Genomic DNA, 54,797 nt, shown 5'->3' with positions numbered 1-54,797 from the left:
GCCGCCGAACGCGTCAAGTCCCGTCTGCGTCGTCTCGTCGTCCGGCTCCCAGCGCTCCCACAACCCCGCCAGCGCGAACGGACGGTCGTCCTCGAAGGCAACTCTGTACGGTTGCTTCCCGCGTTCCGTCCCGACCCACTCGTAGAAGCCGTCCGTCGGAACGAGACACCGACCCGCCGAAGGCGTGTCGAGCTCTCGCTCGTTCCCCTCGCGAGAACACCTGCGTCGCTCGTAGGCCGCCCGAAAGCTCGCCTTCTCGTCGATCGTCTCCGCCCGCGCGTTGATGATCCCGCCGCTGTCGTCTTCCGCCCACGAGGGCACGAGCCCCCACTCGAGGCGGCGAATCTCGTCGGGCGCGTCGTTCGTGATCACCGGCAGCTCCTGGCCCGGCGCCGCGTTGTACCGCGGCTCGAATTCGGGCTCCGAGTCGGCGAACCGAGCGTCGAACCGCTCCTCGAGCTCGTCCTGCTCGATCAGCAGGGTGTAACGTCCGCACATACCGTTCTCGAGGGGCCGGGTGGGTAAATCGTTGTCCGCTCGCGCGTGCCGGCTGCGGAACCGTCGTGTGACCTGGCATCTGTCAGTGTGGTATGACGTCCGTACTCCCGCCGGAACGGGAAGTAGGCTCCCCGTTACGATAGTCGGTCGTCTCTCAGTAGTCGATAGCGTCTTCCAATGGATCGATACGAACTGGTGGTGTGTCAAAGCGGGGAACTCGAGCTTCGCGACCCGAACGACCCCGACTGCTGGATTACGACCGACTCGCCTGCCGAGATAACGCGGTAGTCGGGTTCGTTTTCACAGCGTCGTTTCCGTCATTCATTTTTAAGGCGAGAGTACACGGACGGCTCTGGAAGATACCTTGAAGATGACGAAAACGCCAAGACTGGGATGTCAACGACCCTGAGCAAGCAGGGCTTGTCAGTGAACCCAACCGTTACCCAGAACGGGCGGGAACGAACCCCTGCACCGGTTTCACGGTTCCTGACTTCAGGGCGAGTTGACCGTCGCCCGTCCGCCGAGACGACTGTAGGCCCCGGCGGACAAAACGCCATCCGACGTTCTTTGCACCAACGTAATCGGCGTTGGCCGTCGCACTGCATTCGACACACTCGAAGACAGCCTGCCGAACCCGGTTTTCTGCGCACGTGTGACCACATTCCGGGCACCGGCGACTCGTGTACTCCGGCGAGACGAACTCGACGCGGACGCCTTCGGCCTCGGCTTTGTACTCGACCAGATCGACGAGTTGCCGGTGGGCCCATTGATGGAACTCCTTTACCGGCGGTGCACGCTCGCGAATGTGTTTCAGATTCTCGAAAACGATATACTCGCAACCGTGCGTGATCGCTTCTTCGAGAATATCGTTGGCGACGATGTGCAACGTCTCTCGAAGATATCGTGATTCTCGCCCGCTTATTTGCTCGAGGGTACGATGTGCCGACTGAGTACCGATTCGTTGCAGATTCGATCGAATCCGATCGAACTCGCGGTGCCGGTGGCGCAGTTCTCGTCCTGACGCGAAGTAGGCTGTGCTGGTCGTTGCGATGTTAACGATACCGAGATCGACTCCGAGAACTGTCCTGTTCCCGTCGTTCGTCTCGAGTTTTGGCTGTGGATTCGGTTTGCGAAACCCGAGGTGGAGATACCAGTCACCATCTCGTTTCGACATCGTCGATTCAGTGAGTTCCCACTCCTCAGACTCGAGATATCGTCGCTGATAGCCGTCACTGTCGTCGGGAAGTGAAAGATCACATCGAATTCGGTTTTCGACCGTCGCCAGCGACACGGAGTCATCGTCGAACACCGTCATCGAGCGTGAGTCGTATACGAGCGTATCGCTGGTGAATGTCGGACGAGAGGTGTCGTACTCCTCGTCCAACGATTCGATCTCTTCGATACCAGAGAGTGCTGCTGCAGCCTGATGTGTGGCGAGAACTGCGTGTTGACTCCCGAGACGGGTTTGCTCGCGGACGTCCTCGTACGCGAGTTGCTGGAGTTGCATCTTCCGCGATTCTCCTGCGTTCCACCCGATGCGACTGCTGATGTTACACGCCATTTGCCACTCACGGAGCGTTTGCTCGAGTATCTGCCGCTGGTGGTCGCTGAGCAAGAGACGGGTAATCGCGGTGCGTCTCAGGAAGTCGTCATCAGCCACTACATTTCAGTAATTGGTGAATCAGTATAAATTGAATGTAAGGGGAAAATATCGCGGTGAGAATAGCGTTGGTGATGAGGATACGTTCTGTCGAATATTGACACATATCATATTGTCTGTGGGTTATTCAACAATCGTCCAAAAACGCCAGGACAGGGATTTGAACCCTGAATCCCAAAGGGAACACGCTTTCCAGGCGTGCGCCTTACCGTTCGGCCATCCTGGCCCATCTCATCCTAACCGCGTCCGCCGTTTAACTCTTACTTTTACCGTCGACGCCGTGTGACTCGTCGCCACGCCGTGCGCGACGAGCCGCCCACTCGGCGACGCGGTGCTCGAGTCGGTACGCACACCCTGTCGTCATCGCGCCCACGAGGACCGCGATGGCCGCGCCTCGTGCGAGCGAGACGAGCGGGTCGACGAGCAGCGCGTAGCCCTGGACGAGCACCAGGAAGGCCATGGACCCGACGGCACCCCACAGCAGCGCTGCCTTGACGCGGGGGCGAAGACCGAGTACGGACATGACTCACTCGAGGGTGGCGACGGCTTCGATTTCGATGCCGACGCCTTTGGGGAGGGCGGCGACTTCGATGGCGCTGCGGGCGGGCGGTTCGTCGTCGAAGTAGTCGGCGTAGGCGTCGTTCATCGCCTCGAAGTCGTCGATGTCGTCGAGGAAGACGGTGACTTTGAGGACGTCTTCGGCGGCGGCGCCGTCCGCCTCGAGGATGGCGAGGAGGTTGTCCAGCGCCTGTTCGGTCTGGGCGGCGATCGGTTCGTCGTCGAGCAGGTCGCCGTCGGGGGTCATGGGGATCTGGCCGGCGGTGAACAGCAGGTCGTCGGTGCTCGTTGCCTGGCTGTAGGCGCCGACGGCGGCCGGTGCGGCGTCGGTTTCGGTGACGCGTTTCATACTCGAGTGGTCGGGCCGCGAGCGTATAAAAGCGGGCGACACGGCACGAACGCGAGCGGTACGCTCCGAACGCGTCAGAGGAACGCGAGCGGCACCATAACGACCACGCCGAGGGCGATGCCGGCAGCCAGTTCCGGCTTCCCGTCGCGCGGAAGGCCGCGACCGGTCTCGAGCGCCTCGGGGACGAACTCGGTGAGGACGAGATAGCACATCGCGCCCGCGGCGAAGCCGAAGCCGTAGGCGAGGAACTCCCGAGCGTAGCGGACGAACGCGAACGCGACGACGGCGCCGATGGGCTGGGGGAGACTCGAGAAGACGGCCCACCAGACGAGTTTCCAGTCGCTGACGCCCATCGAGGACAGGGGGATGGCGATGGCGGTTCCCTCCGGAACGTTGTGGATCGAGATAGCGACAGTCATGAAGATGGCCAGTAGCGGCACGGTAAAGCCGAGCAGTTCGGTGCCGCCCTCGAGGCCGAGGTCGGCGAACGAGACCCCGATGGCGACGCCCTCCGGAAAGCTGTGAACGGTGAGGACGCCGAGGATAAGCACGAGCTTCGCGAAGTCGGCCTACCTCGTACTCGCGAGGGTCGATATCGGCGTCGAGCAGGACGTCGCGAGCGACGACGACGAGTGCGATTCCCGCGACGACGCCGATCGAGAGCTGCCAGATCGAGCCCGCGGCCAGCCCTTCCTCGAGCAGTCCGAATATCGACGCGGCGAGCATGATCCCGGAGGCAAATCCCCAGAGGAGAACGCGCCGGCGGTCGCCGATGGTCTCGACGACGAGAAAGGGGAGTGCACCGAGGCCGGTCGCGAGCGCCGTAATTAGTCCGGCGACGAAGACCAGCGCGAGGTTCTCGAGGGCGACCATCGTGAGTGGACTCGACGTGACTCGATTCGACTCGAGTGTCGAGGCGGAGAACCAAATTACCACGGGGACGGCGACCGACGACCGATCGACCGGGAGCGGCCGCGGTCACTCGAGCAGCGAGCGATACTGGGAGACGACGTCGTCCTCGGGAGCGCCGTCGTACCGAAGGTCGCCGTCGACGACGACGGTGAGCCGATCGAGGGCGTCGGCGAAGGCGGCGACGTTGTGCGTCGAGACGACGACTGTTCGGTCGCCCTCGCAGTAGTCGTCGAGGAACGCCCTGATCCGCCGGCGGGAGTAGTCGTCGACGTCGGCCAGGGGTTCGTCGAGCAGGAGATACTGGGGTCGCTTGATCAGCGCGAGTCCGAGGTCGAGTTTCTTGCGGAACCCGCCCGAGAGCTCGTCGGCCCGGCGGTCCGCTGCGGGCTCGAGTCGCAGTTCCTCGAGCAGCGTCTCGAGCCACGACGCCGGCGGCGGGTCGTCAGCGAAGCCACGGAAGATCTCGAGGTTCTCGCGGACGGTCAGGCTGGGGTAGAATCGTGGTTCCTGAAAGCTGTAGCCGACGGTCGTCGCCGACGAGCGTTCGATTCGACCGCTGGTGGGACGCGTGAGTCCGGCGAGCATGGCGAACAGCGTCGTCTTGCCGGAGCCGTTCGGACCGATCAGGCCGTGGAACGTTCCGGGTCGGAACTCGAGCGAGAGGGTCTCGAGGGCGGTCGTCTCGCCGTAGCGTTTCGTGACGTCGACGAGCGCGAGGTCGGCGTCGTCAGTCATGGTTGTGGTCGTGGTCGTGTTCGCGTCCGTGTTCGTGTTCGTGGTGTCGGAATCGGGCACGGTTATCGCCTCCGTCGGTACCAGATCAGGGACAGTTGCAAGAGGACGAGCGAGCCGAACGCCGTCGCGGCGAGCCACAGCAGGTAGTCGGCGTACAGCGAGGCCGGCGCGTCGCGCAACATCGCACTTCGTGTCGTCACCGACGAGTAGTACGTCGGCAGCAGCTCCGAAATCGTCCCCTGTCTCGAGGAGAAGAAGCCGGTCGGATAGACCAGACTCGAGAGCCCGAAAATCGCGAGCGCGAGCCCGAGGTTGACGAACAGCGCCGTCTGTCGGAGGCCGAGCGCGAAGGTGACGGCCAGGCCGATGGCGGCCAGATAGAGAAACGTCACGCCGACCACGCCGAGCGTGAGCGGCGACAGCGTCGCCACGTTGTAGCCGAGCCACCAGCCGACGGCGGCGACGGCAGAAAGCGACACGACGAGCGCCGCGCCGTAGAACAGCAGTTTGCTCGCCACGACGGTCTCGAGTCTGGACTCCGTCTGCAGGCGGTCGAGAACCAGCCGCTCCGAGCGGAGCTGGTACGGCAGGTAGACCAGCGCGTAGAGGGTCACGAAGACGAACACGCCGGTCGGCACGAGAAACTCCGAGAGGCTGCGCTCGTCGCCAACCTGGTCGTGGTCGATGCTCGCGTTCGACGCGACGGCGCCGTCGAGTTCGGATTCGGCGATTCCGAGGCTCTCGTTGATCGGCTCCTCGAGCGGTGCGAAGGCGTGGTCGGAGACGACGGTTACGTTCGCGTCGGTCTCCTCGTCCATGATCCCGCCGGGGACGTGCACCACGAGGTAGATTTCCTCGCGCTGGAGGTCGTCGCGGGCCTCCTCGTCGGAGTCGTATTCGACCGGCGTCGCGAACTGCTCCATCGCCATCGTCGTGATGGCGACGTCGCCCTCGCTCGCCTCCTCGTCCGCGACGACGCCGACGGGAACGTCCTGCGGGACGGTCTGTTCGAAGACGGCGGTGCCGGCGACGATTCCGCCGGGGAGGACGAGCAACAGGACGACGAGCAGCCCCAGGTTCCGCCGGCTGCCGATGGCCTCCTTGCGCAACAGTGCGAGCAGATCCACGCGGGGCTACACCTCGTCGAGCAGGGCGAAGACGGCCTCGGAGTCGCCTTCGTAGCGGAGTTCGACGACGGTACCATCTCGGTCGATCTCGAGGTCGTCGCGGGCCTCGTCGAACGCGTCGTTGACGTCGGCGAGGATCGGCACGTACGTTCCCTCGAGGTCGGCCTCGAGGTCTGCAGCCTCGTCCTCGTCGGCCGCGTGGAGGCCGACCTCGAGAGCGATGCCAGCGTCGGTAACGGCGTAGCTGCGGCCGATAGCCTCGGCGTCCTCGAACGGGTCGTCGTCGATGAGCATCCGATACTGCTCGGGGACGATCGTGCCGACCGACTCGGAGGCGACGGTCAACTGGGCGCCGCGAGCGCGGCCGTAGGCGTCTCGAACGAATCCGGAGACGGCGTCGGCGCCGTCGTACTCGACGTCGAGCACCGCCTCGACGACGCTCTCGGAGCCGACGACGAACGCGTCGTCCTCGAGGACGCCGAGAACCGCCGGTTCGACGGTCGTCGCGTCGTCGGGCGTGTCGTCCTCGGATTCGTCCCCGAGCGTCGTATCGAGCGTCACGTCGACCGGACCCGACTCGGACGGTTCGTACAGCACCGCCTCGTCCAGATAGGTCGTCTCCTCGTACGTGATTCCGGTTTGGGCCTCGAGCGAGTCCACGACGTCGGCGGTCTCCCAGCCGCCGCGGACGAGAATATCGTCGGCCAGATCGCCGTTGTCGGCGTCACTGTTAGCGTCAGCGTCGGCGTCGGCATCTGCTTCCCCGAAGACGAGCAGTTCGTCCGCCTCGAGGGGATCGAGGCCCGTTCTGGCGGCGAACGCCGTCATTGCGCCGTCGACGTCGCCCGGATCGGCCGCAACGAGCGCCTCGAGTTCGGCCTCGGCGTCGTCGCCCGCGATCTGGGCGACGTCGAGGTGGGCGAGAAGCGGCGTCTCCGACGGCGTTTTGGCGACGAGCGCGTCTTCGTCGTTCTCGTCGTCGGAATCGCCCGAATCGTCGTCGAAGACGTCCGAACAGCCGGCCGTCGCGGTGACGAGCGCGACGCCGGCGGCGGCGAGCGTCGCGCGCCGTGAAAGCGGGGCGGAGACGCCACGTCGTGAGCCGTCGGCACCGTCGCGTCGCGGGGAAGGCAACATACTGACACGTCTCGCAGGCGAGGGTCATTAACCGTTCGGCTGCGGACGCCCCTCGGCGGAAACGGGGAGCCGGAAGCCGGGGGGGTCGTTACGGAAGGAGACCAGAACCGAACCGCTGTTTGGCAAACTGCGCGAGCATCGGGACGTCCTCGAGGTGGAAGAGACGGGTGATGGCGGTGAAATCCCCGCGGTTGGCCTTCGCCAGAACCTCGTCGTCGAGTTGCTCGAGGTCGCGCATGAACTCGTCGTAGCGATCGTTCGGCGCGAGATACAGCAGCTGAGTCATCAGCAGCCGCTTGCGCTGGTTCGGCGCCACGTCGCGGTGCCAGAGCGTGTCGTAGACCTCGAGGTTCTCGGCGGTCGGCTCGACGTCGCCGTGTTTCAGGCAGCTGTCGGCCGCGACGGCGGCGACGCGACCCGACTGCATGCACTTGTTGATCCCCTCACCCCAGAGCGGGTCGACCGTCGGCACGGTGTCGCCGATGGCCATGAATCGATCGGTGTGCATCGTGTCGGGCAGCTGGATGTGAGCCGAGCCGCGGTGCATCTTGCCCTCGAGTTTGGTCGCGTTCGCAAAGCGCGGGTCGGTCTCGAGCCAGTGCTCGAGGTAGTCGTCGATCCCGAACCCGTCCGTGGCGTACCGGGAGTGGTGTTCGTTCTGGATGTAACAGAGGCCGACCTTCGCGGTATCCTCGCCGGTGTGGAAGATCCACGAGTAGCCGCCGGGAGCGATGTTGTGATCGAGGCGAAGCATCATCGCGTCGCGCAGATCCGCGAAGCCGGGACGGTCGATATCGATCCCCTCGAACTCGTACTCGATGCCGATCGCGTGGTTTTCCCGTTTGAGATCGACGACGTCGAGTTTCTTCGCCAGCGGCGCGGCTGGCCCGGTCGCGTCGATGACGATGTCGCCGTAGACTTCCTGATCGCCGTTGTACCGGACGCCGACGATCTCGCCGCCTTCCGTAATCGGCGCGGTGACGCGGGCGTCGAAGCGGTACTCCGCGCCGTCTTCGCGACTGTCGGAGACGAGGAATCGCTTGAAGTCGGCGAACTCGAGGACGGCACCGGGTTGGTCGCGGACGTAGTGGTTCATCGGCGACTCGAGGACGACCTTGTCGGTGTACTGCATGACCACGTCGTCCGGAATCCCGAAGGAAGCCATCATCGAGGGGAACGTCCCCGCGGTGGACTTGTTGCTCTGGCGCGGGAACTCGTCTTCGGCCTCGGTCTCGAGGACGACGACGTCGTAGCCCCTGCTCGCGAGGTCCCGTGCGCACTGGCCACCCGCCGGACCGGCGCCGGCAATCACCACATCGTAGTGGTCGTTCATACCCGCGAAACTATTTCGGAGACATATTAGTTTATTCAGTCACGCCGGAGTATCCGCTCCCAACTAACGAGTAGTCACCCGATATTTCCGGTCGAAACCAACGGCTCGACTCCGGAGACCGCCGCAAGTCGGTGTTGACGGCGTCACCTGACGATCGTCACCGGAACGGGCGATCGACGGGCGATCTGCTCTGCCACGCTCCCGAGTACGACGCGTGACACGCCGGATCGGCCGTGACTGCCGACGATGATTCGGTCGACGTCCCGGTCGGCCGCACACTCGACGACTTCTGATGCGGGACGACCGATCAACAGCGTCGTCTCGACCTCACGACCGAACTCGGCCGCCAGTTCGTGAGCAGCGTCGAACAACGCCTCCGCCTGCGCCTCCCGCTGTTCGCGGAGGGTCGTTGTCCCCAGGTGTGCGAACTCGCCGTAGCCGCTCTCGCGCACGTCGACCACGTGTGCGACGACGACGTCGTCGTGGTGTTCCTCGAGCGCGTACTCGAGTGCCGCCCAACTGGGGTCGGAGTCGTCGAGGGCGACTAACAGCGTCATGCAAGCGCTTGGGCGAGCGAACACTTTACTGTATTGTGTTAGCGTCCGACACACAGAATCGGGAGCCGACCGGAGTACCCTCCGGTTTCGGCGGCATATTTCGGCCGACGGGCCGAAATTACCTGTTACCGACTCGGGCCGACAGTCGACGGCGCGTCGATTACGTCCCAATACAGCATTTCGGTGGTCGAAAACAGCCTCGAAGCCACCGCTATCGGGAGACACCGTTCGGCTCAGATTTGCTTGCAAGGCCAACGCATGGACTAACGGCGCTCCTTACGGTACGCTTGAGAAGCACTGTCACGATGAGTACTAAAACGCCACAGAAGGCCGATATCCTGCGGCCGATACAGAATACGTCGACGAAGTACTTCGCACTGGCCGGTGTCGCTGGGCTTGCGTTCGCGCTCTTCCTCGTGGGCTGGATGTACCAACTCTACGAAGGGATGGTCGTGACGGGACTCTCCGACTGGGGGACCGGCGGCGGCGTCACCTGGGGGCTGTACATCGGTGCGTTCATCTGGTGGGTCGGGATCGCACACGGGGGGATCATCCTCTCGGCGGCCGTCAGGCTGCTGGGAATGGAGCGGTACATGCCCGTCGCCCGGCTGGCAGAACTGTTGACACTCGCCGGCCTCTCAGCCGCCGGCTTCTACGTCATCGTCCACATGGGCCGTCCGGACCGAATGGTCACCAGCGTGCTCGGTCACTACCATATCACGATTCACAACTCGCCGCTGGTCTGGGACGTGACCGTCATTACGGCCTACTTCGTCCTGACGGCGACCTACCTCGCGTTGACGATCCGCTACGACGTCACGCGGCTGCGCGATCAGCTGCCGGACCACTTCGAACCGATCTACAAGCTCCTGACGATCGGGTACTCGGAGAAAGAGGACGAAATCGTCCAGCGAATGGTCTGGTGGCTCGCGCTGGCGATCATCATCATGGCGCCGCTGTTGCTCCACGGCGGCGTCATTCCGTGGCTGTTCGCCGTCATCCCGACGATGCCCGGCTGGTTCGGCGCCGTCCAGGGGCCGCAGTTTCTCACCATCGCGCTGACGTCGGCGATCAGCGGCGTAATTCTCCTCTCCTACGCCTTCCGCTGGGCGTACGACTGGGATCACATCATCACCGACGACATCTTCCGCGGGCTGACGCTCTGGCTCGGCTTCTTCAGCCTGCTGTTCCTCTGGCTCCAGCTTCAGCAGATGACCACCGGCAATTTCGCCGCGCCGCTCGACGTGAGCCAGGTCGCGTTCGCGACGCTCACCCATCCGATCTACATCCTCTCGATGGGGCTCGTCGGCATCGTGTTGGCGTTCATCTTCGCCCAGACGATCCGTCCCGCGCTGTTCACGAGAAAGCGGGCCGTCATCTGCGGTCTCGCCGTGCTGGCGGCCACGCTGCTCGAGAAGATCCTCTTCGTCGTCGAGGGCTTCATGTACCCGACGATGGACGTCTACGCGGCGACGCCCGGCGAGTACTTCCCGAGTCTCATCGAGTTCGCCTCGATCCTCGGAACGATCGGCATGGTCGTCCTGTTCTTCCTCAGCATCGCCAAGGTCATCCCGGTCGTCGAACTCCACGCGATCGAGCACCTCCAGGAGAAACAGGAACACGAACAGGACCGCGAACCGGTCGCACACGACTGAAACGACCCACCGTTTTCGCGTTTGTTCCACCGCTTCCGTTAGCAATGCTACTCAAGCGCCCCAGGGACGGCGTTGGCGATCGACCGAAGCCACGCTTCGCGGTCGTCGGCCTCGAGCGCCGCCGAGGCCGCCCCCGTGGCGTCGACGCCGCAGTCGAACGCCCGCTCGACGTCGTCGGCAGTCCGAACGCCGCCCCCGACGAACGTCCGCGTCGCCGGCGCCGCCGCCTCGACCGTTTCGACGAACGACGCGATCCGCTCCGGATGCGTTCGAATCAGTCCCGCCTCGCTCGCGATGTCGGCCGGTCGTTCGAAAAGCAGGCAGTCAGGGTCGTACGTCAGCGCCGCGCGAGTCTGCTCGCGGCTGTTGACGCAGACGATCGACTCGAGTCCGAGCTCCGAACACCGCTCGAGCAGCCGCGGGACGTCGGCGAACGTCGCCTCGTTTTGCGGGTGGTTGACGAAGACGGCGTCGGCGCCGGCGGCCGCGACGGCCTCGAGCGTCGGCGTGCCGAGCGCGGCGTCTTCGCGTCGCGTCGCGAACTGCGCGACGATCGGCAGGTCCGTCGTTGACGCGACGAGGCGGATGTCGGTCGGCTGTGGCGCGACGGCAAATCGCGTCTCCGTCTCCCGGGCGACGCGGTCGATCGTCCGAGTGAACGCCACTCCGTCCTCGCCGACCGTCTCCGTCGCCGTCTTGTAGTTAACCAAAAAGTACGGATACTCGAGGGCCATCCCGGTCACTCGGAGTATCCTTCCCGCAGAAACGCGCCTTCGGTCTCGTAGATCGTGAGCAACTCCTCCAGGAACTCCTCGTACGTTTCACCCTCTTCGCAGTGGGTCTCGAGTCGCTCTTTCATCTCGTCGCTGATCTCGATAGTGTGGCTCATGGTGGGGGCGGACACCTCCGAACAGACCGTCGTCGCCCGACGGCATATAGTCCGGGGACGCGTTTGCAGTCAGTCGTTCGCCGCTCTGTATTCGCCGTTCGTCTTCGGTGCTCATCCCCGCCGTCGCCGTCGTGTTCCTCGCCCCGTACCGCTCCACGAGTCTCCGTCCCACTGACCGGCACGAGACGGCCGGATCGTTATCCCGGCGGTCGTGGTAGCGTCGACTATGACGCCACAACTGACCGACGACGAGGTCGGCAAGACGGTGATCGACGCCGAGGGCAAGGAACTCGGCATCGTCGCGAAGGTCGAACGCGATCGCGCCTACGTCGATCCGAACCCCTCCGTCGCCGAACACCTGCTGGCGAAGATCGGCGTCGAGGGCGACGATGAGGAGGACTACCTCGTCACCGAGGACATGCTCGAGTCCGTCGGCGACGAGATCAGACTGCGCGGCGACATCTGACCTCGACATCGCTTGCCGTCGGAAACGGGTCGACGACGTCGTCGAAACGGACGGCGGGTCGTCTGAGACGATTCGGCGTTCGACGCGGCGCCGAAGCGGACCGCCGATCCGATACCACCGTCCCGAGGGGGAACGGCCATCCGGAGCGGTACTTCACACAAGATTTTTCGATTACTGTCACGAATTCCGCTCGTGAACCGGAGAGAACTCGTGTCCGCGATCGGAGCCGGAACCGCGGCCGGGATGGCCGGGTGTACCGCTCTTTTCGAGGAGGACGCTGCGGTGGAACTCCTCCGCGTCGGCGTGATCAACTGGACCGACGAGGCGACCGCCGTTCAGGTGCGGGTCATCCTCGGCGAGGCGGTCGTCGAGGAGGTCACGTACGAGTTCGAACCGGAAGATAGCGGGCGCGTTCTCGACTGTACGTGGCCGTCGGACCCCGGCCACTTCGTCGTCGCCGCTCGGCTCGACGCCGACGACGAGTGGGAAGAACGAGACGTGACGGACCCCGACGAATCGTGTGCGGCAGTACACGTTATGGTACACCAGACGACGACTCCGCCGTCGATGCCGGTCAGCAGAGAGTGCGAATTTCACGCCGACAACTGTTAGCGAAGCCAGTCGAACCCCTCGAGAACGGCCCGTTTCCCGCCCGTTTCGACGATTTCGCCGTGACCGGGAATCACCCGGTCGAAGTCCCACGCGAGGACGTCCCGAATCGAACGCCGGAAGCTCTCCGCGTTCGCGATCGTCAGCCGAAACTCGACCGGCGGCCCGACGCGTTCGTACACCCGGAGCGCTCGAGCGACGAGCCGCGTTTTCAGCGGGCTGCTCGAACCGATGTGGAAGCCGACGTCGCCCAGAACGAGCGTTCGACTCGGGCGGTGGAAGTAGGCGAGTTCGGTGAGCCAGCGGTGGCCGACGATCGCGACCTGATCGATATCGGGCGCCCACCGGGGATCGGGCGTGTCGCCGAGTAGGTGATCGAACGTCAGATCGGGACGCCGCGCCGCGAGGCCGGGCGCCGCGAGCAGTTCGGCGTCGGGGTAGGCGGTCGCGTACTGCTCCATGTACAGGTGCCCGTGGAGTTTGCTCGCCGGGGCGACGAACCGAACGTCGCCACGTTCGTCGAGCGCCGCCTCGAGGGCGGGCGTCAGTTCGGCCGGCGACTGGACGAAGAGTCCGCCGCTCGAGAGTTCGATGACGGTCATGATCCGGCCGAGTTCGACCCCGGCGAAGCGAAGCGATTCCGCGTGCGTCCAGAGTCGATCGGCTCGTTGCTCGAGCATCCCGTCTACTACGCTCGAGCGAACAATAAGTGGGCCCGTCGGTCGACGGGTGAGCCCGCCGGGCTCACGGAGAAGTAGCTCGCCGACGTATCGGCGGTATGGTCGCGAAGTCGGTGCGGCTGGGCGTCCTCGAGCGAGCGGTGCCGTGGGCGTTCCCCGTCTGCTACCTCTGGTGGACGCCGGTCCTCGTCTCGAGTGACTCGTCCGTCAGGAGAACTCGAGGAACCCGCCGAAGCTCGCGCCGGCGAACGCGAGCAAGACGAGCGCGAGAAGGGTGTTCTTGGCGATCTTCCACCGGAGACGACCGGTCAGATCGCCGACCGAGCCGCTCGAGAGGACGAGCGACGCCGCCGGGCCGCTGGTCAGCGTGAGGCCGTGGTCGCCCATCGCGAGTTCGCCGTGGACGAGCACCTGCTGGCCGTCGTCGATCCGGTTGACCTGAAACCGGGATCGCTCGCCGGTGCTGAGCGGGCCGAGGTTGATATCGACCGGAAGGTCGGGGCCGAAATCGCGCGGATCGTCGATCCGCGCGTCGACGTCGGGATCGCCGAGGTGGAGCCCGGCGGAATCCCAGGGATCGGCCGTCGTCCAGTCGGTCACGCCGCCGGGGAGGAGATCCCGAGCGGCGTCGCGGTCGAGACGAACCGTCCCCGCGTCGGCTTCGATCTCGAGGTCGCCGACCTCGAGGCCGGCGCGTTCGGTCGTCCACCGGTGTCTGGTGCCGGAGTTCGAACTGGAACTGCGCTTTCGTTTCCGGCGACGGACGCGCCAGGCGACGAATCCGGGGTCGGGACCGGGGTCGACGCCGTCGGTATTGGCTGATTCGCGGTCGCCGGTCGTCGACGTCGACCCGTCGACAGGGGTCGGTTCAGCGCCGGCGTCCGTTCCGTCTCGCGGATCCGGCGTCGGCGCCGGTTCGAGAACGCGAGCGCGTCCGACCAGCGTTACCGTCTCGCCGGGTTGCATCGTCGGCGTCGCGTCCGGGTCGACACTCGAGACCGTTCGATACTGGCCGACGTACGTCCGGACGTTTCGGAGGAAGTACGCGCCGACGGCGAGCAGGACGGCGCCGAATACGTATTGGAGGACCATCTGTTTGATTGATACGATCGCGAATAATAAGGGTTGGTGACGCCGGAACACCGAGGACACGAACCGAACGCGGGACCGCCACCCGCGCTACTCGAGGGACTGCTCGCGCCAGGTCGTCCAGTCGTAGAGTCGCTCGAGTTCGCCGCCTTGCTGGCGGATCGCCACGGCGGTGTTGAAGAGGAAGGCGGCGACGAGCGTCGTGCCGACGATCCAGGCGGCGTCGGCCAGGGCGCCGTAGCCGTCGAGGTAGCTCGTTACGAGGTCGACGAAGACGACGGCGACGACGCAGACGATCGCGGGCAGCAGGTGTCGTGTCAGCGCGGCCAGCGTCGTCCCTTCGTGGACGCGGACGGCCTGCACGCCGTAGAGGACCGCCCACGCCGACGTGAGGACCCACCCGACCGCGACGACGGGTCGGGTCCAGTCGGTGCTGACCAGGAAGGTACCCCACCACGCGGCGACGAAGACGGCGATAACCACGACGTCGGCCCAGGCTGGCAACAGCCGTGATCGTCCGGCGCCGGACCGCTCGGCGTGGTACATCCCGCGGATGCCGAGCGCGAGAAAGAGGATGAAAAACAGGATGGCCCCCTCCGCGAACAGTGCGAGCCACTCCGTCTCGAAAAAGAGCGTGCCGGTGCCGGCAGCGGCGTAGACGACCGCGGCGCCGATGCCGACGAACAGGTACCACTTGGCCTCGCTGACGTCGGCGGCGAGGACGTCGCGGACGTAAATCGACGTGTAGTACAACAGGACGATCGCCGCGATACCGATAGCGAGGTACGCGAACAACTGTCCGATCGCGACCGTCGTTTCGGGATCGCTCGCGTCGAGCGAGATCCCCGGCGTCAGCGCTATGCTCATCAGTTACCCGTTGGTCGGCGACCGAATAAAAGTCTACGCCAGGTTTCCGGCCGTCGGGAACGTCGGGTCTCGTGTCCTCCTTCCGACGGCGTCGGGTGCCGGAAACACCGCCACTATACTGCCGGACAGCAGTCAGTGAGCCGTCGGGCGCGAATTCGCGGTCGGCTCCGACGGCGACGACCGCAGTAGCGCGGCCGATCGTCAACTCGGTCTGTCCGACAGTATAACACGACGGGGACCGAACGACCGACCATGACCCCCACGGAACTCCGCGAGACGATGCCGGCGCTCGAGTCCGGACACTACCTCAACTGGGGCGCGGGCGGTCCGAGCCCGCGACGCGTCGTCGAGGCGGCCGAATCGGCCCTCGAGCACCACGAGTACGACGCCCCGACCGCCGAGGGGCAGTATCCCGCGGCGTTCGACGCCTACGACGAGGCCCGCGAGGCGATCGCCGGACTGATCGGCGCCTCACCGGCGGCGGTCGCGCTGACGGAGAGTACGACGGACGCGATCAACCGCGTCGTGGGCGCACTCGAGTGGAGCGGCGACGACGTCGTCGTCCGCACCGACCTCGAACACTCGGCCGGCATCCTCCCCTTCCAGCGCCTCGAGCGCGAGCACGGAGTCGACGTGCGCGTCCTCGAGACCGACTGCGGCCGGATCGACCTCGAAGACGTAACAGCCGTCGCCGACGAGGCGACGCTGTTCTGCGTGAGTTCGCTCACCTGGACCCACGGCACCCGACTGCCGATCGCGGATCTCGTCGAAATCGCCCACGACGCCGGTGCGCTCGTACTGGTCGACGCCGTGCAGGCGCCCGGACAGGTCCCCATCGACGTGCGCGAGTGGGGCGCCGACTTCGTCGCCGCCGCGGGCCACAAGTGGCTGCTCGGCCCCTTCGGCTCCGGCTTTCTCTACGTGCGCGAGGGACTCGTCGACGAGCACGTACGCGAACTCGCTCCCGCCGCGATCGGCTACCGCAGCGTCGTCGACGAGAACGCCGCGGCGTACGAGCTCGCACCCGACGCCCGACGGTTCGAGGTCGCCACCGCGAGCCCGGCGCCCCACGCCGGCCTGACCGCGTCGATCGACCTGCTCGAGTCGATCGGCCTCGAGACGATCGAGGGACGGATCGAAACGCTGACCAACCGGTTGAAGGACGGGCTCCCGTCGGAGCGGGTGCTGAGTCCGCAGTCGTTCGAATCCGGGCTGGTCACGATCGACGTCGACGACCCAGAGGGGACGGTCGAACGACTCGGCGACCGCGGGATCGTCCTCCGGTCGCTTCCCCGACCCGACGCGATTCGCGCCTCGATCCACGCGTTCAACACCCGCGAGGACGTCGACGCGCTGCTCGAGGGTCTCGAGGCGAGCTGACGCTCCCGCGGGGTGGGAACACACTGTACTTGTAAGTCCCGTCGGCGCGTCGATAGCGTATGTTCGATCGCATCCTCGTTCCGACCGATGGAAGCGGTCCGGCGAACGCCGCCCTCGAGTACGCCGGAGAGATCGCAGCTGTCGAAGCGACGACCGTTCACGTGCTCCACGTCCGCGATCCGGACGCGGACCCGGCCGACGTCGAGGCGTTGCTCGAGGACAGCCGCGAATGGGCAAGCGAGACGGACGGCCCCATCGTCGACAGTGTCGAAACCGGCGAGCCACGAGATGCGATCCTCGAGGCCGCCGCCGAACACGACGTCGACGCCATCGTGATGGGGACCCGCGGCCGACAGGGCGTCGGCCGGCTCATCCTCGGCAGCGTCACCGAGTCGATCGTCCGCGACGCCCCGGTCCCCGTGCTCGTCGTCCGCGGCGCAGCCGACGTTCGGCGCCGGTATCCGCTCGAAACGATCGTCGTTCCGACCGACGGCAGCGGTCACGCGAGTGCCGCCCTCGAGCGGGCCCTCACCGTGGCGAATCACCACGACGCGACGGTACACCTGCTCTCGGTCGTCGACGTGACGCCGGCGGCGATCGACGAGCGAGACGACCTCAGACTCGACCGACTCGAGCGCCACGCCCAGTCGGTCGTCGGCGAGGAAGCGGCGGGAGCCGACCGCGCAGGTATCGAGACGGAAACGGCCGTCAAGTACGGCTCGGCACATCGAACGATTCGTTCGTACGTCGACGACGTGGAGGCGGACCTGCTCGTAATGGGCACGCACGGTCGCAGCGGACTCGATCGACTGCTGCTCGGCAGCGTTACGGAACGCGTGTTGCGGCAGGCGACGGTGCCGGTGCTCACGGTTCGAGCGGCCGGTGGAAACTGAAACTGGACGGACGTCCTCGCGTCGCGCTCACTCGCCGGTCGCGTCGTCCTGGCTATCTGCGTCGTCTGCTTCGGTCCCATCGCCCGTTTCACTCCTCTCGCCCGCGCTCTGGGCGGTCTCGAGCATCGTTTCGCGCTCCTCGAAGTACGCCGGCGCGTCCCGGTCGGCCTCGAACTGGACGACTCGAGTCAGCGCCTCGTCGCCGTCCTCGACGTCGGTCTGGAGTTCGGCGGCGAGTTCGGTGTAGTCGGCGGCCAGATTCTGGAACGCCTGCATCCGCGTCTGTTTCGCCTCGACGAGCAGCTGCTTCTTCTCGACGTCCTGCTCTAAGTCCTCGAACGCCTCGATATCGGGCCCGCCACCGTCCGGTCCCGCCGGCGTCGACGGACCGTCTGTCGCCGGGGTCGCGTTCGTGTGGTCCTCGAGGTAGCTCCGGAGTTCGGCCATGGTCTCGTCGATCTCGGCGAGCAACGCGTCGGCTTCGTCGCGCATCGTCTCGACGCGCCCCGAGAGCAACCCCGCCTGGGTGTGACAGTAGTCGACGACGTCGTCGACCGGCAGGCCGGATCCGGTATCGTCCGTCATGGACGTCCATTGGGGCTACCGACCGAAGTCAGTTTGGTCCGACGAAGGCGTCGTCGGACCGCCGTCCGATCTGGACGACGGTCTCGATCGGCGTCTGGGCCGGCCGGCGTCTGAACTGGCTTCGCGCACGCGTGAGAGGGATGCGGCGAGTGAGAAAATTGCTAGCACACACCACCCTACTGCGCTTTCAGACCCGTTAAGTTGCTTCGGCCGCTGACTTAGTCACAGTGAATCGAGCAGCGAGTCGCGCAGATATTTGGACACCGACTGTCACGAACACATGAGCAAAGACTACATCGAAGTACGGGGGGCAGAAGAGCATAACCTCAAGGATCTCGACGTCACCATCCCCCGCGAGGAGTTTACCGTCGTCACCGGACTCTCGGGGTCGGGGAAATCCTCGCTTGCGTTCGAGACCATCTACGCCGAAGGCCAGCGACGCTATATCGAGAGTCTCTCGGCGTACGCCCGGAACTTCCTCGGCCAGATGGACAAGCCACAGGTCGAGACCGTCGAGGGACTCTCCCCGGCGATCTCGATCGATCAGAAGAACGCCGCGAACAACCCGCGATCGACGGTGGGGACCGTCACGGAGCTTCACGACTATCTCCGTCTTCTCTACGCCCGCGTCGGCACCCCCCACTGTCCCGATTGTGGCCGCGAAGTCGGCGAACAGTCGGCCCAGAACATGGTCGAGCGCATCCTCGAGCTTCCGGAAGGAACGAAGGCCAAACTCGCGGCCCCGGTCGTCCGCGACCAGAAGGGCGCTTTCGAGGACCTCTTCGACGAACTCGTCTCGGAGGGGTACGCCCGCGTCGAGGTCGACGGCGAGGAACACGACCTCACGCTCGAGAAACCAGACTTAGACGAGAATTTCGACCACACGATCGACGTCATCGTCGACCGCGTGAAGGTCTCCGCCGAGGACCGCCCGCGGATCGTCGACAGCGTCGAGACGGCCTTAGACGAGGCCGAGGGCGTCCTGAAGGTCATCCTCCCCGACGCACCGGCCGAGGCCGCCGAAGACCTGGGCGAAGAGGCCCGACGCACGGGCGCGCTGGGCGACGACGGCGAGGATGACGACCGCTTCGTCGTCGAGTTCTCGAAGGATCTGGCCTGTACGCACTGCGGGATCGACGTCCCCGAGATCGAGACCCGCTCCTTCTCGTTTAACTCGCCCCACGGCGCCTGTCCCGAGTGCGAGGGGCTGGGCGAGACCAAGGAGGTCGACGAGGATCTCGTCATCCAGGACGAGTCCAAACCGCTGAAACACGTCTTCGAGGCCTGGAGCTACAACCGCTCGTACTACCAGACCCGGCTCGACGCCGTCGCCGAACACTTCGACGTCTCGCTGACGACGCTGTTCGAGGAGCTCGACGACGACGTTCAGCAGGCATTCCTCTACGGTACCAGCGAGAAGGTCACGTTCGAGCGAAGCACGCGAAACGGCACGCGTCGCAAGCGCAAGCGCTTCGAGGGCGTCATCCCCAACCTCGAGCGACGCTACCTCGAGACCGACTCGGACTCGACCCGGGAACACATCGAGGACTACATGTCGGCGACGGAGTGTCCGTCCTGCGACGGGACCCGCCTCAAGCCCGCCAGCCGCGCCGTGCTCGTCGACGGAACGGCGATCACCGAGATCAACGCGATGAGCATCGGCGACGCTCTGGCGCACTTCGAGTCGCTCGAGGCGGACCTCACCGAGCGCGAGAAGGTGATCGCCGAGGAGATTCTGAAAGAGATCCGCGCGCGGCTGAGCTTCATGGTCGAGGTCGGACTCGAGTACCTGACCCTCGACCGGGAGGCCGCCACCCTGTCGGGCGGCGAGAGCCAGCGCATCCGACTCGCGACGCAGATCGGTTCGGGCCTCGTCGGCGTCCTCTACGTCTTAGACGAGCCCTCGATCGGGCTCCACCAGCGGGACAACGACCGCCTGCTGGACACGCTCTGTGAGCTTCGCGACCTGGGTAACACCCTGCTCGTCGTCGAACACGACGAGGAGACGATGCGCCGCGCGGACAACGTCATCGACATGGGGCCCGGCCCCGGCAAGCGCGGCGGCGAGGTCGTCGTCAACGGCTCCGTCGAGGAGGTCAAAGCGACCGAAGACTCGATCACCGGCGACTACCTCTCCGGCCGCCGCCAGATTCCCGTTCCCGACGAGCGACGCGATCCGGCGGGGGCGCTGACGATCCGCGGCGCCCGCCAGCACAACCTCGCGGACGTCGACGTCGATATCCCGCTTGGCTGTATGACGGCCATCACGGGCGTCTCCGGCTCCGGAAAGTCCACCCTGATGCACGAGGTGCTCTACAAGGGTCTCGCACGCGAGATGAACGATAACACGAGCGTCATCCCGGGCGAGCACGACGCCCTCGAGGGACTCGCGGAGATCGAGACCGTGCGGCTGATCGACCAGTCGCCGATCGGCCGCACGCCGCGATCGAACCCCGCGACCTACACCGGCGTCTTCGATTACATCCGCGAGCTGTTCGCCCAGACCAAACTCGCCAAACAGCGAGGCTACGAGAAGGGGCGCTTCTCGTTCAACGTCAAGGACGGTCGCTGCGAGGAGTGTGGCGGCCAGGGCACCGTCAAGATCGAGATGAACTTCCTGAGCGACGTCTACGTTCCCTGCGAAGAGTGTGAGGGGGCCCGCTACAACGACGCCACGCTGGACGTCACCTACAAGGGCAAGACCATCTCGGACGTACTCGACATGGAGGTCGACGAAGCCTACGAGTTCTTCGAGTCGAACTCCCAGATCCGTCGCCGCCTCAAGCTGTTGAAAGACGTCGGACTCGACTACATGACCCTCGGCCAGCCCTCGACGACGCTTTCCGGTGGTGAGGCCCAGCGGATCAAACTCGCCGAAGAGTTGGGGAAAAAAGACACCGGCGACACCCTCTATCTGCTCGACGAGCCGACGACCGGACTCCACCACGAGGACGAGCGCAAGCTGATCGAGGTGCTCCACCGGCTGACCGACAACGGCAACACCGCCGTCGTCATCGAGCACGAACTCGACCTCGTCAAAAACGCGGACCACATCATCGACCTCGGTCCGGAAGGCGGCGAGCACGGCGGCGAAATCGTCGCCACCGGCACGCCCGAGGAAGTCGCCCAACTCGAGGACTCGCACACGGGTCGCTACCTGCGCGACCTGCTCCCGAAGGTGGATCTCGAGGGGCCCCGCGGCGAGCGCGTCGAGCCCGTGACGGCGCCGATGGACGACGACTGATCGGCGGTCGAACGGGCGCTTACTCGCTCATACGGTCTACTGTAGTCAATTACCGCCGGTCGACAGGACGGGTTCGGCGATCGGCGGTAAATCGTTACAGCAGTCCGTCTCAGTCGTACTTTCGAAAGCCGATATCGCGAGCCATCTCGCGAAACGCCTGTCGACTTAACCAGATATCGTACTTGCCGATTAGTCCTTGCTCGCGACCGGTCGCTCTGCAGACGCGGGTTTGACCTGTTCGTTCCTCCGCTTCGTCCGTGGATTCAGTGTCGTCAGTCATCGGTGTCTCAGCGACGTGGCGCGCTATGGCCTCGTTCCGTTGCGCCGATCGCCGTAGGCAGGGTACAGGCTCGAGGGGAAAATAAGTTGCTAATAGCAGAGGATGGTTTATTAAAATTCGGGGAGCCCGTGTTCGGTGCGAGGCGAACATCGAATCGACGACGCCCGACTACTCACGTGTTCGAACGGCGGACGACCCCGAAGCTGATGGCGACGTTTCGAGTTCGTCGTCGAGCCAGTCGAGAACGACCGTCCCGGCTCGCCGGGCGCCGATGACGTTGCGGGCGAACGGACCGAGGGCCTGCTGGGCGGCGACGCCGGAGACCGCGATCCGCGACGGCGAGCCGTCGGCCCGAAGCCAGCGGAGCGTGTCGTCTTCGAGCACCGGCGCACCTCGGTATCCGGTCCGAAGCGACGGATCAGCCCGGAGGCGAGAGAACAACGCACCGTCGTACGGCGAGTCGAAGCCCGTCGCACAGACGAGCCGGTCGAGACACCGTGCAGTGCCGTCCCGACAGGTGACGACGACGGTGCCGCCGGCCGCGGTCGCAGTCGTGATCGCCGTTCGCTCGAGGGCGACCGAGCCCGTATCGATCGCCCGCCGCAACCGACGAAAGACGTACGGCGGCATGGCGCCGTCGTGGCGCGCGTCGGCGACCGTTCGAGCCCGGTCCTCGGACGCCGGCGGCAGTTCTCGGAGGTCCGCGACGGGTCCCGAGAAATGCATCCAGTCGGTCCCGGCCTCGAGGGATTCGACGCGAAACGGGCTCCGAGCGAACAGCGTCACGTCTCGACCCGGTTGTGCGAGCATGGTCGCAACCTGCGCCGCCGTGATTCCGCCGCCGACGACGCCGGCCGAAGCGAATTCGTCGATCGCGTCGGGATCGAACTCGCGATCCCAGACGTGCGAGACCGGTGCCGACGCTGGAAGGTCTGCCGCCCAGTCTGGACAGGTATGGGACCGATCGTGGCCGACGGCGAGGAGACACCACCGCGTAGTGTGGCGGCCGGCCGACGTCTCGAGGACGACACGATCGCCGCTGTCGGTGACGTCGGTGACGGCCGCCTCGACGACGAGCGATTCGAGATCGACCCGCTCACAGACCGCATCGGCATGATCGAAGAACAACGAGAGCGTCGGCCGATCGGCACCCACCTCGCTTCCGACGAGTTCGTCGCCGCGGTTTCGGCGACGAGCGAAGTCTCGCAGCGAGAACGGATCCGAGTCGACGTGGTGGACGAACGGCGACCTGAGTTCGGCCATGCCACACTGGGCGCACTTGCGACGAAAGCCGCCGAGGAGGCCGTCCGGTTCGACGATTCGCAGTTCGGATCGATCGACGAGTCCCGATTCGAGCAGTCTGATCGCCAGGTGGACGCCGTGTACCCCGCCGCCGACGATCGTCACAGTCGTGTCAACCACTGGTTCTCGACTGTTATTATTTCGACTACCTATATTAATAACTACGGTGCAGTGCAACACTGATGGGTGATGGACGCCCCTCCGGCCACCAGCCGAAACCGCCGCCAGCATGCGACGACGAGTGAGACGGATTGCTGTACCGATGTCCCGGCGCAACTGCGACCCGAGCGGCGGTTGCGCCGGAACTGACGGACGGTAACCCGTATGAGTCCCTGTGCGGCGTCAGTTCGATCCAGTTGGGCCGTCTCGATTCCGATTTCGCCACCGACCCGGTCCCCGACGCCCCACCGAGAATCGACCGGCACACTCTCACACCGTCCGGGCGGCATCACGCTAGCGATCCGAACGGTTAACGACGACGGCGTCCGAACTGGCGGCCGATGAACGCACAGAAGCGCGTGATTCGCCACGGCCTCGTCGGCGGCGGATTCGTCACGCTGTTGCTGGCCGCCAGCTTCGTCGTCGTCCTCGGCGTGCCGACGACCCCCGGAACGGTCGGCGTCGTCGTCTGGCTCGCCCTCGTCGGCCTCGCGATGTTCGCCGCCGGCCGCTGGGAGCGCGTCCTCCTCGGCTCGACCACCCTCGAGTGGCCGCGCCTCGCCGGCATCGCGATCGGCCTGCTCGCGGTCGGCTGGGGCGTCGTCAGCGCGGCGAGTCTCCTCACCGGCGACGGCATCACCGGACTCGGCCCGCTCGAGGCCGTCCTCACGCTCGGAGTCGTGGGCTACTTCGCCTGGTTCGCCAAGGAGTGTTGGGTCGGCGGCGATCGGATCGATTCGGAGACGTTTACGGTCGAGTGAGGCGGCGACGCCGAACACGGGATGCCATCGACCGGAACCGGCCACATCGAACGACCAAACTGACCGATATACAACGAGCTCGAGAAAGTCGCAAACGAACGTATCAGCGCCTGTAACACCGCTCACGGGCCGGCCACGGACTTTTTGTCGTCGGCCCACTACACCGACACGTGACGCGAGACGTGCGGCCGGCGACGCTCGAGGACGTCTGGGCGATTCACGAGACCGCCCGCGCCAGCTGGCACGCCGCCTACGACGACATTCTCGGCGCCGAGCGGGTCGACGACGTCGTCGACGAGTGGTACGCACTCGGCGACCTCGAGTCGGCGATAGCGGGGACGACGGACCGCGCCGATGCTGTTTTTCTCGTCGCCGAGCCGCGAACCGCGGACCGCGGGACGCACACCAGGGAGACGACCGTCGACGGACCAAGCGCCGCCGTGAACGCCGAAGCGAACTCCAGGACCGACGGCGGACGACCCGACGCGGACCGCACCGAGTTCGACCGCGAGTGCGCCGGATTCGTCCACGCGATACCGTGGCCGGAGGACGATTCGGTCGCCTACCTCGCGCGCCTCCACGTCAGTCCGGACGTCTGGCGCGACGGCACCGGAACGGCGCTCGTGACCGCCCTCGAGGACGAGCTTCGGGGGTCGTTCGATCGACTCCGACTGGCCGTCCTCGCGGACAACGACGGCGGCCGCTCGTTCGCCGAATCGCGGGGGTTCGACCCCGTTTCGAGGCGGCCGAACGGGCTGGCCGCGGGACTCGAAGAGTACGTCTACGAGAAACCGATCGCGGACGCAAACCGGTAGCGAGAGCGGCTCTCGAGTCACCGGCCGCTTCGTCTCGACGACGCGGACCGCCTCGCACACCGAGTCGGATCGACGTTCCATCGCGTTCGAAACGGCTGCTCGAGAGCGACGAGCCCGACGCCGTCGAGTGATTCGTCCGCGGCGCCGACCCAAGCGTTTAATCTCGCGAAGAGTCTCTCTTCGCGAAGAGCGTATGTTTCGACGGGATTTTCTTCTGACAGGTGGGGCGGCGACGCTCGGCGTGGTCGGCGCCGCGACCGGGATGGACCGCGTTCGGGGAGCGCCGGACGACGCCGCGGCGGCGTACGGCCTTCCGCCGGTCGCGGAGTGGACTGCGAATATCATCGCCGACCCGCCGTCGGACTGGAACGTCTCCGGAGAGACTGTTCCAGGTAGTCAGCGCATGACCGTCGCCGGATCGACGATCTATACCGTTCACAACAGGGAGTCGGCGGGGTTCGGCGAGTACGACGCATTTCTCGCCGCCGTCGACGCGGAGACGGGATCGGTCGAGTGGCTCGCCGGCTACGACGAGCAACTCAGTCAGCCCGCCGTTCTCGAGGAGACGCTGGTGATTTCCGGCACGGAGACGGTGTTCGCCGTTTCGAGAGACGACGGCAGCGAACGGTGGCGCCGGGAGACGGCGGGGCGACACCCGACTCGGGCGTCGGTAGGCGAGGACCTGTTTCTCGTGAGTTCGATCACCTACGAGGGGGACTATCGGCACCGAACCGATGACGACGGCGGCGCCGTCGAGGCGTTCGACCGCGAGACGGGGCGAAAGGAGTGGGAAGCGCACGGATCCGGGTTCTACGCGCCCGTCGTCGACCGCGACAACGGCCAGTTCTACGTCATGAACGGAGCGTGGTCGGGCTTCCCGGAGTTCGAGTTGACGATCGAGCCGCGGACGCTGCAGTGTCGGAACCTCGAGTCGGGCGCGCTCCGCTGGGAACGAACGCCGGCGGGCAACTTCGACTTCCCGTCGATCGTCGACGATACCGTGTTGCTCCCCGAGTTCGAGGGTTCCGTCTCGGCGTACGATCCGGCCGACGGACGCGACCGGTTCTCGATCGCCGAGACGACGCTCGAGGGGACCGCGACGGCGGCGTTTACCCGGGCGGACAACTGGTACGTGAGTTCGGTCGGCGGGCTCACCGCGATCGATCTCGAGCGCGAGTCGATCGTCTGGAGCGCGGACCTCGGTCCGGTCTGGCGCGCCGGGATCCTCGACGGACTGCTGGTCGCCGTGGTCGACGGGGACGAACTCGTCTTCCTCGATCCGGCGACGGGGGATCGACTCGGTGAGCACGCGCTCGCGACGACGATCGACGGCTGGGCGATCGGAACGGATCGATTCTACGTCGCCGATCGAACCGAGATCACGTCCTACGTCGGTCGGCGAGCGGCCGTCGGTAGCCGGATCGAGGAAGTCGACGAGCAGGGGACGTTCGGTCGGCTGTCGGCGACGCTGGCGGCGTACTTCGGCAAGCCGGGAAAGGTGGACGACGCGCGAGCATCTCTCGAAGCGGGCGAGTACGACCGAGCGGAGGAGGCCCTCGAGAGCGCCGAACGACGGCAGAACGGGGCGGACCTCCTCGTCGGTGGCACCGGTCTCGGCGTCGTCGCCGGCGCAACCGGCTACGCCGGGAAACGCGCGTACGACAGCCGTCGACGAACGCGAGCCGCCGAATCGTTCGACCGACTCGAGTCGCGCTGTGACGAGTTGGCAGTGAGGCTGGACGGCGGGACGACCGGCCTCGAAACGCTCCCCGAGAACGTCCGACCGAGTGCCGACGCGCCGTTCGACGAAATCGAAGCGACGCTCGAGCGGTTCGAGAACACCCTCGACGCCTACGAGAACCTCCTCGACAGGGCAGAGCGGGTCGAGACGCGGCACGAACGACTCGACACGCCGGTACGCGCCGACCCCATCGTAGACGTGATAGCCGCCGCTCGAGACGAGGTTCGAACGGGATCGACCGCCGAGATCGTCACCCGTCGGGAACAGCTTCAGACCGCCGCCGAAACGCTCGAGCGGGCCGAAGAGCGTGATGACCTGCTTCAGGACCTCGGCCCCTACGCCGGCGCTCCGGGCGTGGCCGCGTTGCGATCGCAACTCGAGTCGCTCGCGGTGGCCGAGACCGACGACGACGCCGACGTGACGGCCGAACTCAGTCGCTGTGAGAGGACTACCGAACTCGTCGAGCGACTCGCTCGCGTCGACGAGTGGGGGCGCGTCGAAACCGACGACTGCTGGGAGCAACTCGCCGACGCCGTTCGGAACCGACGGGAACCGCCGCGGCGCCTCTCCGAGACGGTACGTGCGTGCGAAACCCTCCAGGAGCAGGTGCGAGCGGTTGACTCGTTCCGGGATCGAAACCGACCGGAGTACACTGGAATCGACGACGGAACGCTCCGAGCCGCGGTTCGGCGAGCGCTCGAGCAACGGGACTCGTCGATCCTCGCGGAACACGTGAACCGAATCTCCCGGATGGAGGAGGCCATCTGGACGACCGCCGATCTCCACTCGTTTCACTGGGCCGACTTCGAGGTGCTGATCGGCGACCTCTGGGCGGAGATGGGCTACCGAACCGTCGTCGAAAAGCAGACGGGCGACATGGGCATCGACGTCGTCGCGGAAAATGGACGAGAACGGATCGCCATTCAGGTCAAGAACTACGCGGCCGACAACACGGTCAGCAACGGCGTCGTCCGCGAAACGGGGGGACTCTTACCGCGCGGCTTCGACAGGGCCATCGTCGTCACGAGTTCCTCGTTTACCCAACCGGCACGCGACGAGGCCCGAACGTACGGCGACCGACTCGAACTCGTCGATGGAACCCGATTGGTGAACCTGTTAAATCAGTCGCCGCTCGTTCCACCCCGGTGATCGACGGGACCCTCGAGTTCACCGAAACAAAGCGATTCGATCCTATCACGAGGCGAGCGAAGCGCCCGAGGAACGAGACGGACGGCTGAGAACCCGCCCGGACACTTTTGATCGATCGATCGCTCCGATTCGTATGGACTGGACAGTCCGTTATGCGACGCCGGCCGACGCAGCGACCGTCCGCGAGGTCGCTCGCGAGAGTTGGCACGCCGCCTACGACGACCTCCTCGGTCCGGAGACGGTCGACGAGACGGTTTCCGACTGGTACGCCGCCGACGACCTCGAGGCGTCGATCGACGACGCGAGAACGCGGGACGGCGCCGCGTTCCTGCTCGCGACCGCGAACGACGAGGGAGCGGGATTCGCCCACGCCGGCCGCCTCGACGGCGGCGGAACGGCCCTGTTGTCTCGTCTGTACGTTCGCCCTGATCGATGGGGCGACGGCGCCGGAACGGCGCTCCTCGAGCGCGTCGAGGCCGAGCTTCGACCACCGTGTGATCGGCTCCGAGCGGTCGTCCTCGCGGCCAACGAGGTGGGCGTCTCGTTCTACGAATCGGCCGGGTTCGACCGCCTCGAGACGAGACCGTCGGATCTGGGCGACGGACTCGAGGAGCACGTCTACGACCGTTCGCTCGCCGATCCCTGAGTGCGTCGAGTGCTGTCGCGAAGCGATACGTTGGGACGTTCTATAGTAGCCACTGAAACGAGTTTTACACGGATCAAAACGCCGTACTGCGAGCAGGTGTGCAGTGACGGTCAGTGGCGACTATACATGACGAGCGGTTCGTCGAAGCAGTCTTGGACCTTCTCGAGCGGAACGGGAAACACCGAGCGTGACCGGATCGGCCGAGCCTACAGCGTCTTCTCGGCCTCGCTTTCGTCTACGACCTCGATGCCGCGGTTGTTGACCGCCATCGGATCGAGACCGACCTCCTGAAGGAACTGCTTGTACTCGCGTTCGCACTGCTCGGCGTCCTTTTGCTTATCGCTGGCGCGATCGCAGAGTTCGATCAGGTTCTCGGGAACGTCGTTCTGGTAGACGATCCAGTGGTTGATCAGGTCCGAGAGCCGTCGAATCGGGCTCGTGAAGTGGCCGTAGATCTCGAAGTTCAGCGCGTGGTGGCCGCCGAACGGGTCGTTCATGTACTTCGCGCGGGGCATGACCTTCATCACGGCCCACTGGATCTTGTCGAGTTGCCGGCCAGGGGCCTCCTCGAGCGTCGCGTTGACGGCCTTCCGTGGATCGTCCCAGGAATCGCCGGGGATGGAGACGCCGTCTAAGTCCTGAATCTCCCGTAGCGCTTCGGACCACTCGTCGGGGCTTGGCTGCGGGTGGACGCGGTACATCGCTTCGACGCCGCGTTCCCACATCAGTGTGTGCGTGACAGCCTTGTTGGCCTTCAGCATACACTCCTCGATGATGGTGTGGGCGCGGTCGCGGGAGGGGTTGAGCACGAGGGAACCGTCTTCCTTGCGCTGTTCGTGCATCCGATCGGCGAGTTCGTGGACGAGTTTGTTCTCCTCGTGGAGCGGGGCGTCGGGGTCGTCCAGTCGGTTCTCGGCCTGCGAGTAGGTGAGTCGTTCGTCGGACTCGATGACCGACTTGTAGATCTCGATATTCTCGTAGCCGAGGTGTTCCTTGTCGAGGTGCATCTCGACGGTGTGGGCGAAGCGCTCCTCGTCGGGCACGAGCGAACAGACCGACTCCGCCAGAATCGGCGGCAGCATGTGGATGGTGTAGCCCGGGAGGTAGACCGTGTTCGAGCGCTCGACGGCCTCGTCCCACATCGCCGTCTCGGGATTGACGTAGTGGGTGACGTCGGCGATGTGTACCCAGAGAACGTACTCGTCGTCGCGCTCCTCGATCGAGAGCGCGTCGTCGAAGTCCTGGGCGTCGATCGGGTCGGTCGTCCACGTCGTCAGGTCGCGCAGATCCGTTCGCTCGTCGATCTCGTCGTCGATGTCCGCCTGGACGTCGCCCGTCAACTCCTTCGCTTCTTCGAGGACCTCGGCCGGGAACTCGTCCCGGATCTCGAACTTCTCGAAGAGTTCCTCGCGTTTGTTCTCGAGATGGCGCGCGAGGTCGTCGGAGATTTCGACGGGGCCCTGGCCTTCGGCCGTGCCGGCCTCGGCCTGTGCGTCGTTACTCATACCGGGGCCTACGGACGAAAGGGTGAAAGTCGTGTCGGGATGGGCGTCGCGGTCGACCGTTCTCGAGTCGCGGACTCGGGTCCCCACGCCACCGTCGAACAAACGAACATCGAGAACCGCAGTCGCTCAGGACTCCTCCTCGAGCGTGCCGTACCGCTCCTCGACAGTTTCGAGATACGTCGAGAGAAACGCCGTCTGCGAGGTTTCGCCGGCGCGACTCTCGACGAGCACGTCCTCGAGTTCGTCCCGCGGGTAGTGACAGAGCTCATCGTGACAGGATTTGCATAGGTGTTCGAACTCCTTGTCGTCGCGATCCCACCGGTCGCCGTGTTTGTCGTACTCGCGGGCCTTCGACCGCGTCACCTCGTCGCCACAGGCGAGACACGTGACCGTCTCAGTGTTGGTCCGGGAGGGCCACATACGCTTACAGAGGTCGTGCTAATACTTAGCAATTGTCGCATTCGTCACCTGTTCCGACTCTCAGGACGCGCAATCGGTCACTGAGCGGGGTTGTTCGGCCCCGCTCGAGGCCGGACGGGGGGGAGCGACTATGCCCCTCCGGCCACGTCGCCGTCGACGCGAGAATCGCACCCGCGGCGGTAGTAGCGAACCCAGAGGAGTTGCAGCGGGACGATCAGTACGGGCGTGACGAACGCGGCCGGAAGCGAGACCGCGGCGACCGCGACCGAGAGTCCGAAGACGGCCGGAGAGATCAGTCCTCGAACGGCGACCAGTCGCTCGGTTCGCGCGTCGATCGCGTCGACGGTGTGGCCCGCTCGAGCGGCGTAGCTCCACAGCGCGGTCAACAGCAGGCCGACGACAACGAAGTTGGCGGCGTACAGCGTCCAGGCGAACCGCGTTCCGTACAGCCCCACCAGCTCCGTCGGATACGGGAGAAACGAGATCGAGAGCAGAAAAAAGAGGTTGAGCCACAGCAACAGGCGGTCGTGGCCCTCGATGTACTGGAAGAGATTGTGGTGGATGACCCAGTAGAGGCCGACGACGAGAAAGCTCAGCAGGTAGGTGAGCAGCAGCGTCTCCTGGTCGGCGACGGCTCCCGGCAACTCGGCTGCGGGGACGTCCGGGACCTCGAACTGCAACACCAACAGCGTGAGCACGATCGCGAACAGACCGTCGCTCAACGCCTCCATTCGATCCGTTCCCTCGCCGCCGAGCGCTCCGAGCATAGGTCGTCTACGGCTCGAGAGGACGAATACTCATCCCTCGTTCCAGTAGCAGCGACGACACCGCCGCCAGCGCCGTCGAGCGATGAACCCGATCTGTTATATGGGTCTGGAGGGAAGGGCGGGTATGCAGGTCAAGTCTCGACATCACCTCCGAAGCGACGCCGTCTCGGACGTCGAGGCGGCGCTCGAGGACCACCTCGGCGTCACGCCCGACGGAGACGCCTACGAGCGCGTCGAGTTCGAGGACACCGACTGGGAAGTCGTCCTCATCGACGGCGAACCGCAGGTCGCCTACTTCGACGAGGAACCGTTCGTGACGGTTCGTGGCGCCAACGCCTACGAGCCCGAAAAGCGCGTAGTGACCGTCGATTCGGGCGCAATCTCCTTTGTCAGCGACGGCGCCGACGTGATGCGGCCGGGGATCACCGAGGCCACCGACGACATCTCGCCGGAGGATCTAGTCGTCATCGCCGAAGAGTCCCACGGGAAGGTGCTGGCCGTCGGCCGCGCCCGCGTCGAGGGAGCGGAGATGACCGGCGACGAAGGCAAGGTCATCGACTCGCTGCACCACGTCGGCGACGAACTCTACGAGTTCTCGGGCTAGTCGTCGCTCGTTCGGCCACTCGAAGGCCATCGCCGAACTGCGAAACGATAGTAGCTCTTGCAAGTCACTGCACACCCGATCGCAGGACCGCATTGCGGTCAGTGTGTACATCGTTGCAAGAGCTGCTATACGTCAGCCCGTCGACGTCGTGTCGCTGCACGTTCGAATTGTCGTTCCGTCGAAACAACGCTTCTTCGGCCCGTATTCGACGTTTATACCAGATGCTACTTGCGCGTCCAATAGCTAGTTTCTCGTAATGAACCGCCGCCGCGCGTTGTCCCTCGGAGTAACGGCCGGACTGACGACTCTCGCCGGTTGCCTGACCGGTCTGCTAGACGACGATTCAGCCGAAAACGTCGTCCTCGAGCCGCCAGAGGAGGACATTCAGGGAGATCCCTCCTACCAGACCTACGGAGAACCGTTCCCGGCGTTCGAACTCGAGGACCCGATCGCCGAGACGACCATCGACGTCGAGTCCCTCACGGACACGCTCGTCGTAACTGCCTTTTTCGCGTCCTGTCCCACGGAATGTATTCCGCTGATGAGTTCGTTCTCACAGGTCCAGACGAACGCGGACGAACGGGGTCTCGAAGACGAGACTCGGTTCCTCGCGGTGACGTTCGATCCCGAACGAGACACTGCCGATGCGCTTCGAGAGCACGCCGACATGATGGAAATCGATTACGAGGCGGATAACTGGCACTACCTTCGGCCCGAGGACCACGAGATGGCCACGTCCGTCGTTTATGACGACCTCGGCATCTTATTCGAGCGCGAGGGTGTCGGATCCGAGTACGACTTTATGCACATCACGGTCACGTTCCTCGTCAACCCCGACGGATACGTCGAGCGAGCCTATCGTGGGGAAGACCCCGACCCGGAACAGATCACAGCGGATCTCGAACAGGTTACCGACGGCTTCGAGTGACCAATGAGAGAGATCGTCAACGGGTTCGGACTCGAGTCCTGGTCGCCGCCGCCTTCGCTGTCCGTCTCGCAGGTCGTCCTCGAGCAGTGTTACGATCCGGCGATCGATCCGACCGCGATCGAGCCGGTCAGCCTCGTCGTCTTCGCGCTGATTGGACTCCTGGGCGGCGCACACTGTCTGGGGATGTGCGGCCCGCTGGTGACGACGTACTCGGATCGGTTGCGCGCCCAGAACAGCGGGCCGTCGGCCCGAAACGAACTGACGGTCGGCATGGTCAAACAGCACGCGCTGTTCAACCTCGGCCGGACGGTCAGCTACGCGCTTATCGGCGGACTGTTCGGTCTCGCGGGATCGCTTGTTTTCGTCTCCCCACAGGCGGTGACCGCAGTCGCGACCGACGTTCACGCGATCGCCGGGATCGTCGTCGGCGCGCTGATCGTCGCGATGGGCATCCACTACCTCGTCGGGCGCGGTCTCGTCGGCGGCGCAGTCGATTTGCCGCTCGTTCAGCCGGTCCTCGAACGAGTTCACGGTCGGCTCCTCGCGAACGTCGACACCTGGGTCGGCGATAGCCGGATCGCTGGTCTCGGCGCGGTACACGGCTTGCTCCCCTGTCCGCTACTGTACCCGGCATTTCTCTACGCGTTCGTCCAGGGATCGCCGTCGGGCGGCGTCCTCGCGCTGGCCGCGCTCGGAGCGGGAACCGTCCCGTCGATGTTCCTGTACGGTACCGTGTTCCAGTCGCTTAGCCTCGAGACCAGGATGAAACTCCACCGTGTACTCGGCGTCGCGTTCGTTGTGCTCGGGTACATCCCGCTTCAACACGGGCTCGCGACGCTCGGTATCCACCTTCCGCACATCCCCTTGCCACACTATCAACCCCTGTAAACTACTACGGTCGGACGCTGCGGATCCGCGGGCTCGCGCGTTCGATCCTTCGATAGCCGTACCAGACCGACTATTGCAGCAACCGGCCTAGATAGCACAACGCTACCGATGGCTTCCTTCCATCGCCTCCGTCCGCTTGCAGTTGGTCTCGTCGTCGCGATCGCCCTCGCTGGGGCCGTCGGGCTCTTCGCCGTCGACGCGGGGTCAGAAGCGTCGTCTACGGAACCGGTCCCGTTCCACGACACCGTCACTACAGGCGTCGCCCTCGAGAACGTGGGGACGGAAGACGACCTCGACGAAGTCGACGTGCCGAAAGCGCAGGTGTTCTACTCCCAATACGAGTACGTCGTCGGCTATCGAGGCATCGAACGCTTCGTCGACGCCCACGGCGCGTCGGGCCACGAAGAACGGTTCGGCTACCCGCTCGCGGTGTACGTCACGGATTACGGCGCGAGCGGCGGCGACGTACAACTCACCGAAGAGGGATACCCGACGCTCGAGGACGGGAACGCAGACTGGATCGAGGCCGAATCGGCGGTGTTCGTCGTCGACAGCGACGCCCGAACGCCTGCGGGCGAGACGGTCGTTCCCTTCGCCGACCGCGAGGATGCCGACGCGTTTGTCGACGACTACGGCGGCACCGTCGTCAGTTGGGAGGGGCTGCTCGAGCACGAATTTGCGATCGACGACGCGGCTGTGATCCGGGACCGCGTCGACCAGCGCCACGCCCGCGCCGACGAACTGACCGCAGCGGCAACGTCCCTTCGGGATCGTCCGGCCGACGTCGTCGTCGGCGAGGACGCCGCCACGCTCGAGGAGGCCGTCGAAACCGCGCCTGCCGAGTCGACGGTCGTCGTCCCCGAGGGCGTCCACGAGGTACCGGACGAAATCGAGGTGGACCGACCGATCACGATCGTCGGGCAGGGTGGCGGCGACGGCGCCGAAACGGACGCCGAGACCACCCTTCGCGGCGACGGCAACGGCTCCGTTCTCGTCCTCGCGTCCGACCGCGCGGCGATCTCGGACCTGCGGATCGACGGCGTCGGCGACGCGACGGAGGCAACGGACGACGAACGAGCCGACAGCGACGACGTTATCGAGGGAGCGTACGGTCAGGGCGACGTCGGCGTCGAACTCGACGAGGCTTCGAACGCGCTGGTCGAGAACGTGACGATCGAAACGCCGACAACCGGCGTCCTGCTTCGCGACGCGCCCGAGAGCGTCGTCCGAAACGTCACCGTCCACGGAAACGATCAGTGGGGCGACGGCGACATGGCCGTCACGACGATCCGCTCCCCGGGGGCCGTCGTCGAGGACTCGACGCTTGTCGACGGCCGCGACGGGATCTACCTCCACCGTTCGGACGGCGTCGTCTTGCGAAACAACGCACTCGAGAACAACCGAATCGGCGTCCACCTGATGTACTCCTCGGGCACGCTACTCGCGGATAATCGGATCGAAGACGCGACCTCGACGGGGATCGACGTAATGACCGACCCCGAACACAACGCCGTCGTTGGCAACGAGGTGCGAAACGTCTCGCGGGGGATTCTCATGGCCGGTTCGCGCTCGTACGTCGCCGACAACCTCGTCACCGACACGGACGTCGGTCTGACCACCGGTGCGGGCAACTCGATTTACGAGGGGAACGTCCTCGCGGGTAACGTCGTGGGTGTAGCGGCGAACAACCACCTCCCGACCAACGAGGTGACCGGGAACGACTTCGTCGGAAACGACAACCACGCGAACGCCCGAATCGGCACGCTCCGGGTCTGGAGCGAGGACGGCGAGGGGAACTTCTGGCACGGAGCGATCGGATCACCGGACGTTACCACCGACGAGGCGGTCCTCGACCGTTCACACGCTCCGACGGATCCAGTCGACCAGGAGCTACACCGCGTCGACGGCACGCCGACGCTCGCCCGTGCCCCGGCGACCGAAGCCCTCACAGCACTCGAGGGGACGGTCTCCGGCATGCGATCCGAGAGCATCGTCGACCCCGCGCCGCTGTGTGAGCCGGCGAACCCGGACCTGCTCGAGTACACCGAGTGGGAGCCGCCAGATCGAACCTGCTAATTCAGACCCGACAGCGCCGGTGTTCTCCGTTCTCCGCCGGGTTCGTATATGCGACATCTCCCGGAAACAGCCGACACCAATAACAAAACAGCCGACACCGAGACCGATCTCTGCTCACTATCCAGACGGAAGAACCTCGATCCGAGCCGCCCCGCTACGCGACCAGTTCGTCGGCGAGTAGTGCCAGACTCTCGTCGCCGTCGTCGACCGCGTTCGGAACCGAGAGCATGACCGTCTCGATGCCGACGTCGGCGTAGTCGTCGAGCCGGTCGCGGATTTCGTCGGGCGTCCCCGTCGGCGCCGACTCGAGGTAGCCCGCGAGGAAGAACTCCCGCGGCTCCGCGGGCTCGTCGGGGAGGAACTCCTCGCGGAATCGCTCGCGCTTTCGTTCCGCCCCGTCGGTCGTCTCGTCGACGAAGACGAACAGTTCGGCGGACTTCGTGATCGCTTCGTACCGCTCGTCGCTCTCGCAGTGTTCGCGCAGCACCGCGAGTTTGTCCGCAAAGCCCGCCGGCTCGAGCGTGCCGTAGTTCCAGCCGTCGGCGAGGTCGGCGGCGTAGCGCAGCGTGAACTGTTCGCCGCCGCCGCCGATCCAGATCGGCGGATGCGGATCCTGTACCGGCTCGGGTGCACAGAAGGCGTCCTCGAGGTCGACGTCGAGGTGTTCGCCCGCGTGCGTGTAGCGCTCGTTCGTCCACAGTCCCTGCAGGATTTCGACCGTCTCCGCGAGCCGGCGGAGGCGTTCGGCGGGCGGTTCTCGGAACTCGTAGCCGAAGCGGTCGTACTCCTCGGCGTACCAGCCCGCGCCGAGGCCGAGCTCGAGTCGGCCGTCGCTGAGCCGGTCTACCTGCGCAGCCATCTTCGCGAGCACGGCGGGGTGACGGTAGGACTGGCTCGTGACGAGCGTGCCGAGGCGAATTCGTTCGGTGGCCTCCGCGAGGGCGGCGAGCGTCGTCCAGGGCTCGTGAGCGCCGCGGCGCGGGTCGCCGATCCACGACTGGAAGTGGTCCTCGAGCCAGACGGCGTGGTAGCCCCGCGACTCGGCCTCGAGGGCGGTCTCGCGAACGGTCTCTACGTCGGTGCCGTACTGGGGGAGGATCAGCCCAACGTCGAGGGCCGACGCACTCGCCGTCATCGGTCCACCTCGCTGTCCAGCGCGAGCAGCCGCTCAGCCAGCGTCTCGGGATCGGTCGCGAGTACCGTCACCGTCGCCTCGCGGCCGACGTCGCCGCGGTCGAGGAGGGCCGCCGGCGGCACCTCGCGGTCGGCGAGCGACGATACCGTGGTTCGCGGTTCGGTCCCGTCGTCGGTGCTGGGCGTCTCGAGGCTCGACCCACTCGCGATATCGTCGACAGCGCCCGCGTCGACCTCGAGAACGTCCCGCTCGAGAGAGTCGAGTGCGGCCTCGACGTCGGCGTCGAACCGACAGTTCGCGGCGAAACGCAGCGTCGGGTGGGACTCGCGGGCCGCGAGGAGGATCGGTGCGACGCTGCTCGAGGTACCGAAGCGGACGCCGCGGTTAGGATTGATCCCGGAGAGCGTCCGCGTGATTCGGCCCTCGACGGCGGCCGCGTCGGCGACGGACTCGGCCGACGGGGTCGCACCGACGACGTTCATCCCCACCTCGGGGACGAGTGCGGAAACGTCGGCGTCGACGAGTCGGTCGACGACCGCCTGAACCGCCTCCGCGGTCGGCTCTCGGCTGGCGTCGTCCCGGAGGTCGACGAAGTGGTTGACCGCGCCGGGGCCTTCGCCGACGTCGTAGTGATACCGGATCGCGTGGGCGAGGAAGTCGATCGCTCCCTCGACGGCCGACTCGAGGTGCTCACCCGCCGCGAGGCGAGCCGTGATCGCCGCGGCCAGCGTACAGCCCGAGCCGTGGGTCGCGTCGGTATCGACGCGCGGATGTTCGAACGTGCGGACGGTCTCCGACGTGACGAGCGTGTCCCGAACCCGCTCGCCGGGGACGTGGCCGCCCTTGACGAGGACGGCGTCGACGCCCGTCTCGAGGATCGCTTCGCCGGCTTCGCGGGCGGTCGCCTCGTCCGTGACCGTCACGTCGGTCAACACTTCGACCTCGTCGGCGTTCGGCGTCGCCAGTGTCGCCGCGCCGAGCAGATCCTCGTAGGCCCGTTCGGCCTCGGGTTCGAGCAGTCGGTCGCCCGACGTGGCGACCATCACGGGATCGACGACCAGCGGGAAGTCGAACTCCCGCGCGTAGTCAGCGACCGTCTGTACGATTTCGGTCGTCGCGAGCATACCCGTCTTCGCCGCGCCGACGTCGAAGTCGCCGGTGACGGCGTCGATCTGTGCGCGAATCTCCTCGAGCGGAAGGACGTGGGAGGACTCGACGCCGCGAGTGTGCTGGGCGGTGACGGCGGTGATCGCCGACGTGCCGAAGACGCCGTGGGCGGCCATCGTCGCGAGGTCAGCCTGAATGCCGGCGCCGCCACCGGAGTCGCTGCCCGCGATCGTCAGTCCAACCGGGCGCACGTTGGGTGCTGGCGTTCTCATGCGAGAACGTATAGACCGGTTATACTAAGCGGTAATGGTCCGACAGTATACCAGTCAGTTACCGAATCAGTCTTCTGGTCTCCGAATCGCTGATTCCGGCGCCGAGTCAGTTTCGACGGGGATTCAAGACGTCACGGTCCGACTGTAGAGCCGTGACTGAGCGCGATCCTGACGTCGAACGCGTCCCCGGCACCGAATCGATCTATCGCGTCGACGGCCGTCTGTTCGGCGAACCCGGCCAACTCGCAGTGTACGTCCTCGATACGCCGAAGCCGGCGCTGGTCGACACCGGAACGGCCGACACGACGCCCGACGCCGTTCTCGCGGCACTCGAGAAACTCGACATCGAACGCGACGAGCTCGCCCATCTGATCCCGACGCACGTCCACCTCGATCACGCCGGCGGAACCGGCGAACTGGCGGCGGCCTGTCCGAACGCTACCGTCCACTGCCACGAGCGCGGTATCGATTTCCTTACCGATCCGGCGCTCCTCGAGAAGCTGAAAGCGAGCGTCGAGGACGCGATCGGGATGCCGGAACCGTACGGCGACCCGGAGGTCGTCCCCGCCGATCGTACCCGTTCGATCGCCGGCGGTGACGCGATCGACCTCGGCGACCGGACTCTCGAGGTCGTCGACGCGCCCGGCCACGCACCCCATCAGGCCTGTCTGTTCGATGAGACAACCGACGTGCTGTTTGCCGCCGACGCCGCCGGGATGCTGTTCGACGGTGAGATCCGTCCGACGACCCAGCCGCCGAGCTTCGACCTCGAAGACGCCGTCGAAACCGTCCGCGAGCTTCGCTCGCTCGAGCCAGCCGTAAACTGTTATCCGCACTTCGGGGTAGCGACCGATGCGCCAACCAGGCTCGAGACCTACGAAACCATGCTTCCCGAGTGGGTCGATGCCGTCGAACACGCCGCCGAGACGACCGACGACCCGGGGGCAATCGCCGACCAACTCCGCCCGGAGTGGAAGGGCATGGGCCTCGAAGGAGACGTGGCCGGCGTGTTGCAGTACCTCCGAAAATCGTAGCCACTCTCCCGATCAGGATCGCCGCTCTCTCGTCGCCGCCAGTTCGGCGTAGGCCGCCCACGAGGGGTCGACGTCCGGGTGCTCGAGTCGTTCGCCGTCGACGAGTACCTCGCCGTCGTCGCTAGTCCCGCCATCGAGAGCCTCGACGCGGCCGATGTCCGCGACGACGGTGTCGCGGTCCTCGAGCGCCGAGATCACGTCCGCAGATCCCGCCGGATCGACCGCGAGCAACAGCGAGCCGCTGCTGGTCATCGCCCAGGGATCGATCCCGAGGTGGTCACACACTTCCTGCACGCCGGGGCGCATCGGAACGGCGTCTCGGTCGATCGAGAACCGGACGCCGGCCCCGTCGGCCATCTCGTTCAGCCCGCCCGCCAGCCCGCCTTCGGTCACGTCGTGCATCGCCGTTACGGGCCCCGCCGCGGCCGCGGTCAGCGCGTCCCGGACGCAGTAGACTTCCTCGAGTCGATCCTGGGCGCTCGAGACGGTGTCGGCGGGCAACTCGAGGTGGTCGTCGAAGAGCGTGCTCAGGAGGCCGACCGATTCGACGGCCGGCCCCGTCGTGAGGAGCAGCCGATCTCCCGGTCGCGCGCCGTCCGGGCGAACGATGTCCGCGTGGTCGCCGACTGCCATCGCGGTCGCGGCGCCGACCCAGGGGTGGGAAGGGTCGGAATAGCGGGCCGTATGCCCCGTCACGACGGCCACGCCGAGGTCGGCACACTCCTCGTGGATCGTCTCCCAGACGGTCGCGAACTCGTCGTCGCTCATCGTCTCGGGCAGCGTAAAGCAAATCGAGAGATGCGACGGGGCGATACCGCTGACGGCCACGTCCGCCAACACGAGGTCGAGGGCGAATCTGGCGGCGCGCTCGAGGCCGAGCTGGGGCATGATCGAGACGGGGTCGGTCGCCGTCACCAGTGCCTGCCCGCCGATATCGAGCACGCCGAAATCGACGCCGTGGCGCGGGCCGACGGCGACGTCGTCGCGGTCGGCGCCGAGGTTCGGCGCGACGTGGCGCTCGAAGAACTGTCGATCGATCTTGCCGAGGTCGCTCACGGTCGCTACCTCCGAACGAAGGGGCTTAGCGGTAGTGATCCTGCTCGACCTCGGCAAGGCCGGTTCGATATACCGATTTGTGGTTTATGATGGAAGCAAGAGGGAGACAAGAGACGATCGAACATCGCCCTCGAGAGGCGGGAGACGACCAGCAGCGTAACGAGACGAAGCGAAACGGACGACGCTCGAGCGCCCGGCTGGAGATTCGTCTCGCAGCCCCCACGAACGCCACCGGGCGATTTCGTAACCGGACGACCCTACACGTGACGGAGAGAGGAACCAATACTGATTACCGGAAACAGTGAAGCATCTGAGCACGAAAGTGACCGTAGATGGCGTATTCACCGCCGTATGCGAGCGAACACGAGTTCGAGCTCTCGGCGTCGGAACTGACGGGTGCGCTAGGTGATTCGGTTACGGTAGTGCCGTTGCTCGTCGCGCTGGCGGCGACGACCAGCGTTTCCCTCCCTCACGTTCTGCTCGGATTCGGCGTCTTTCAGATCGTCTGGGGGCTCTACTACGGGATGCCGCTGTCGGTCGAGCCGATGAAGGCCCTAATCGGGCTGGCGATCGTCGGCTCGCTCTCCTATCCCGAACTCGCCGCGGCCGGCCTCCTCGCCGGCGGCGTCTTGCTCGCGGTCGGCGCGTTAGGGCTCGTCGGCCGACTCCAGCGGATCGTCGGCGAACCCGTGATCCGCGGCATCCAGTTCGCCGTCGCGTTGCTGTTGCTCGAGGCCGCGATCGGGCTCTCGGCCGGTAACGCGTCGGTCGCCGTCGCCGGACTTGCCGTCGTCGGGCTTCTCGCCGCCGTCGGCTACCGACAGGCCAGCGTGCTCGTCGTCCTTGCGCTCGGCGGACTGGCGGCCGTCGCGACGGCCGGCATTCCCGCGCCGCGCGTGCCCGAACTGGCGCTCTTTCCCGCGGGGACGCCGACGTTCTCTGGTGCCGCCCTCGAGGGGACCGTCGCCCAGCTAGGGATGACGGTCGGCAACGCGGCGATCGCGACCGCCTTGCTCTGTGGCGATCTCTACGATCGGGACGTCTCACCGGATACGCTTTCGACGAGTATGGGTGCGACCTGTCTCACGGCGGTGCCGATCGGCGGCGTCCCGATGTGTCACGGCAGCGGCGGGCTCGCGGGGAAGTACGCCTTCGGCGCTCGAACCGGGGGTGCAAACGTCATCCTCGGCGTCGGCTACCTCGCGCTCGCGCTCGTGGCCACCGGCGCGTTGCTGGCCGCGTTCCCCATGGCCCTCCTCGGCGTCTTGCTCGTCGTGGTCTCGATCGAACTGGCGCGGGCGGCGTTCGACCCCGTCTCCGACCGTCGATCGCTCGCGGTGGTCCTCGGCGTCGGCGCGGTCGGGCTCGCGGTCAACGTCGGAGTCGCGTTCGTACTCGGCACGATCGCCTTCTGGATGCTCTCCCGGCGCGCGTAAGCCGATCGAAGGGGTCACGGCGTCCGTTCGCAGTGCTGGTCGCTTCCGGGCGAACGGAGCAGCCCGTTTTCGAGAGTGTATTTAACTATTGAATTTCACTTTGCTATATCAAACTTCGACCCGAGCGAGAGACGGACCGCTTTTGCGTCCGGTCGCCGAAGAACAACCGATGACATCGAGTTGGGGTGTACTTTTCGAACGAGCGAGCGAGCACGACGTCGCACTCGAGGACGTCCGAGAAACGACCGCCACACTCGAGGCGGACGAACCGGCTGAAACCGGCGCGGAGAACGATGCCTGAGCGTCCGAATCCCGCACGCGTCGTCGCTGATCCGCCGGTCCTCGCCGCCGACCTTCTCGTCGGCGAGGACGCACGCGAGGCGCTCGACCACGTTCGACGCCACTCCTGGGTCGAACTCGTTGCGAGCGACCCGCTGCTCGAGCGGACCGAGCGCCTGGTCGCGACGCTCGCCGACGCCGAACTCGCGGCCGCCCACCGCGAGCGATTGGAGGCGGAACGCGTCGCGGTCGACCATCCCGAGGGCGACCACCCGGCGCTGGCCTCGGCCTATCGCGGACGGGCGGCACACCTGTTGTCCTACGACGAGGGACTCGGTTCCGCGGAAGCGGGGCTCTCCCTGCAGTCGCGGGTCTCCGTGAGCGTTCGTCCGCCGGACGCGTTCGCCCGACTGTTCGACCCCGAGAGCCTGTACGAAGCCGTCGAGGGCGGTGCGTATCCGGGACCGGATCGGGATCCGCGGGCGTAGCCCGACCCCACCGCAGTCAGTCGTCGGTCCGCTCGCCGTACCACTCCGCGAACTCGGCGAGCGCGCGACCGCGGTGGGAGATCGCGTTTTTCGCCTCGGTGTCCATCTCGGCCAGCGTCTCGCCGTTGTACTCGAAGATGGGATCGTAACCGAACCCGCCCTCGCCGCGAGGAGCCACGAGGGTGCCGGCGACCGACCCCTCGAACGTCTCGGTGCCGGTCTCGTCGGCGTAGGCGAGGACGGTGCGGAAGCGGGCACGCTTGTTCTTCTCCTCGCTTGTGAGCCGCCAGACGCGTTCGACGCCGACGGTGTCCTCGACGTACGCTGAGTACGGCCCCGGGAACCCCTCGAGAGAATCGATGAACAGCCCGGTGTCGTCGACGATCACCGGCTCGTCGCTGCTCAGCGCCTCGAACGTCTCGCGGGCGCCGTGAGTGGCGATCTCCTCGAGCGAGTCGCTTTGAACCTCAGTGTAGTCGTAGTTGATCTGCTCGATGGGTTCGATATCGGCGAGGTACTCCCGGGCCTCGCGGACCTTCCCCTCGTTGCTCGTGACGAATCGAATAGCCATACGCTACTCGAGGCGGTGGGTTCCGGGCGAATATAGCCGTCGGTTCACCGCCCGCGACACCGCGGACACGTGTCGCCACACGTCGGTCTGGTAGCGGTGCAATCCGTCGTTCCATTACGAAATAGCGAGTTCGATCCAGTTCGCCGATGGATTGCACGCTCGAGCGAGGCGCTATCGGCGTTGAAACGGGCGGCGCGGAAAACGGATTCTGTCCGTACGGCCGGGACTTACTTCTCGTCGTCGTCGACGATAACCTCGACCGGTTCGTCCTCCTCGGCTTGCTCCTGGCTCGAGGAGCTCTGTTCCTGGTGCCAGAGGAGCGCGCCGGCGACGAGGACGACGATCCACGAGCGCCAGTTGGCGAGGTTCAGGGTGTAGCCGACGCCGAAGGGCTTCTCGACGAGCATCCCTTCGCCGGGCTGCCAGTACGACGAGAGCATTCGTCCGAAGCTCGGTCGTTCGAAGTTGTACGGGACTCCCAGAATCTCACCGGATGTCGGTTTGTCTGCCATGAGCGGACGTACGTCCTCCCCTGATATGAGTATTGGGCCATCGTCGCCACAGCAGGGAGGCGATATCGGCAGTGCCTACCGGTACTGGGGCAGTGGTGTGTCGAGACGATTCGACGCCACCTGTTCGGAATCACACAGCTTTTTGCCGTCGCCGTCCGTCAGCGACCGTATGCAACGAAACGTTGGCGGAATCGATCGTATCGTCCGTGGCGTACTTGGGATCTGGTTGCTCGTGGTCGCTGCAGCAGCGATCCAGCAACGAGCGTACCAGCGAGCGGTGATCGCTGCGATCGCAGGAGCCGGCCTTCTCCAGAACGTCGCGACCGGCTTCTGCGGTGGTAACTTCCTGTTCGGTCTCGATACGACGGCAACCGAACCCGACGCGCCGTCGGAGACGGACGACGTCTCGACGAGTGACTGAGAACTAACAGCCGACACGCCGGTCGTCTACTCGACGTACCGTCCCCGGCCCTCGACGTCGCGCAGGCGCTCGAGGACGCGTTTCTCGCCGACCTCGCGGTAGCCTTCGCGCAGCGCTTCGCGCAGCGGTTCGGGGTCGGCGGCGGTGCCGACGAGGCTCTGATCGAAGACGTGAACGTCCATCGCGTAGTCCTCGACGTGGTCGGTGTGATAGCCGAGGCCGAAGTCGATGAGGTACGTCCGCGTCGGTCCCACGCGGACGTTTCGCGTCGTCGGATCGCCGTGAACGAACCCCGCCAGGTGAAGTCGCGCGAGATGACGGCCGACGTCGCGGACGCGCTCGACGGTCAGCGCGTCTCGGAGGTCTCGATCGCCGACGTACTCGAAGACCAGCTGCGCCTCCCGTCGGTCGACGTCGACGAGCACCGGCGTCGGCACGCCCTCGCGGCGCGCGAGACTCGTGAGACGGGCCTCGAGCGTCGTCCGCTCGCGTCGAAGTCGCTCGTCGAGCGACGGATGCCGGTACTGCTTCGACGCGCGGCGTTTCCTGACGCGGCCGGCCTCGGGCTCGAGGTCGACGAGCGCTTCGGCGCCCTGGACCGTCCCCTCCTCGCGACCGAGCTCGAGGTCGGGTTCGTCCGTCCGCCACGTTACGTCGACCTGATCCGGCCGGTAGTTCGGGTCGACGCGAGAGTCTTCGACGGCGATCGTGTCGCCGGCGTCGTACATCTTCGCACCCAGGACGGCGATCATGCCGGCGTTATCGCGCAGGAATCGTGGCTCGGGGGCGTGGAAGTCGGCACCGCGCTGCGTACACATCGTCTCGAGCATCTCGCGCAGGCGGGCGTTCTGGCCGACGCCGCCGCCCAGCACGAGTTCGTCGCTGCCGGTTAGCGAGAGCGCGCGCTCGGCGACCTCGGTGAGCATTCCGAAGATGTTCTCCTGCAGGGAAAAGCAAACGTCCTCGAGCGACACCGAACCGTCGGATTCGCCGTGCTCGTCCGCCGGGTCTCCACTGTCGCTCGCTTGGCTCGCGGAGACGCCGTCGTAGCGCTGCTTGGCGGCGCTCATAATCCCCGAAAACGAGAAGTCCATCCCCTTGACGACGTATGGAAGGTCGACGTACGCGCCGTCTTTCGCGGCTGCCTCGACTTTCGGCCCGCCGGGGTGTGACCAGCCGACGTGGCGGGTGAACTTGTCGATGGCGTTGCCGACGCCGGTGTCCATGGTCTCGCCGAGCACGCGGTAGCGTCCGTTGCGGTAGGCGAGCAGATGGGCGTTGGCCCCGCTGGCGTTGAGACACACGGGGGAGTCGAAGTCGGCGGTGTGGCGCCCGATCTCGAGGTGGGCGACCATGTGGTTGACGCCGACCAGCGGGACCGAAAGCGACTGGCTCAACGCGCGTGCAGCCGTCCCGACGATGCGCAGACAGGGCCCGAGACCGGGCCCCTGCGAGAAGGCTACCGCATCCACCGGCGGCTCGTCGGCCGGCCCAGCGTACGTCTCGCGGGCGTGCTCGAGGGCGGTCTTGACGACGGTCGGAATTGCCTCGTGCATGTGTTCGGCGGCTTCGCGGGGGTGAATGCCGCCGCTGTCGGGTTCGTAGGCGTCGCTCTCGATGAAGACGTCGTCGGTACCGGAATCGTACACCGCCGCGCTCGCCGCCCAGGCGGTGCCTTCGATTCCGAGGATTCGGGTGGTAGAACTCACGTGTCGTCGGTAGTTCAGTCGTACGCTCGAACGCCTCGAGCGAGCGGATAGTCGCCCGTGAACCGGCTCACGGACGACCGGTTGGTCGCTCGCGTCGCGGTCTCGGGGGTGCGTTCGAGCGCCCGCGCTACGCTTGGGGTGTCGTTACTCCCACTCGGTGTAGCCGCACTTGCCGCAGTGGGTGCGGTCGCCGTGGTCGGCGAGGAAGGAGTCGCCACAGCGGGGACACTGTTCGCGCTCCGTGGTGCCGTCGTCGTTGTAGAGTTCGTGTCGTGCCATCTTATGCCTCCTCCGCTTCGGCTTCCGCGTCGGCCTCGTCGGCGCCGATCTTGTTGCGCTCGAGCATGTGGTCCTGCTCGACCTCGCGGGCGTAGTCCGCGGTCTCGTAGACCTTGGCCTCGCCGACGGTCTTGCGCATGCCGAACTTGGTGTCGAGTTTGCGGATGACGACCTCGTCGGCGTCCTTGTTCAGTTTGGCCGCGAGACTGTCCCGAACCTGCAGCCGTTCGGGCGTCGCGTCCTCGTGGGACAGTTCGAAGGTCACGTCCGTGCGATGCAACATGGGATTCTCCGTTTCGGAAACGATGTCGACGTCCATGATATCACTCAGTTACAGTACTATCCCCGTGTAGCGCCTAAAAGGATTTCGAAGCGGGCACCGCTGAACGGTGCTTCGGGTCGATGCATCCGTCGCCGTAGCGGAGATCAGGTAACAACCGTCTGCCAGGTCCCACTCATTTGGCGAGCACAACTACGCCGCGTGGCGCCTGCGTCTCGAGTCCCGACTCCCAATAGACGTCGAGTTCCGTCCACGAGTCACCGAAATCCTCGCTCGCGTACAGGCCGCGGTTGGTCACGGCGTAGACGACCCCGTCCTCGCCGGTCGTATCGAAGACGGCACGGACGACGCCCTCGCCGGTCGGCAGCCCCCGATTCTCGAGTCGGTCCCACGGTTCGTCGCCCGCGCGACGGTAGACGTACGACTCCGCTCGCTCGGCCGTGTGGGCCGTCGAGGCGCCGCTCGCACTCGAGACGATGACCGAGTCGGGATCGCCGGGGTCGACGGCGAGCCCCCAGCAGTAGGTGTGCTCGAGGCCGTTCTGCGGATGAGACCAGCTCTCGCCGCCGTCGTCGCTCACCGCGTAGCCGTCGCCCGCAGCGGTGTAGACGCGCCCCTCTCGGTCCGGGTGGACCGCCAGCGTGTGATTGTCCCGTCGCGATCCCTCCGGGCGCCCCGTCCAGCTCTCGCCGCCGTCGGTGCTCAGCACGAACGCGCCGGCTTCGACGCCGACGTAGAGGCGCTCGCGGTCGAACGGGTCGACCTCGAGCCAGCGGACGTGGTGGGTGTGGGGCCGCGGCGGGAACGACCACTCGTCGGCGGAGGGCAGGTCGGTCAGCCCCGAAAGCTTTGTCCAGGAGTCGCCGCCGTCGGTCGAGCGGTAGACGCGGCTCGGTTCGGTGCCGGCGTAGACCACGTCCGGATCGTGCGGGCTGATCGCGAGCGCCGTCACGGCGTCGCTGACGAAGTCGGTCTCGAGACGTTCGAACTCGCAGTCGGTCGGCTCCGATTCAGCGTGACGCGTCCGAAACAGCCCGTCCTCGAAGGTGCCGACGAAGACGCGCTCGGGACGGTCGGGCGACGCGGCGACACACTCGAGGTCGTGGCCCTCGAGGCGGGTCGCCGTCCGGCCGGACGTATCCGCGTCGGTGCCGTCCGCCGCATCGTCGTCGTTCGTGTACACGAGGAGGCGGTCTCGAAGCGCCGCGTAGACGGTTGTCATACGACCGACAACGACGGCCAGCACCTAACGATTCGGGGGCGACGCTCACCGCGTGTGAGTAACCGCGGGCACCGATGCCGTCGTCGGCTTCGGCTCAGCGACTCGAGTGAGGTTTCGGCTCCGTCCCCGACGTCAAATCGTCGCCCGTCGCTCTCGTGTCGTCGGTCGGTCCCCCGGTAGCGACCGTTGACATCAATCGCGATTCGATACGGCGGAGGTGTTGGCCGACCGTTCCGGCCGAGCACTCGAGACGGTCGGCGATGTCCTGATAGGTCACCTCGCGTGGCTCCTGATAGTATCCTTCCTCGATCGCGACGGACAGTACCTCCCGCTGGCGGTCAGTCAGATCGAGTAATCGCTCGCCGTCGGCCGGATTGTACCGGCCCAGGCGTTCGATCTCCACGTCGACGATCCGTCGCGTCTCGGCGATCAGCGACTGTAACTCGGACTCGCTGCCGATCTGTGAGATACGAAGCTGGTTGTTGTCCGGTCCGGTGTACTCCATGGGATAATCCGGCAACACCGCGTGGCGCTGGTGGATTTCGAGGACGTCCTGCGTGAGATCGGTGGCCTCGTACTGCATCTGCAGGACCGTACTCCCGTTGACGTCCGACAGGGAGTACTCGAGGATGTTCGCATCGGGGTGCTCGAGTGCGCGCGTGATCGCGTCGCGGTCGCCCCGGATCTCGCGTCGCGTCACGATCGTTCCGTCGGTCAGATAGTCGAGATCCTGAATCGTCTGGAGCGTTACGCCGTGGTCGCGAAGGAGTTGTTCCCCCGGATCGAAGTACCCCCGTTCAGGCGTGAGAACGTATGTCACATACCGCATGAGATATTGCTACACAGTTACTATAAATAATAATTACGGTTATTTATACATCTAGTAACGCAGCTAACAGAACTTTATGAACGGTGTAACAATGGTAGAGAGCGAGCCATCTGTGATTTACGCAACTAAAGTGAGACGAGGGGAAACGGACGACTCGGTAGGAACCAGTTCTGTTTGACTGTGCCCATCGCGAGTACACTATTCGAGCCGTGACTACCACCAGCGTTAATAGTACTCCACTTCCAACCGATCGACAATGGCTAATCGGCCGCCCACCCCCTCCATTCAGTCCAGCCCGGTACAGACGACCGACGAGCGGGTTCTGGCGACGACGTCACAGCTCGCTCGCCGCGTCGAGACGCTTCTCGACTGCCGACTCGACGAACGCGTCTTCGAAGAACTCCTCCTCGAGCTCGATCGCGGCGACTACGTCGAGTGGGTGACCGTCACCCGCAACGGCGAGTACGTCTGGGACCTGACCGACTCGCCCGACCGTATCGCCGAGACCGTCGCCGACGTCGTCGTCGACCGGCTCGTCGACTGGCTCGACGGCGATCGGTCCGCTAACTGACAACCGTGAGGCAATCCGAAAGGTACGAAAACTGGGAGCCGTCGTGCTCGAGCAGTCCCACTCGAGGTCCTCGTGTCCCGGCGAGAGGGTTGTGACGCTCACGGACGGACTCTCGGCACGAGCTCGTGACTCGCCGGGGGGTCACGCGAGCGAAGCGAGTGTGACTACGGCGGGTCCACTACCTGGAGTGAGTGAGAGAGCAAAGAGAAGTGGACTCATCGGGATTTGAACCGAAGGAAGACGATCGCTCGCTTCGCTCACGCTGCGATTTCCAGGGCTTCAAATTCCGACTTCGACGATAATTCGTGCCGCTCGCGAGTTTGTTCGCGGCGAAGAATTATGGACTCGTCGGGATGGTCGAATCCCGTTTCGTCGTGTAGTTTTGCAAATCATGGGTCGTGATTTTTACTCCGGAACGTCCTGGCGTCGGACCGTCATCTTCTCTCGTTCAGTTCTCGCGTCGTAGTGCTCGTACAGCACCTCGAGCGAGACGTCCATCCGTTCGCTAACCGTCTCAGGGGCGGTTTCCTCGTTCAGGTGGTTCGTGATCGCTCCGCGACGGACCGCGTGCGGCGATCGCGCAGACGGGCATCGCGACGGACTCGAGTTTCCGCCCCGTGCTTCGCAGTCGGACGGCGTCCGATCGTGCGGGCACTCCGCGTACGTACACGGGTGCAACGCGCGAATGATCCACTTGTAGATCGAGTGGCCGGTCGGTCGCGTTCCCTGTCGCGTCGTGAACAGCGGTCGGCGACCGTGCTCGTCGACAACGGTCTTCCGGTCGGGATTGGTGACGTAATCGTCGAGGACCTGGAACCACCGCGGACCGAGGTAGACCCACCGACTCCCGCTGTCACCGTTCTTCAGCGGAGTTTCGGTGTCAGGTCGGTGCTCGACGCGAATCGCCTGTTCATCTTCGTCGAGATCCCCGACGTCGAGTGCGCGCACTGCACCGCGGCGCATCCCGGTTCGCCAGATCAACGCGAGAAGCGCGTGATCGCGGCTGGCGTAGTGGTGGCGGTCGAAGTACCGAAGCGCCTGCTTCGCGCGGTCGGCCTCGAGGAACACCTCGCGGGATTCGGCGCCGTCCGGCAGCTCGGGCGCGTGAAGTTTCTCCGCGAGCCCATCCTCGACGGCCTCGATATCGGCCCACCAACGCAGGGCCATCCGAACGCTACTCAGCTGCTTTTGCAACGTGATCGGGGCAACGTCGCCTCGACGCCAGCTGACGAACAACGATAGCTCGCGTCCGGTCAGATCGTTCAGGTTGTCGATCTCCGCTTCCTCACACCACTCGAGGAACACCGAGAGTCGGTGCCGTGCGTTCTGCATCGAAGACTCGCGGACGCTCGGCTTCCGGTGCTCGAGAAACATATCGACGCCCTCGGACGGCGTGAGCGGTTGCAGATCCTCACTCACCGTCACCACGCTCCTCCGGGACCGACGGGACGTGCGGCGGAACAGGCCGTTCCTCCTGGACCTGCTCGAGCATCCGTTCCTCGCGCCGAATGCGACAGCGGTTGCAGATCGAGGGGCGAGCCTGCGCGTCGTGGGACATATCCGGCTTGTACCGGAGGTTTGCCGACTCGCTGCAGTCTTCGCAGGTGCCGAACAGGCTCATTGTCCATCACGCTCCTGCCAGTGTTCCGCGCGACGAAGCGCGCTCATCGGCCCATCCTCGCAGTCGTCGCGTTCGAAGAGCCGATCGGCGATCGCCGTCTGGAGCGCGGTGCCCGATCGCGACCGCGGCTCGGTTTCGGAAACGTGGTGGTCGTCGACGTGTTCGGCCAGCTGGTCGATCGTGTCGATCGTCTCGACGAGCGCCGCGTTCTGGTAGCGCAGTTCCGTCGCGATCGCCTCGAGGGCGGCGGCCTGTCGTTCCATCGCGTCGGCCTGGCGCTCGAAAGCGTGGAACTCGTCGGTCATCGATCCACCTCGAGCGGGCGCGTATCGGTGTCGTTACAGTATCCGGTACGTTTACCGTGGCTGCGTTCGATTGCGTGCATGGTCTCACAGTAGTGGGACCGCGGACGAACCGCGCGCGCCACTGTGTAGGAGCGGGGGCGCGTGCGGTTGCTGTCCGTCGGCTGGTTATCACGATTCGACCCATCCCTCTTAGTTCTCTGAGGGGAATTTCCGATTTTCCGATAAGCAGCAAACGGGTCGTTGATCGTCTCTCGAGAGCGATACTGTCGGAAACGGTGATTTCCGAAGCCCTTTCCGGTGAGCGTGGGCCGTGGGCCGACGCCCGGCAGATGCAGTCGATCGGGGGACTTTTCCCCCGCGCGGTCGCGCGAGTACATGTTTCCGTAGCTTTGGTACGGAAACCAGGCGGGCCGGTGCCCCTAACACCGGGTCCGCGTTTCTGACGAGGACCCGACCGGGTACCGGCGGGTCCGTCTGGCTTCCGTTGCGCTCACCCACTCACGGGGGCCACTTCAAACTAGTGCATCAAACAATGCACTATGAGGGGCCAAACAATACACAAATACCATCGTACCGATCCTTCTAACACGATGTTCTGTGTCATGACGAGCGAATGCGACGGCCACGGGTGGACTGGATGACGCGAGCCGACGACGCGATTCTCGAGTTTCTTCTGAACGAAGGGAATCAGCCACTCGTCGCGAACCCGGCCACAGTCGAGGCGAATATCGACTACAAAATATCGCACGTGAGGCGGCGACTCCGCGCGTTACTACAGGGTGGGCTCGTTGAGTACTACGACGAGGACCGCGGTCTCTACCAGATCACCGACCGAGGTCGTGCGTACCTCCAGGGCGAACTCGACGCGGACGACCTGGAACAGTAGATCGTTCTCACTCGAACGACGTCTTCGGGTTCCGATATCGTGGCTGAAGTCCGAGCGAGCGAGCAGCGTCCGCCGAGATCGTGATCCCGTGCTCGGTGGACGTGACTGGTTCTTTCGCGATGTCTTCGATAAAGGATGCTAGCTCGTCTCGATATCGCTGCGGGCGTTCCTCCCGAATTTGGATCGTATCCTTCCCTGCGTGATGGATTCCCCGATTCGCGAGGTACGCCAACACGAACATCTCGCGAACCTCGAACGGCGCCTCGTCGAGATACCACGGGAGCGAGAGACGCTCGAGTTCCGCCTTCGGACCGACCGGCGCACCGAGCGCGACGAGCGTTCGTCCGAGAACAGTTCCGTCGGCCGTCGGCCGAACCTCGGTCGCCCTCGAGTCATCGTCTTCGTGGGCGAACTCGTAGTCGATCCCGGTAGCGTCGATCGTCTCGAGAACGTGAGAGCGGTGCTCGCGATGGTTCAGTGCGAACGATGGGGCGAATGACCGCGTCGAGATCGAGCCACCGGAGAAGACGTTCGCAACGAGTGCGTTCAGCGCCTGGAACGTGTCGTCGCGCGGGGTCGCTTCGAGCCAGCCGTACTCGCGGGCGACTTCGATGCCGTGCACGGCGTCCGGTTTGCTGTCGTACCCGACCCAACTTCGCACGCGACCACGGGGAATCTCGAGCGCGCTCGAGATCGCGTGCGATCCCTTGTTCGGATGCGTGTTGGCGTAGCGAAGAACAGCCTGGAAGTCGAGCACGGCGGCCCACGAGTCACTGTACGCACCGCCGTCGTAGGTGCGCGCGAGATCGCGAGCCTCGAGGACCGGTGCGTCCCACTCCATACAGAATGTCAACCAACTCTACTAAAAAGTCTATCGTGATTGGGCCGAAAACACAAAATCGCAAGACGGCGGCGTCTCAAGGCGGCGCTGTAACCTCACAGCACGCCCTTGATTATCACGTTTGAAAGCCTTTCTAACATCACAAACTACCAGTATCTCATACTATCGGATAATTATATATACCAGTACTCCACTGGTTGCAATCAGCACCGGACGACGTTGAGAAGATGACGCCGAGGAACAGTCCAATCCCCCTCGAGCGCCACGGGCGACTACCATGGTCCCCGGAATAAGTCTTCTCACCGTTCANGCCGAGGAACAGTCCAATCCCCCTCGAGCGCCACGGGCGACTACCATGGTCCCCGGAATAAGTCTTCTCACCGTTCACGGGTGCGTTCACGGAACGAACCACAACCATGGATCTAACCAAATACAGAAACAAGCTGGTTGGCAGCGAGGACGAACGAGCAGTATCGCCCGTCATCGGGATCATCCTGATGGTCGCAATCACCGTCATTCTGGCGGCAGTGATCGCGGCATTCGTGCTGGACATGGGTCCAGATGACCCTGATCCACAGGCTGCAATGGGCGAGGATCAGAGCGGCGACTACCTCGAGGTAGAAATGCAGGGTACTACTGATGCGGATGGTGTCTTTGTTTGGAATGGATCTACTATCGTTGGAGAGGATGACGACGAAGGCATCCTAACTACGACTGGTGAAACGTACGAATTCAACCATTCAGATGCTTATAATAACTCTATTGAGGTAGTTGCCTACAGTGGAAGCGAGCCGAACGAAGGCGAGGGCGACGACGAGTTAGACGAACTCGGACTCGATAACTACGCTATCGTGGAAGAATACGATTACGACGACTAACAGTCTGTAGAAGTTTTATTTTATAGCCTTTCGCACCCTGTGTTTCAACTGTTGTTTCTGGTCAGATAGCTATCTCATCAACAAGCTCAAGAGTCCACTCTCCTTCTCCAACGTGCCGTATATGAATGTGATAGCTACCGTCGAGTTCGCCGTTCTCATCAATTAGCCCTTCAACCCGCATATCGTCCTTGGGGAGCGTAATACCGATTGAGTCGCTGTCCAGTTGCCGAAGTTTGTTCAGCGCCATACTCGGCGGGCAACCCCACTTCTCATAAAACTTGGTGAACCTATATTCTCCCAAGGTTTTGCGGTGGTTTCCCTGAGGATTTTGTCACATCGGGGAAACCGGGCGTCGTATGGCACTCAGCCTACCGCAGCAGTACGTTCCTGACTCAATTCGTCAGGAAGACGGTATCGACCTGACAGACAGCATTCTCGCGCCGTTGTTCGTGCTCGCGTCGTTCTCGATCGGCGCGGTCGGCACCCTCGAGTTCTCGGAGCCGTTGAACTTCGCGCTGACGGATCCGATCTACTCGGCGCACGGAACCGAGTTCACCTGGGCGTTCATGCTCTCGATCGGAATTCTGACCGTCGCGTGGCTCACGAACGAGTCAACGCCGGAAGACTGGACGGATGTGGAAACGGTTGTCGTGTTACTGGCGGTCATCCTGAACGTGCTCGGTGCGCTCGTTCCGGCCGTGACGGTGACGCTCGAAAGCATGTGGTACGTCGGCTGGTTCACGGTGTTCCTGAACGGGGCGGCGTTCTACGTTATCGCGTACAAGTAAGCGGTTCAGAGCTTCAGACAATGGATTTCAACGTTTTCAGTTCGGACGGTGGCAACGACTTTCAGTTACTCCGACGGCTCCCGCTGCGCGACGCAACGCACGAGCTTTTCGAAGCGGTCGGAATCATGACGACGGCCTTCGCGCTCGCTCTCTCGCTGCTCGTGGTTCTCGGAGGTGCGTTCTAAATGTCGGCAGACAGCCCACAGCCCACGGCCCACGAGGTCGAGCCCGGCTGCTCGCTCGATCGGCGCGGGTTCCTCCAGGCGTCGGCGGCGACCGGCGCGGCGATCGCGACGGCGGGGGCGGGCACGATCGGCGCGACCGACAGGGCGGCCGCCCTCTCTGCGCGGCAGCTATCCCCGGCCGCGATGCTGTACGATACCGTTGATTCGCTCTTCTCGAGCGGCTACAGCGAGGAGGACGTAGACGAGATAACCAGGTCCAATCTGCACTGGTCTATCTACCAGTCGCTCGAGTCGGTCGAGTCGCTACAGCACGGGTTTCTCAGTGAGACCAATGACTGGGTAGAGCCATCGTCTCCGTCTAACGGATCACTCGCACGGACGGTTTGGGGAGAGATCCGCGCAGAGGCGTTCCGGCAGATCGACAACGGAGCACCAGTGAATGACGTTCGATCTGCCTCGATAGATGTGGCGCTTGACTATCTCGCAGGTCGGGAGAAGAATTACATTCGGCAAGGGAATGAATATATTTTCGACCTGTTGCGCCACTTCTCGAATTTTATTGATATGGACGAGATATCAGATGACTGGAGTTCGATCGACCCCGAAGGCGACCCGTCGGATGGTCCGAATCATGTCGATGGGGAGACAGCCGGATCGGGATTCAGTTCCACGGATTTCTCCGAGACCGCGGACGGCCTCGAGGCCGAGGACGTGTTTGCGATCGAGGGCGACTTCGAACAACGCTCTTGTGTAGCACTTTGTTGATATCACAGCGTCGCTTTGACAGCGTGTTTGAGCGCTTCTCTTCCTGGTTTCCGCAGTAACTTT

General features: G+C 65.0%; 60 protein-coding genes, 1 tRNA gene and 1 pseudogene (1 of these 62 running past the window's edge). 25 read left to right on the top strand and 37 right to left on the bottom strand.

All coding sequences use genetic code 11. The features are described 5' to 3' along the window. From C493_RS15585 to C493_RS15535, 11 genes and pseudogenes are all read right to left on the bottom strand, one after another. A protein-coding gene (locus C493_RS15585) for an SOS response-associated peptidase (RefSeq protein WP_007260431.1) crosses the window boundary here: on the bottom strand, positions 1–498 show its 5' portion. Its footprint begins 267 nt before the window's first position; only the first 498 of its 765 coding nucleotides appear in the window; its start codon is at positions 496–498; the stop codon falls past the left edge of the window. Positions 499–937: 439 nt separating this feature from the next. Beyond that, entirely contained in the window at positions 938–2,158 is a 1,221-nt protein-coding gene (locus tag C493_RS15580; protein WP_049889406.1) for an RNA-guided endonuclease InsQ/TnpB family protein, read from the bottom strand. 145 nt (positions 2,159–2,303) lie between these two features. Next, a tRNA-Ser gene (locus C493_RS15575) sits at positions 2,304–2,384 on the bottom strand. Between the two features lie 27 nt (positions 2,385–2,411). Continuing rightward, on the bottom strand, positions 2,412–2,681 hold the full coding sequence (locus C493_RS15570; RefSeq protein ID WP_007260428.1) for a hypothetical protein: 270 nt from the start codon (positions 2,679–2,681) through the stop codon (positions 2,412–2,414). Positions 2,682–2,684: 3 nt separating this feature from the next. Beyond that, a complete protein-coding gene (locus tag C493_RS15565; protein WP_007260427.1) occupies positions 2,685–3,065 on the bottom strand; it encodes a Rid family detoxifying hydrolase in 381 nt (126 codons plus the stop codon). Positions 3,066–3,139: 74 nt separating this feature from the next. Beyond that, positions 3,140–3,938 (bottom strand): annotated as a pseudogene (locus tag C493_RS15560) (ZIP family metal transporter). 105 nt (positions 3,939–4,043) lie between these two features. Next, a complete protein-coding gene (locus tag C493_RS15555; protein WP_086009969.1) occupies positions 4,044–4,712 on the bottom strand; it encodes an ABC transporter ATP-binding protein in 669 nt (222 codons plus the stop codon). 62 nt (positions 4,713–4,774) lie between these two features. Then, positions 4,775–5,839, bottom strand: coding sequence for an ABC transporter permease (locus C493_RS15550; RefSeq protein ID WP_007260424.1), 1,065 nt, complete (start codon positions 5,837–5,839; stop codon positions 4,775–4,777). Positions 5,840–5,845: 6 nt separating this feature from the next. Beyond that, positions 5,846–6,976, bottom strand: a complete 1,131-nt coding sequence (locus C493_RS15545) for a hypothetical protein (protein WP_007260423.1) — start codon at positions 6,974–6,976, stop codon at positions 5,846–5,848. Positions 6,977–7,064: 88 nt separating this feature from the next. Continuing rightward, a complete protein-coding gene (locus C493_RS15540; protein WP_007260422.1) occupies positions 7,065–8,309 on the bottom strand; it encodes a digeranylgeranylglycerophospholipid reductase in 1,245 nt (414 codons plus the stop codon). 143 nt (positions 8,310–8,452) lie between these two features. Beyond that, positions 8,453–8,866, bottom strand: coding sequence for a universal stress protein (locus tag C493_RS15535; RefSeq protein WP_007260421.1), 414 nt, complete (start codon positions 8,864–8,866; stop codon positions 8,453–8,455). Between the two features lie 305 nt (positions 8,867–9,171). On the opposite strand from C493_RS15535, the gene nrfD reads away from it, so the two are divergent. Continuing rightward, positions 9,172–10,521: an NrfD/PsrC family molybdoenzyme membrane anchor subunit gene (gene nrfD, locus C493_RS15530; RefSeq protein WP_007260420.1), complete on the top strand. Its 1,350-nt coding sequence runs from the start codon at positions 9,172–9,174 to the stop codon at positions 10,519–10,521. Positions 10,522–10,568: 47 nt separating this feature from the next. Here the strand turns inward: nrfD and C493_RS15525 are convergent, their stop codons facing one another. Both C493_RS15525 and C493_RS23485 read right to left on the bottom strand, forming a co-directional pair. Next, positions 10,569–11,255 (bottom strand): triose-phosphate isomerase, encoded by a 687-nt coding sequence (locus C493_RS15525; RefSeq protein ID WP_007260419.1) that lies wholly within the window; start codon positions 11,253–11,255, stop codon positions 10,569–10,571. Positions 11,256–11,260: 5 nt separating this feature from the next. Continuing rightward, positions 11,261–11,410: a DUF7557 family protein gene (locus tag C493_RS23485; RefSeq protein WP_007260418.1), complete on the bottom strand. Its 150-nt coding sequence runs from the start codon at positions 11,408–11,410 to the stop codon at positions 11,261–11,263. A gap of 226 nt (positions 11,411–11,636) precedes the next feature. Here C493_RS23485 and C493_RS15520 point away from each other — a divergent pair, with 226 nt between their 5' ends. Together C493_RS15520 and C493_RS15515 are read left to right on the top strand one after the other, a co-directional pair. Beyond that, positions 11,637–11,876, top strand: a complete 240-nt coding sequence (locus tag C493_RS15520) for a hypothetical protein (protein ID WP_007260417.1) — start codon at positions 11,637–11,639, stop codon at positions 11,874–11,876. A gap of 192 nt (positions 11,877–12,068) precedes the next feature. Continuing rightward, positions 12,069–12,488 carry a hypothetical protein gene (locus C493_RS15515; RefSeq protein WP_007260416.1) on the top strand — a complete coding sequence of 140 codons (420 nt, stop codon included), beginning with the start codon at positions 12,069–12,071 and terminating at the stop codon, positions 12,486–12,488. Here the strand turns inward: C493_RS15515 and C493_RS15510 are convergent. The 3 genes from C493_RS15510 to C493_RS15500 all read right to left on the bottom strand — a co-directional run bounded on the left by C493_RS15510 (position 12,485) and on the right by C493_RS15500 (position 15,121). Next, positions 12,485–13,165 carry a DUF4336 domain-containing protein gene (locus tag C493_RS15510; RefSeq protein WP_007260415.1) on the bottom strand — a complete coding sequence of 227 codons (681 nt, stop codon included), beginning with the start codon at positions 13,163–13,165 and terminating at the stop codon, positions 12,485–12,487. The two genes, C493_RS15515 and C493_RS15510, sit on opposite strands and share 4 nt — an antisense overlap. Before the next feature lie 207 nt (positions 13,166–13,372). Next, positions 13,373–14,257 (bottom strand): hypothetical protein, encoded by an 885-nt coding sequence (locus C493_RS15505; RefSeq protein WP_007260414.1) that lies wholly within the window; start codon positions 14,255–14,257, stop codon positions 13,373–13,375. A gap of 87 nt (positions 14,258–14,344) precedes the next feature. Beyond that, the gene (locus tag C493_RS15500; RefSeq protein WP_007260413.1) at positions 14,345–15,121 is read right to left on the bottom strand and encodes a hypothetical protein; all 777 of its coding nucleotides are present in this window, start codon (positions 15,119–15,121) and stop codon (positions 14,345–14,347) included. 252 nt (positions 15,122–15,373) lie between these two features. On the opposite strand from C493_RS15500, the gene C493_RS15495 reads away from it, so the two are divergent. Together C493_RS15495 and C493_RS15490 are read left to right on the top strand one after the other, a co-directional pair. Then, the gene (locus tag C493_RS15495; RefSeq protein WP_007260412.1) at positions 15,374–16,501 is read left to right on the top strand and encodes an aminotransferase class V-fold PLP-dependent enzyme; all 1,128 of its coding nucleotides are present in this window, start codon (positions 15,374–15,376) and stop codon (positions 16,499–16,501) included. A 59-nt stretch (positions 16,502–16,560) separates the two neighbouring features. Next, positions 16,561–17,394, top strand: coding sequence for a universal stress protein (locus C493_RS15490; RefSeq protein WP_007260411.1), 834 nt, complete (start codon positions 16,561–16,563; stop codon positions 17,392–17,394). Between the two features lie 27 nt (positions 17,395–17,421). Here C493_RS15490 and C493_RS15485 read toward each other — a convergent pair whose 3' ends face one another. Continuing rightward, the gene (locus C493_RS15485) at positions 17,422–17,979 is read right to left on the bottom strand and encodes a hypothetical protein (protein ID WP_007260410.1); all 558 of its coding nucleotides are present in this window, start codon (positions 17,977–17,979) and stop codon (positions 17,422–17,424) included. A 280-nt stretch (positions 17,980–18,259) separates the two neighbouring features. Between C493_RS15485 and uvrA the strand changes: the two genes are divergently transcribed. Next, the gene (uvrA, locus tag C493_RS15480; protein WP_007260409.1) at positions 18,260–21,223 is read left to right on the top strand and encodes an excinuclease ABC subunit UvrA; all 2,964 of its coding nucleotides are present in this window, start codon (positions 18,260–18,262) and stop codon (positions 21,221–21,223) included. Between the two features lie 109 nt (positions 21,224–21,332). Here uvrA and C493_RS15475 read toward each other — a convergent pair whose 3' ends face one another. Both C493_RS15475 and C493_RS15470 read right to left on the bottom strand, forming a co-directional pair. Then, positions 21,333–21,503: a 30S ribosomal protein S14 gene (locus C493_RS15475; RefSeq protein ID WP_007260408.1), complete on the bottom strand. Its 171-nt coding sequence runs from the start codon at positions 21,501–21,503 to the stop codon at positions 21,333–21,335. A gap of 168 nt (positions 21,504–21,671) precedes the next feature. Then, positions 21,672–22,925, bottom strand: a complete 1,254-nt coding sequence (locus tag C493_RS15470; protein WP_049889405.1) for an FAD/NAD(P)-binding protein — start codon at positions 22,923–22,925, stop codon at positions 21,672–21,674. 380 nt (positions 22,926–23,305) lie between these two features. Here C493_RS15470 and C493_RS15465 point away from each other — a divergent pair, with 380 nt between their 5' ends. The 4 genes from C493_RS15465 (at position 23,306) to C493_RS15450 (ending at position 28,076) form a co-directional block, all read left to right on the top strand. Continuing rightward, entirely contained in the window at positions 23,306–23,725 is a 420-nt protein-coding gene (locus C493_RS15465) for a hypothetical protein (RefSeq protein WP_007260406.1), read from the top strand. 170 nt (positions 23,726–23,895) lie between these two features. Continuing rightward, positions 23,896–24,540 carry a GNAT family N-acetyltransferase gene (locus tag C493_RS15460; RefSeq protein WP_007260405.1) on the top strand — a complete coding sequence of 215 codons (645 nt, stop codon included), beginning with the start codon at positions 23,896–23,898 and terminating at the stop codon, positions 24,538–24,540. Positions 24,541–24,733: 193 nt separating this feature from the next. Continuing rightward, complete coding sequence (locus tag C493_RS15455; RefSeq protein ID WP_007260404.1) at positions 24,734–27,430, top strand: restriction endonuclease; 2,697 nt, start codon at positions 24,734–24,736, stop codon at positions 27,428–27,430. Positions 27,431–27,563: 133 nt separating this feature from the next. Then, a complete protein-coding gene (locus C493_RS15450) occupies positions 27,564–28,076 on the top strand; it encodes a GNAT family N-acetyltransferase (protein WP_007260403.1) in 513 nt (170 codons plus the stop codon). 206 nt (positions 28,077–28,282) lie between these two features. Here C493_RS15450 and C493_RS15445 read toward each other — a convergent pair whose 3' ends face one another. The 3 genes from C493_RS15445 to C493_RS15435 all read right to left on the bottom strand — a co-directional run bounded on the left by C493_RS15445 (position 28,283) and on the right by C493_RS15435 (position 30,768). Continuing rightward, the gene (locus C493_RS15445) at positions 28,283–29,581 is read right to left on the bottom strand and encodes an RNB domain-containing ribonuclease (RefSeq protein ID WP_049889404.1); all 1,299 of its coding nucleotides are present in this window, start codon (positions 29,579–29,581) and stop codon (positions 28,283–28,285) included. Between the two features lie 126 nt (positions 29,582–29,707). After that, the gene (locus C493_RS15440; RefSeq protein ID WP_007260401.1) at positions 29,708–30,001 is read right to left on the bottom strand and encodes a DUF7562 family protein; all 294 of its coding nucleotides are present in this window, start codon (positions 29,999–30,001) and stop codon (positions 29,708–29,710) included. Positions 30,002–30,129: 128 nt separating this feature from the next. Next, complete coding sequence (locus C493_RS15435; protein WP_007260400.1) at positions 30,130–30,768, bottom strand: TMEM175 family protein; 639 nt, start codon at positions 30,766–30,768, stop codon at positions 30,130–30,132. A 124-nt stretch (positions 30,769–30,892) separates the two neighbouring features. Here C493_RS15435 and C493_RS15430 point away from each other — a divergent pair, with 124 nt between their 5' ends. The 4 genes from C493_RS15430 (at position 30,893) to C493_RS15415 (ending at position 35,264) form a co-directional block, all read left to right on the top strand. Continuing rightward, positions 30,893–31,372 (top strand): RNA-binding protein, encoded by a 480-nt coding sequence (locus tag C493_RS15430; protein ID WP_007260399.1) that lies wholly within the window; start codon positions 30,893–30,895, stop codon positions 31,370–31,372. A 256-nt stretch (positions 31,373–31,628) separates the two neighbouring features. Continuing rightward, positions 31,629–32,300 carry an SCO family protein gene (locus C493_RS15425; RefSeq protein ID WP_007260398.1) on the top strand — a complete coding sequence of 224 codons (672 nt, stop codon included), beginning with the start codon at positions 31,629–31,631 and terminating at the stop codon, positions 32,298–32,300. Between the two features lie 3 nt (positions 32,301–32,303). Further along, positions 32,304–33,188, top strand: a complete 885-nt coding sequence (locus C493_RS15420) for a sulfite exporter TauE/SafE family protein (protein WP_007260397.1) — start codon at positions 32,304–32,306, stop codon at positions 33,186–33,188. Between the two features lie 108 nt (positions 33,189–33,296). Next, entirely contained in the window at positions 33,297–35,264 is a 1,968-nt protein-coding gene (locus tag C493_RS15415; protein ID WP_007260396.1) for a NosD domain-containing protein, read from the top strand. A gap of 154 nt (positions 35,265–35,418) precedes the next feature. Here the strand turns inward: C493_RS15415 and C493_RS15410 are convergent, their stop codons facing one another. Together C493_RS15410 and thiD are read right to left on the bottom strand one after the other, a co-directional pair. After that, complete coding sequence (locus tag C493_RS15410) at positions 35,419–36,399, bottom strand: TIGR03560 family F420-dependent LLM class oxidoreductase (protein ID WP_007260395.1); 981 nt, start codon at positions 36,397–36,399, stop codon at positions 35,419–35,421. Further along, complete coding sequence (gene thiD / locus C493_RS15405; protein ID WP_049889403.1) at positions 36,396–37,778, bottom strand: bifunctional hydroxymethylpyrimidine kinase/phosphomethylpyrimidine kinase; 1,383 nt, start codon at positions 37,776–37,778, stop codon at positions 36,396–36,398. The genes C493_RS15410 and thiD overlap by 4 nt, the downstream gene beginning before the upstream one ends. 152 nt (positions 37,779–37,930) lie before the next feature. Between thiD and C493_RS15400 the strand changes: the two genes are divergently transcribed. Further along, on the top strand, positions 37,931–38,812 hold the full coding sequence (locus C493_RS15400; protein WP_007260393.1) for an MBL fold metallo-hydrolase: 882 nt from the start codon (positions 37,931–37,933) through the stop codon (positions 38,810–38,812). Positions 38,813–38,824: 12 nt separating this feature from the next. On the opposite strand, the gene C493_RS15395 is transcribed toward C493_RS15400, so the two are convergent. Beyond that, positions 38,825–39,868 (bottom strand): AIR synthase family protein, encoded by a 1,044-nt coding sequence (locus C493_RS15395; protein WP_007260392.1) that lies wholly within the window; start codon positions 39,866–39,868, stop codon positions 38,825–38,827. Between the two features lie 332 nt (positions 39,869–40,200). On the opposite strand from C493_RS15395, the gene C493_RS15390 reads away from it, so the two are divergent. From C493_RS15390 to C493_RS15385, 3 genes are all read left to right on the top strand, one after another. After that, positions 40,201–41,304: a putative sulfate/molybdate transporter gene (locus tag C493_RS15390; protein ID WP_007260391.1), complete on the top strand. Its 1,104-nt coding sequence runs from the start codon at positions 40,201–40,203 to the stop codon at positions 41,302–41,304. 169 nt (positions 41,305–41,473) lie between these two features. Then, positions 41,474–41,605, top strand: coding sequence for a hypothetical protein (locus C493_RS24070; RefSeq protein WP_275039837.1), 132 nt, complete (start codon positions 41,474–41,476; stop codon positions 41,603–41,605). Next, entirely contained in the window at positions 41,598–42,071 is a 474-nt protein-coding gene (locus C493_RS15385) for a DUF7384 family protein (protein ID WP_007260390.1), read from the top strand. Before C493_RS24070 ends, C493_RS15385 begins: the two co-directional genes overlap by 8 nt. A 16-nt stretch (positions 42,072–42,087) precedes the next feature. Here the strand turns inward: C493_RS15385 and C493_RS15380 are convergent, their stop codons facing one another. Both C493_RS15380 and C493_RS15375 read right to left on the bottom strand, forming a co-directional pair. Then, complete coding sequence (locus C493_RS15380) at positions 42,088–42,642, bottom strand: XTP/dITP diphosphatase (protein WP_007260389.1); 555 nt, start codon at positions 42,640–42,642, stop codon at positions 42,088–42,090. Positions 42,643–42,869: 227 nt separating this feature from the next. Next, positions 42,870–43,154 carry a DUF5808 domain-containing protein gene (locus C493_RS15375; protein ID WP_007260388.1) on the bottom strand — a complete coding sequence of 95 codons (285 nt, stop codon included), beginning with the start codon at positions 43,152–43,154 and terminating at the stop codon, positions 42,870–42,872. A 169-nt stretch (positions 43,155–43,323) separates the two neighbouring features. Between C493_RS15375 and C493_RS15370 the strand changes: the two genes are divergently transcribed. Further along, positions 43,324–43,575 carry a YgaP family membrane protein gene (locus C493_RS15370; protein ID WP_007260387.1) on the top strand — a complete coding sequence of 84 codons (252 nt, stop codon included), beginning with the start codon at positions 43,324–43,326 and terminating at the stop codon, positions 43,573–43,575. 26 nt (positions 43,576–43,601) lie between these two features. On the opposite strand, the gene C493_RS15365 is transcribed toward C493_RS15370, so the two are convergent. The 5 genes from C493_RS15365 to C493_RS15345 all read right to left on the bottom strand — a co-directional run bounded on the left by C493_RS15365 (position 43,602) and on the right by C493_RS15345 (position 47,894). Further along, on the bottom strand, positions 43,602–45,284 hold the full coding sequence (locus C493_RS15365; RefSeq protein ID WP_007260386.1) for a bifunctional N(6)-L-threonylcarbamoyladenine synthase/serine/threonine protein kinase: 1,683 nt from the start codon (positions 45,282–45,284) through the stop codon (positions 43,602–43,604). Between the two features lie 144 nt (positions 45,285–45,428). Continuing rightward, complete coding sequence (locus C493_RS15360) at positions 45,429–45,563, bottom strand: 30S ribosomal protein S27ae (protein ID WP_007260385.1); 135 nt, start codon at positions 45,561–45,563, stop codon at positions 45,429–45,431. Between the two features lies 1 nt (position 45,564). Then, complete coding sequence (locus tag C493_RS15355) at positions 45,565–45,882, bottom strand: 30S ribosomal protein S24e (RefSeq protein ID WP_007260384.1); 318 nt, start codon at positions 45,880–45,882, stop codon at positions 45,565–45,567. A gap of 136 nt (positions 45,883–46,018) precedes the next feature. Beyond that, positions 46,019–47,065, bottom strand: a complete 1,047-nt coding sequence (locus C493_RS15350; RefSeq protein ID WP_007260383.1) for a WD40/YVTN/BNR-like repeat-containing protein — start codon at positions 47,063–47,065, stop codon at positions 46,019–46,021. Between the two features lie 94 nt (positions 47,066–47,159). After that, complete coding sequence (locus tag C493_RS15345) at positions 47,160–47,894, bottom strand: helix-turn-helix domain-containing protein (protein WP_007260382.1); 735 nt, start codon at positions 47,892–47,894, stop codon at positions 47,160–47,162. 256 nt (positions 47,895–48,150) lie between these two features. Between C493_RS15345 and C493_RS15340 the strand changes: the two genes are divergently transcribed. Further along, positions 48,151–48,465 carry a hypothetical protein gene (locus C493_RS15340; protein ID WP_007260381.1) on the top strand — a complete coding sequence of 105 codons (315 nt, stop codon included), beginning with the start codon at positions 48,151–48,153 and terminating at the stop codon, positions 48,463–48,465. Between the two features lie 405 nt (positions 48,466–48,870). Here the strand turns inward: C493_RS15340 and C493_RS15335 are convergent, their stop codons facing one another. Genes C493_RS15335 through C493_RS15325 form a run of 3 tightly spaced genes read right to left on the bottom strand, consistent with a single transcriptional unit; the run spans position 48,871 to position 50,391 of the window. Next, on the bottom strand, positions 48,871–49,884 hold the full coding sequence (locus tag C493_RS15335) for a tyrosine-type recombinase/integrase (protein ID WP_049889415.1): 1,014 nt from the start codon (positions 49,882–49,884) through the stop codon (positions 48,871–48,873). Then, positions 49,877–50,086, bottom strand: coding sequence for a hypothetical protein (locus C493_RS15330; RefSeq protein WP_007260379.1), 210 nt, complete (start codon positions 50,084–50,086; stop codon positions 49,877–49,879). The genes C493_RS15335 and C493_RS15330 overlap by 8 nt, the downstream gene beginning before the upstream one ends. Next, entirely contained in the window at positions 50,083–50,391 is a 309-nt protein-coding gene (locus tag C493_RS15325) for a hypothetical protein (protein WP_007260378.1), read from the bottom strand. Before C493_RS15325 ends, C493_RS15330 begins: the two co-directional genes overlap by 4 nt. Positions 50,392–51,004: 613 nt before the next feature. On the opposite strand from C493_RS15325, the gene C493_RS15320 reads away from it, so the two are divergent. Continuing rightward, complete coding sequence (locus tag C493_RS15320; RefSeq protein WP_083912428.1) at positions 51,005–51,277, top strand: hypothetical protein; 273 nt, start codon at positions 51,005–51,007, stop codon at positions 51,275–51,277. 7 nt (positions 51,278–51,284) lie between these two features. Here C493_RS15320 and C493_RS15315 read toward each other — a convergent pair whose 3' ends face one another. Beyond that, entirely contained in the window at positions 51,285–52,118 is an 834-nt protein-coding gene (locus tag C493_RS15315) for a hypothetical protein (RefSeq protein ID WP_007260376.1), read from the bottom strand. A 416-nt stretch (positions 52,119–52,534) separates the two neighbouring features. Here C493_RS15315 and C493_RS15310 point away from each other — a divergent pair, with 416 nt between their 5' ends. Continuing rightward, entirely contained in the window at positions 52,535–52,996 is a 462-nt protein-coding gene (locus C493_RS15310) for a type IV pilin (protein ID WP_007260375.1), read from the top strand. A gap of 61 nt (positions 52,997–53,057) precedes the next feature. On the opposite strand, the gene C493_RS15305 is transcribed toward C493_RS15310, so the two are convergent. Beyond that, positions 53,058–53,243, bottom strand: coding sequence for a hypothetical protein (locus C493_RS15305; RefSeq protein ID WP_007260374.1), 186 nt, complete (start codon positions 53,241–53,243; stop codon positions 53,058–53,060). Positions 53,244–53,352: 109 nt separating this feature from the next. Here C493_RS15305 and C493_RS15300 point away from each other — a divergent pair, with 109 nt between their 5' ends. Genes C493_RS15300 through C493_RS15295 form a run of 3 tightly spaced genes read left to right on the top strand, consistent with a single transcriptional unit; the run spans position 53,353 to position 54,734 of the window. After that, entirely contained in the window at positions 53,353–53,784 is a 432-nt protein-coding gene (locus tag C493_RS15300) for a hypothetical protein (RefSeq protein ID WP_007260373.1), read from the top strand. Between the two features lie 20 nt (positions 53,785–53,804). Next, positions 53,805–53,969 carry a hypothetical protein gene (locus C493_RS23120; protein WP_161606909.1) on the top strand — a complete coding sequence of 55 codons (165 nt, stop codon included), beginning with the start codon at positions 53,805–53,807 and terminating at the stop codon, positions 53,967–53,969. Further along, positions 53,970–54,734 (top strand): twin-arginine translocation signal domain-containing protein, encoded by a 765-nt coding sequence (locus tag C493_RS15295; protein ID WP_007260372.1) that lies wholly within the window; start codon positions 53,970–53,972, stop codon positions 54,732–54,734. The last annotated feature ends 63 nt before the right edge of the window (positions 54,735–54,797 follow it).

The sequence above is a fragment of the Natronolimnohabitans innermongolicus JCM 12255 genome, assembly GCF_000337215.1.
Lineage (GTDB): Archaea > Halobacteriota > Halobacteria > Halobacteriales > Natrialbaceae > Natronolimnohabitans > Natronolimnohabitans innermongolicus.
The sequence above is the reverse complement of the archived record's forward strand: the minus strand, read 5'-3'. Positions and strand labels throughout refer to the sequence as shown.

What these genes read in the sequence shown, in the direction of transcription:
- C493_RS15495 (WP_007260412.1), top strand. Translation starts at nt 15,374, where the DNA reads ATGACCCCCACGGAACTCCGCGAGACGATGCCGGCGCTCGAGTCCGGA.
- C493_RS15445 (WP_049889404.1), bottom strand. Translation starts at nt 29,581, where the DNA reads ATGAGTAACGACGCACAGGCCGAGGCCGGCACGGCCGAAGGCCAGGGC.
- C493_RS15355 (WP_007260384.1), bottom strand. Translation starts at nt 45,882, where the DNA reads ATGGACGTCGACATCGTTTCCGAAACGGAGAATCCCATGTTGCATCGC.
- C493_RS15310 (WP_007260375.1), top strand. Translation starts at nt 52,535, where the DNA reads ATGGATCTAACCAAATACAGAAACAAGCTGGTTGGCAGCGAGGACGAA.
- C493_RS15545 (WP_007260423.1), bottom strand. Translation starts at nt 6,976, where the DNA reads ATGTTGCCTTCCCCGCGACGCGACGGTGCCGACGGCTCACGACGTGGC.
- C493_RS15340 (WP_007260381.1), top strand. Translation starts at nt 48,151, where the DNA reads ATGGCTAATCGGCCGCCCACCCCCTCCATTCAGTCCAGCCCGGTACAG.
- C493_RS15565 (WP_007260427.1), bottom strand. Translation starts at nt 3,065, where the DNA reads ATGAAACGCGTCACCGAAACCGACGCCGCACCGGCCGCCGTCGGCGCC.
- C493_RS15535 (WP_007260421.1), bottom strand. Translation starts at nt 8,866, where the DNA reads ATGACGCTGTTAGTCGCCCTCGACGACTCCGACCCCAGTTGGGCGGCA.
- C493_RS15475 (WP_007260408.1), bottom strand. Translation starts at nt 21,503, where the DNA reads ATGACTGACGACACTGAATCCACGGACGAAGCGGAGGAACGAACAGGT.
- C493_RS15410 (WP_007260395.1), bottom strand. Translation starts at nt 36,399, where the DNA reads ATGACGGCGAGTGCGTCGGCCCTCGACGTTGGGCTGATCCTCCCCCAG.
- C493_RS15360 (WP_007260385.1), bottom strand. Translation starts at nt 45,563, where the DNA reads ATGGCACGACACGAACTCTACAACGACGACGGCACCACGGAGCGCGAA.
- C493_RS15420 (WP_007260397.1), top strand. Translation starts at nt 32,304, where the DNA reads ATGAGAGAGATCGTCAACGGGTTCGGACTCGAGTCCTGGTCGCCGCCG.
- C493_RS15570 (WP_007260428.1), bottom strand. Translation starts at nt 2,681, where the DNA reads ATGTCCGTACTCGGTCTTCGCCCCCGCGTCAAGGCAGCGCTGCTGTGG.
- C493_RS15350 (WP_007260383.1), bottom strand. Translation starts at nt 47,065, where the DNA reads ATGACAACCGTCTACGCGGCGCTTCGAGACCGCCTCCTCGTGTACACG.
- C493_RS15415 (WP_007260396.1), top strand. Translation starts at nt 33,297, where the DNA reads ATGGCTTCCTTCCATCGCCTCCGTCCGCTTGCAGTTGGTCTCGTCGTC.
- C493_RS15440 (WP_007260401.1), bottom strand. Translation starts at nt 30,001, where the DNA reads ATGTGGCCCTCCCGGACCAACACTGAGACGGTCACGTGTCTCGCCTGT.
- C493_RS15385 (WP_007260390.1), top strand. Translation starts at nt 41,598, where the DNA reads ATGCCTGAGCGTCCGAATCCCGCACGCGTCGTCGCTGATCCGCCGGTC.
- C493_RS15505 (WP_007260414.1), bottom strand. Translation starts at nt 14,257, where the DNA reads ATGGTCCTCCAATACGTATTCGGCGCCGTCCTGCTCGCCGTCGGCGCG.
- C493_RS15430 (WP_007260399.1), top strand. Translation starts at nt 30,893, where the DNA reads ATGCAGGTCAAGTCTCGACATCACCTCCGAAGCGACGCCGTCTCGGAC.
- C493_RS15520 (WP_007260417.1), top strand. Translation starts at nt 11,637, where the DNA reads ATGACGCCACAACTGACCGACGACGAGGTCGGCAAGACGGTGATCGAC.
- C493_RS24070 (WP_275039837.1), top strand. Translation starts at nt 41,474, where the DNA reads ATGACATCGAGTTGGGGTGTACTTTTCGAACGAGCGAGCGAGCACGAC.
- nrfD (WP_007260420.1), top strand. Translation starts at nt 9,172, where the DNA reads ATGAGTACTAAAACGCCACAGAAGGCCGATATCCTGCGGCCGATACAG.
- C493_RS15370 (WP_007260387.1), top strand. Translation starts at nt 43,324, where the DNA reads ATGCAACGAAACGTTGGCGGAATCGATCGTATCGTCCGTGGCGTACTT.
- C493_RS23120 (WP_161606909.1), top strand. Translation starts at nt 53,805, where the DNA reads ATGGATTTCAACGTTTTCAGTTCGGACGGTGGCAACGACTTTCAGTTA.
- C493_RS15325 (WP_007260378.1), bottom strand. Translation starts at nt 50,391, where the DNA reads ATGACCGACGAGTTCCACGCTTTCGAGCGCCAGGCCGACGCGATGGAA.
- C493_RS15305 (WP_007260374.1), bottom strand. Translation starts at nt 53,243, where the DNA reads ATGGCGCTGAACAAACTTCGGCAACTGGACAGCGACTCAATCGGTATT.
- thiD (WP_049889403.1), bottom strand. Translation starts at nt 37,778, where the DNA reads ATGAGAACGCCAGCACCCAACGTGCGCCCGGTTGGACTGACGATCGCG.
- C493_RS15500 (WP_007260413.1), bottom strand. Translation starts at nt 15,121, where the DNA reads ATGAGCATAGCGCTGACGCCGGGGATCTCGCTCGACGCGAGCGATCCC.
- C493_RS15375 (WP_007260388.1), bottom strand. Translation starts at nt 43,154, where the DNA reads ATGGCAGACAAACCGACATCCGGTGAGATTCTGGGAGTCCCGTACAAC.
- C493_RS15490 (WP_007260411.1), top strand. Translation starts at nt 16,561, where the DNA reads ATGTTCGATCGCATCCTCGTTCCGACCGATGGAAGCGGTCCGGCGAAC.
- C493_RS15330 (WP_007260379.1), bottom strand. Translation starts at nt 50,086, where the DNA reads ATGAGCCTGTTCGGCACCTGCGAAGACTGCAGCGAGTCGGCAAACCTC.
- C493_RS15390 (WP_007260391.1), top strand. Translation starts at nt 40,201, where the DNA reads ATGGCGTATTCACCGCCGTATGCGAGCGAACACGAGTTCGAGCTCTCG.
- uvrA (WP_007260409.1), top strand. Translation starts at nt 18,260, where the DNA reads ATGAGCAAAGACTACATCGAAGTACGGGGGGCAGAAGAGCATAACCTC.
- C493_RS15485 (WP_007260410.1), bottom strand. Translation starts at nt 17,979, where the DNA reads ATGACGGACGATACCGGATCCGGCCTGCCGGTCGACGACGTCGTCGAC.
- C493_RS15295 (WP_007260372.1), top strand. Translation starts at nt 53,970, where the DNA reads ATGTCGGCAGACAGCCCACAGCCCACGGCCCACGAGGTCGAGCCCGGC.
- C493_RS15435 (WP_007260400.1), bottom strand. Translation starts at nt 30,768, where the DNA reads ATGCTCGGAGCGCTCGGCGGCGAGGGAACGGATCGAATGGAGGCGTTG.
- C493_RS15525 (WP_007260419.1), bottom strand. Translation starts at nt 11,255, where the DNA reads ATGGCCCTCGAGTATCCGTACTTTTTGGTTAACTACAAGACGGCGACG.
- C493_RS15465 (WP_007260406.1), top strand. Translation starts at nt 23,306, where the DNA reads ATGAACGCACAGAAGCGCGTGATTCGCCACGGCCTCGTCGGCGGCGGA.
- C493_RS15555 (WP_086009969.1), bottom strand. Translation starts at nt 4,712, where the DNA reads ATGACTGACGACGCCGACCTCGCGCTCGTCGACGTCACGAAACGCTAC.
- C493_RS15320 (WP_083912428.1), top strand. Translation starts at nt 51,005, where the DNA reads ATGCGACGGCCACGGGTGGACTGGATGACGCGAGCCGACGACGCGATT.
- C493_RS15450 (WP_007260403.1), top strand. Translation starts at nt 27,564, where the DNA reads ATGGACTGGACAGTCCGTTATGCGACGCCGGCCGACGCAGCGACCGTC.
- C493_RS15455 (WP_007260404.1), top strand. Translation starts at nt 24,734, where the DNA reads ATGTTTCGACGGGATTTTCTTCTGACAGGTGGGGCGGCGACGCTCGGC.
- C493_RS15510 (WP_007260415.1), bottom strand. Translation starts at nt 13,165, where the DNA reads ATGCTCGAGCAACGAGCCGATCGACTCTGGACGCACGCGGAATCGCTT.
- C493_RS23485 (WP_007260418.1), bottom strand. Translation starts at nt 11,410, where the DNA reads ATGAGCCACACTATCGAGATCAGCGACGAGATGAAAGAGCGACTCGAG.
- C493_RS15345 (WP_007260382.1), bottom strand. Translation starts at nt 47,894, where the DNA reads ATGCGGTATGTGACATACGTTCTCACGCCTGAACGGGGGTACTTCGAT.
- C493_RS15380 (WP_007260389.1), bottom strand. Translation starts at nt 42,642, where the DNA reads ATGGCTATTCGATTCGTCACGAGCAACGAGGGGAAGGTCCGCGAGGCC.
- C493_RS15300 (WP_007260373.1), top strand. Translation starts at nt 53,353, where the DNA reads ATGGCACTCAGCCTACCGCAGCAGTACGTTCCTGACTCAATTCGTCAG.
- C493_RS15315 (WP_007260376.1), bottom strand. Translation starts at nt 52,118, where the DNA reads ATGGAGTGGGACGCACCGGTCCTCGAGGCTCGCGATCTCGCGCGCACC.
- C493_RS15540 (WP_007260422.1), bottom strand. Translation starts at nt 8,309, where the DNA reads ATGAACGACCACTACGATGTGGTGATTGCCGGCGCCGGTCCGGCGGGT.
- C493_RS15425 (WP_007260398.1), top strand. Translation starts at nt 31,629, where the DNA reads ATGAACCGCCGCCGCGCGTTGTCCCTCGGAGTAACGGCCGGACTGACG.